The following is a 57,671-nucleotide window of genomic DNA, read 5'->3' as shown; positions in this document are numbered from 1 at the left end:
ATAGCGCTTCCTCGACGGCCCGAATTGCTTTGACTTGGTAATCGCGCAACCGAAGATAGTCGAAGCCTTCTAGCGCGAGCTTCGCTTCGGCGTCTTCTTTGCTTCGCTTCAGCCGATCAATGAGGCCGTCCGGCTGATGGAAACCTGCCAGAGGACTGGACAGATTCGAGGGTGCCCTGACGTCGCGGAACCACGTGCCGCTCTGTTCAGCTAGTTGCTTGATGTAAGGGCGACTGTTGCACGAATACACGAACGGGACTTTGAAGGAGCCCTTTTGACCGTCGGGCCACGGCCCCGCCTGCCCCGTCACTTGCCATGGTGCAGCTAGCTCCGGTGTGAGCTTCAAACCACGCGAGTATCGCTCCGCCTGCTGGATAGTATCTGCCACTCCCTTGCTTTGCTTCTTCGCCTCTACGATGGCAATGGGCATCATGCCTGCGAATAGCATGTAGTCGGCCGGACCTTCGTGGGTCGGCCATTCCGCGATGGCTTTGTTCTTTCCCGGCTCCGGGCGCACGCCCTTTGCATACTTTAGCTCCACGGAATCCGCGTCCCATCCCGCTTCCATCAACTGCTTGTCGATGAGGATGCGTGTCAAGTCTTCGGAGAGCACAAGTTGCAGTGTAGCCTTCTGTGTGCTGATCCTCGCCTGAATGACCTGCTTCGCATCGAGTTGGTCCTGCAGTGACTTCAATTGGGCGTCGAAAGCTTGTTGCGCTTTCTTCAGCGCCGCTTCCTGCTCGAATGCAAGTTCCTTGTACGTTTTCGCCTCAACGTCCATCTGCAACGCGAGCGTCTCGTACGTCTCCTTCTCTTGCGCTACGAGGTCAGCGAGATGCTGGCTGCTTTCGAGGGATTGCGACGCGCTCTTCAGTTGGGCCTTGAGCCGGTCAATCTCGATCTGAAGGTCGCGCAGGTGCGTGCTGGGGTCTGCAGGCGGCACGAATGCGCCAGGTTTGAAAGCGGTACCCTGCTTCCCGAATGACGTTTCGAACCAAATTGCGAGCGCGCGGGCAACCTTCAGGCCGTCCATCGCCTCCTTGTGCTGGGTCTTGAACTCGTGTGTGGCCTTGTTGCCCTCGACGCGGAGCGTGTGGAATAGCCCACGGATCGATTTGTCGAGCCCCGCCTCGCGATCAAGCTGAAAAAGGAGGTCCGACTGCTTCGTTGTCTGGTCGAACTCGATGCCAAAGCGCGCAGCCAGGTCTTGGGCCATCGCCTCGCCGAACTGACGGAGCTTGATGAGGGTCGTATTCGGGTCGCTGGCGAAGGTCTGCTCAGCGGCGGCGCCGAGCTGCGCGAGAAGGGGCGAATGCTCGGCTAGAAAGCTGAAATTCCCGGTCTGGCTCACGGTCTGTTCGTCTGTAGTAATTTATCTGACGGACTTTACGCGAAACCGGTGTGCCTGAGAACAGGTGCTCATTCTGGCTGAAAGCTTGCAATTCATGTGGCGCTTAGATGACGCCATCTGTAACTATCGGCTTTTTTGCCAAAAAATCTATGGGCTACCATGGAGACCACCCCGCCCCTCTGGTTGCCTCGCCCCCTCGGAGGGGGTGTTCGGCGAAAAAGAATTACTGAGCTTGGATTCTCCGGCGATCACCAGCTCCTGCGCGCAACCAGCGCGCCGATCGAGATCGGCAGTGCGGCGGAGTTGGGGGTATGTTTGGGGGTATCGTCGTGCGTCAGATGTTGAGAGCCGTTGCCAGTTATAGGTTTGGTGGGTCAGTTTGATAGTCCTCCTCTCCACCAAGATTACATCCAAGGTTGTCCGAGCTTGTCCAAGAACCCCGCAGCCGAAAGGCTCGCGGGGTTTTTTGTTTCTAACGACGTCCAAACGCATCCATCGGCCCCTAGGGGAGAGATGTCGTGAACGTGACTGCCCCCTACTCCCGAAACCCGACCCCATCCAAACGCCTCAACTGCGCGACGTCGCGAAGCGGCGGCGCGCCGAACAGCCGGCTGTATTCGCGACTGAACTGGGAAGGACTGTCATACCCGACCCGGATCGCGACCGACCCGACATCTCCGCTTTGCCGGAGCAGCAATCTGCGCGCTTCGTGTAGCCGCAGTTGCTTCTGATACTGCAACGGCGTCAGCGTCGTCACGTTCTTGAAGTGATGATGGAGCGACGACACGCTCATGTTCACCGCCTGTGCCAGCGTCTCCATCCGCAAAAGCTCGGTGTAGTGATTCTGGATCCACTCGATTGCCCGCACGATCCGGTACGTCTGGCTCCCGTTCACCGCGACGTGCCGCAGCCGCTTTCCTTGCTCGCTCGTCATCAGCCGGTAGAGCAATTCCTTTTCGATGAGCGGTGCGAGTACGGGAATGTCACCCGGAGTATCGAGCAATCGCACGAGCCGCAGGGCCGCGTCGAAAACCGGTGCCGACAGCGAGCCCACGGCGATGCCTTCGCCTGCTGACGCGGCATCGGGTTCCGGCAGACGCAGTTGCGTCGCCAGTTCGACAATGCGTTGCGGATCGAGCGTGAGCTTCACGCACAGATAAGGCGCATCGGGCGACGCCCGCGTCACCTGCGACATCATCGGCAGATCAACCGACGTCACGAGGCAATGCAGATGATCGTAGTCGTACGCCTGCCCCGCGACCATGACCCGCTTGGCGCCCTGCGCCGCGAACACGAATGCGGAGCTCGTCACGCCGCAGCCGAGATCCACGGGTTGTGAGCAGCGATAGAGCGTCAGCGACGGGATCGCCGTCTGATAGGCACCGTCCGCCGGCGCGAACCGGCTGATGAGCGCGGCGAGTTCGCAACGCGCCGTTTCGCGCGCCACCGAAGAATCGAGCCGGGGGGAATGCAGTTTCATGCGCATTTAAATCCGATTGACGGAATCGAGCATACCAACTGTTGCCGGGCAATCGCGGCTGGACTGCCGGATTTGCAGCATTGTTCAATAATTTTGCAGGATTGTGTAAAGGCAACAGCAGGCAGTCGGTACACACTGCCGCGTACACCCGGCGCCAAGTCCGGGCTTTCCCCACGGAGAGGTTCAATGTCTACATCGTTTGTCCTCAACGGCAAGAACGTTACGCTCGATGCCGATCCCACCACACCGCTCCTCTGGGCGATCCGCGAGAATGCGGGCCTGCACGGCACGAAGTTCGGCTGCGGCATGGCGCAATGCGGCGCCTGCACGGTTCATCTGGAAGGCGAAGCCACCCGCTCGTGCGTGCTGCCGCTCGCAGCTATTGCTGGGAAGCGCATTACAACGATTGAAGGCATCGAAAGCCGGCCCGCAAAGGCCATCCAGGCTGCATGGGTCAAGCTGCAAGTACCGCAGTGCGGGTACTGCCAGTCCGGACAGATCATGTCCGCGACAGCCTTGCTCGAACATAACGCGACGCCCACTGACGCCGACATCGACGCCGCGATGAACGGCAATCTCTGCCGCTGTGCGACCTACACCCGCATTCGCGCGGCCATCCACGAAGCCGCTGCCACCCTGAAGGCCTGACCATGACGACCGATATCGATCTCACGGATGCGGTACGCCCGTCGCGCCGGACCTTCCTGAAAGCAGCCGGCGCCGTCGCAGCAGTCGGTCTGACCATCGGCTTCGAATGGGCGGGCACGGGCCGCCGCGCGCTCGCCGCCACGATACCCGACGCGACATTCGCGCCGAATGCGTTCCTGCGTGTCGCGCCGGACAACAGCGTCACGGTCATCGCCAAACACGTCGAGATGGGCCAGGGCGCATACACCGGCATCGCGACGATCGTCGCGGAAGAGCTGGATGCGAACTGGCAGGACGTGCGTGTCGAAAGCGCGCCCGCCGATGCGAAGCGCTACGCGAATCTTGCGTTCGGTACGATCCAGGGCACGGGCGGCAGTTCGGCGATGGCCAACTCGTGGATGCAATTGCGCGATGCCGGCGCGAAAGCGCGCGCGATGCTGGTCTCCGCCGCCGCTGCGCAGTGGAAGGTGCCCGCGTCTGAGTTGACGACGCGCGACGGCAATGTTCATCACGCAGCCACGAACCGGACCGCGACCTACGGCTCGCTCGCGTCGGCGGCGTCGCGCTTGCCGGTGCCGGACACGGTCACGCTCAAATCGCCGAAGGATTTTCGTTTGATCGGGCATCAACTGCCGCGTGTTGACGTGCCACCGAAAACCAACGGCACCGCGCAGTTCACGCTCGACGTGACATTCCCCGGCATGCTGGTCGCGTTGCTGCAGCGTCCGCCGCTCTTCGGTGCGACGGTCAAGTCGTTCGATGCGTCGGCCGCGAAAGCGGTGCCGGGCGTCGTCTCGGTCGTGCAGGTGCCGGGCGGTGTTGCGGTGGTCGCGAAGGGTTTCTGGGCGGCGAAGCAGGGCCGCGATGCGCTGAAAGTCGAATGGGACGATTCGAAGGCCGAAAAGCGCAGCTCGGATGCAATCATGGCCGAGTACCGGCAGCTTGCCGAACAGCCCGGCGCATCCGCCCGCAAGGACGGCGATGCGACACAGGCGCTTGCAGGCGCGGCGAAGAAAATCTCGGCGACCTACACGTTCCCGTATCTCGCTCATGCACCGATGGAGCCACTCGACGCCGTCGTCAAGCTCACCCCCGATAGTTGCGAGATCTGGGCCGGCGACCAGTTTCAGACCGTCGACCAGGGCAATGCCGCACGCACGGCCGGGCTCGATCCGCAGCAGGTGAAGATTCACACGCTGTATGCGGGAGGCAGCTTCGGCAGACGCGCGAACACCCAGTCGGACTATATCGTCGAGGCCGTGTCGATCGCGAAGGCGCTGGGTGCGAACGGTACGCCGGTCAAGCTGCAGTGGACCCGCGAGGACGACATCCACGGCGGCCTCTATCGGCCGATGTACTTCCACAAGCTCGACGCGGGCCTCACCGCCGACGGCAAGCTCGTCGCCTGGCAGCATCGCATCGTCGGTCAGTCGATCCTTGCCGGCACGCCTTTCGCAAGCGTGATGGTCAAGAACGGGATCGACGGGACGTCCGTCGAGGGGGCCGCCAACGTGGCCTACGCGATTCCGAACATCTCGGTCGAACTGACGACCACGCAGACCGGCGTGCCCGTGTTGTGGTGGCGGGTGGTCGGCAGCTCGCATACGGCATTTGCGGTCGAGGCGTTTATCGACGAAGCCGCGCACGCCGCGGGCAAGGACCCGTTCGTTTTCCGCCGCGATCTGCTTGAGCACGAACCGCGCATGCAGGCCGTGCTTGAACTTGCCGCGCAGAAAGCGGGCTGGGACCCCGCCAAACCGTCGCCGAAGGGGCGCGGGCGCGGCATCGCGGTGGCCGAGGCGTTCAAGACGTTCGTCGCACAAGTCGCGGAAGTCTCCGTCGACAAGGACGGTAACGTGAAAGTGGAGCGCGTCGTCTGTGCGGTGGATTGCGGCACACCGATCAATCCCGACGTCATCGCCGCACAGATGGAAGGTGGCATTGGCTTCGGTCTCGGCGCGGCGTTGCACAGCGCGATCACGCTGAAGGACGGCAAGGTCGAGCAGAACAACTTCGATGGCTACCAGGTGCTGCGGATCGCCGAGATGCCCAAGGTCGAGGTGCATATCGTGCAGTCGGGCGAAGCACCGACAGGTGTCGGTGAGCCAGGCGTCGCACCGGTCGGGCCGGCGGTGGCGAATGCGATCTTCGCGGCCACCGGCAGGCGGATTCAGTCGCTGCCGTTCCTTGCCGCTTCGGAAAAGACCGCCTGACCGACTAACCGAAGACGGCGCGCCACGTCGTGATGATCTGCGCCCCCGCGTGCCTGGCACGCGGGGGCGCGAGTCCAATCAGAACTTATCCCACCCGTCATTCGCACCGGCAGTCGCGGTAGCAAGCGCAGCAGCCGGCGCAACTGCCGTGGCCCGCACAACGCGCTGCGGGGCAACAGCAACCGCAACCTCGCGCCGCGGCGCCTCCCGCCGGGCGGGTGCGGGCGCTACCGCAGGTGCAGCGTCCTTCACCTGAAAAAACGCTACGGCTTCATTCAATTGTTCCCCCTGATCTTCCATCGACCGCGAAGCCGCTGCAGCCTCTTCCACCAAAGCCGCATTCTGTTGCGTGACGTTGTCCATCTGCGTAATGGCCTGATTGACCTGCTCGATACCACGGCTTTGTTCAATCGATGCCGCGGCGATCTCCGACATGATGTCCGTCACGCGTGCCACGGCCTGAGTCACTTCGGTCATCGTCTTGCCCGCCTCACCAGCGAGCGCCGAGCCATCGCGGATCTTTTCCACAGAGTTGGCGATCAGATCCTTGATCTCCTTTGCCGCACTCGATGAACGTTGAGCCAGGCTTCTGACTTCGCTTGCGACCACCGCGAAACCCCGCCCTTGTTCGCCCGCACGCGCGGCTTCAACTGCCGCGTTCAGCGCGAGGATGTTCGTCTGGAACGCAATGCCTTCGATGATGCCCGTGATATCCGCGATCTTGGTCGAACTGTCGCTGATGTCATGCATCGTGTTCACCACCTGGCCGACGACCTCGCTACCCTTTTGCGCCACCGACGAAGCATTCGCAGCCAGCATGCTGCCTTGCTGCGCATTGTCGGCATTCTGCTTAACTGTCGAGGTGAGTTCCTCCATGCTGGAAGCGGTTTCCTGCAACGAGGCTGCCTGCTGCTCAGTGCGCTGGCTCAGGTCCATATTGCCCGCTGCGATCTGACGCGCCGCGCCGGCGATGCTGGTGCTGCTGTCGCGCACCCGTCCGACGATCGCCGTCAACCGCTCGTTCATCTCGCGCAGCGCGCTCAGCAGTTTGCTGGTTTCATCGCTGCCGTCGACGGTGATGCGTGTGCGCAGATCGCCTTCCGACACGGTACGCGCGACGTCGATCGCAAAACGCAGCGGTCCGGTCACCGCGCGTGTGATCACCACGCACGCGCTGACGGCGAGCCCCAACGCGATGAGGCAGATCGCGATCAACAGATTGCGCTGGTTTTCGTAATGCGCCGTGTACTCGTTGACCAGTTGTTCCTGGCGTGAGCGCGTGTAGTCGGCATACGCGTTGGTCGAGCGGATCAGCGCGGCAAGTAGCGGCCGGCAGTGATCGTCCATCTCGACGATCGCCTCGTCACGCTTGTTGGTGAGCGCGAGGTTGACGATGTTGAGGGCAACCGGACCATAAGCCGATTCGACCCGATTGATCTCGGCGACGAGGCTGCGCGCTTTCTCCGATGTGTCGGTCGCGCTCGCGATCATGTCGTTGAGCTTTTTCAGATCGTTTTGCACGTCTTCGTGCGCCTGCGTCACGTCGGCTTTCTCTATTTCAAGGTCCTGAGGTTTGGTCACGAGCACGAGATTGCGTGCTGCGATCGCCCGGCGATCGACTGCGGTTCGAACCTGCACCGCCATGTCGGCGCGTGCATTGATGCCGTGTACGTAGTTGGAAAAACCATCGGTTGAATCGCTCAGCGCCTTCAGGGAAAGGCCGGAAACCGCGACGACAATGAGAGATAGCATGCCGAAACCGGCAATGAGTTTGGACTTGATGGTGAGATGCTTAAGTGTCACGATTTTTTTCTCCAATAACGAAACGTTAGAGCGTTCGCAATGGACTCTCAGGTCCGGGCATGGGAGCGTCTATATGGCTGCCGTTTATCGCGGCAGTCCCGCGCGGTTTACCCTTCGTGCCTCCCATAAGACGCATCGTTAAAAACGCGTCGAACGTCAGGCAGTAAATAGGCATCCCATTTATTGGTTATCGGATCGAATTCTCACGTACTTAAGGAATAGTGGGTATTCCTCTACTAAGCTTGCACACGATGAACGCAGAACGCATCGTTTTCTATTGGTTTGAATATATTTAGGCACATGATGAAAAGTTTTTATTACATTTTCTTTTCATTTTTCGGGCATGCCGGAGTAGGTGACCTGCTGACAAGCCTCAAGCAAAAAATGGCTTGAACGAGTGGTCATCCATGGATATGATTGAGCAATCACTCATTTATTGGTTGTAGCCGAAGCAATCCGTATGGCCCGTCCGAAAAGCGAAGACAAACGCAACGCCATCCTTGCAGCCGCCGCCGAGGTCGTCGCCGAGCAGGGCTTGGGCGCGCCTACCGCACGCATCGCAAAACTCGCGGGCGTGGCTGAGGGAACGCTGTTCACGTACTTCGACAATAAAGACGAACTGCTGAACCAGCTCTACCTGGACATCAAGGCGGAGCTGCGCGAAGTGATGATGACGACTTACCCGAAGCAAGCCAGCGTGCGCGATCGTGCCCAGCACGTGTGGAACAAGTTTGTCGACTGGGGTGTGGCGCAGCCGCAGAAACGCCGGGCGATGGCGCAACTGTCCGTGTCGGAGCGCCTGAGCGACTGCACGCGAGCGACCGGCATGCAGTCCTTCGCGGACATCAACACAATGATTCAGGCGAGCGTGGCGAGTGGCGCGTTGCGTGATCAGCCGCCGGCTTTCGTGTCGGCGATCATGGCGGCGATGGCGGAAACCACCATGGATTTCATCGCTCGCGAACCGGGTGACGCTGACCGTTACCGCAAGGCCGGCTTTGAAGCGTTCTGGCACGCGATTGCCCAGAACTAATTTTTTTGTCTGATTAATGAGTGATTGCTTGCTCATTTAAATGTAAGGAGCGCATGATGTCGAAGGTCTGGTTGGTTACGGGAAGTGCCCGTGGGCTTGGGCGCGAAATCGTCGAAGCAGCGTTGCGCGCAGGCGAGCGCGTCCTGGCTACTGCGCGCGATCCGCGTCAGTTGGCAGATCTGCTGGCACGCTATGGCGAGCAGGTTCGGGCGGTTGCGCTGGACGTCACGGATCCGGTGGCGGCACGCAATGCGGTACAGGCCGCTGTCGACGCCTTCGGCCGCCTCGATGTCGTTGTGAACAATGCGGGCTTCGGTCACCTGGCGCCGTTCGAGCAAACTACCGAGGAGGATTTCCGGGCGCAGATCGACACTAATTTCTATGGCGTCGTCAACGTGACACGCGCAGCGCTCCCGGTACTGCGGAAACAGCGAGCCGGCCACGTGATCCAGATTTCCTCGGTGGGCGGCCGCGTCGGGATTGCGGGACTGAGCGCGTATCAGGCTGCGAAGTGGGCGGTCGGCGGTTTCACCGAGGTGATCAGCGAGGAGCTCGCACCGTTCGGCGTCCACGTGACTGCGCTCGAGCCGGGCGGCATGAAAACAGATTGGGGCACCGAGGCGAGCGGCGCGACGCCGGAATTGTTGCCGGATTATGTGCCGTCGGTCGGCGCCGTGGCGGATATGCTGTCTCAACACGTCGGCCGTGAAACCGGCGATCCGGCGAAGGTTGCGCAAGTGGTGCTGAAGCTCGCGTATCACGATTCTTTACCGGCGCATCTCTTGCTGGGTAGCGATGCGCTGCATTACGCCGGCGAAGGCGACAAGGCGCGCGCAGCAAGCGCCGAAGCGTGGCAGGCGGTCAGTGCCGCCACCGACTTCTCCGCGCCAACGCCGCTGCCGGCCTTTCCGGGCGCATCAGCAGAAGCCTGAGGACTCGTCCCGACCGCCTGAGGGACGTATTCGAAGGACCCACCAACGCGCGCTGGCCGGGCGCGACCATGGAGCATGCATCATGAAAGTTCTGATATTCGGCGCGACCGGCATGGTCGGGCAAGGCGTATTGCGCGAATGCCTGCGCGCGCCTGACGTCGAGGCGGTCCAGACAGTTGGCCGCACTCGCACTGGCCAACTGGATCCGCGCCTCGTCGAACTGATCCAGCCGGACCTGATGGACTACCGGGCGCTGGAAGCATCGTTGACGGGTTTCGATGCATGCTTCTTCTGTCTGGGGGTGTCGTCGGCGGGGATGCCGGAATCCGAGTACACGCGGCTGACCTATGACCTGACGCTGGCGGCCGCGCGGACGCTTTCCCGCCTCAATCCACAGATGACCTTCGTCTACGTTTCCGGCGCCGGTACCGACAGCACCGAGCACGGCCGCAGCATGTGGGCCCGCGTCAAGGGCAGGACTGAGAACGCGTTGCAGCAGTTGCCGTTCAAGGCCGTCTATCTGTTTCGTCCGGGGGTGATCGAGCCCTTGAACGGCGCCCGCTCGAAGACTCGCTCGTTCCGGCTGTTTTATGCGCTGGCTAAGCCTCTCCTGCCGACGTTGCGCGCGCTTTTGCCCAACCTGATCGTGAGCACCGAAGACATGGGCCAGGCGATGCTGGCGGTCGCGCGCCATGGCGCCGCCAAAGCCGTGCTCGAAGTCGCCGATATCTGCGCGCTGAGTCGCACCGCATCCGAGCCGGCGCTCGACCTGCACGCCGGCTGAGCGTCTGGATGGGCGTGACGTCTACGCCCAGCTTCTTTTTTTTGCTGAGCGCCGGTGCCGGCGCACCATCTGCGCCCGTGGCGTTCTGGAAACAGGATGCTGGCGCCGCCGCACCGCCCCTCAACGCCCCGCACCGCACGAGCGCCTGCAGCTTGAGGCGCGCCATCTCGAAATTTTCGCCTGACCCGCCAAAAACCTGTCTTATTCAGCATTTGCCGCGGCTCAGCGTCTGGTACGCTACCGGTTCACGGGCCAAACCTTCCGGACGCGCCCAACTTCTTCAAGCGCGTAGGTCAGCGCCTGATTGAATGAAAAGCTCATGGTGACGCGCCGACCCAACATCGTGATTGCGATCAGTATCGTGCTGGCCAGCGCGATACTCGCGATTGCCGTATGGGTGCTGGCGCAGATGCGCGATGACGCGCTGCGGCGCGCGCAGGATTCCGTCTTCAACGTCTCTCTGCTCGTCGAGCGTGACGTGTCGCGCAACCTCGAGATCTACGATTTGTCGTTGCGGGCGGTAATCGAGGGTCTGAAACAAGCCGGTGTGCTGGACCTGCCGCCGGCGATCCGCCAGATGGTGCTGTTCGACGGCTCCGCCAGCGCAAAAGACCTCGGTTCGATGTTCGTCCTCGACACCGCCGGCAACGTCGTGTTCGATTCTCAAGCAATGCCTCCGCGTCGACTCAATCTCGCCGACCGTGATTACTTCCAGGTTCAGCGCGACTCTCCCAATGTCGGCCTGTATGTCAGCCATCCGTTTGCGCCCAAGGTGAACACCAAGGACGTGAGTATTGCCTTGAGCCGGCGCATATCGCGACCGGACGGCAGCTTCGGCGGTGTGGTGGTCGGCACGATGCGGCTGACTTACTTCAGGCACCTGTTCGCCGGCATGAATCTCGGCGCGGGTGGCTCGATGGCGCTGATGCTGAGCGACGGCACGATGCTGATGCGGCGTCCTTACGATCCAAAAATCATCGGCCTCAATCTGACTGGCACCGCGAATTATTCGCGCTTTACTGAGCAGCCGAGCGGGGACTTCTTCGGCACGGCGGCGATCGATGGTGTTGAGCGCTGGTACGCGTTCCGCCATATCGATATGTATCCGCTGATTCTCGATGTTGCGCTCTCGACACGCGATATCTACGTGGAGTGGCGGCATCGCGCGTGGATCATCGGCATTCTGATCGCAGCCCTCGATGTGGCGATCATTGCGCTCGCTATCCTGTTCTCGCAGCAACTGCGGCAGCGCCGCGCGGCCGAAGAAGAGTTGCGCGTTCTGGCGCGCACCGACGGGCTGACCGGCCTGAACAATCGCCGCACCTTCGAGGAACAGGCGGAAGAGGAGTGGCGCCGCGCGCAGCGCAACGGCTGGCCGTTGTCGATGCTGCTGATCGACGTCGACTCGTTCAAGGGCTTCAACGATCTCTACGGCCATTCGGCCGGCGACGATGCGCTCATCGCCGTGGCGCGCTGCATCGGACAGAGCGTGCGGCGCCCGGGCGATACCGCGGCACGCTACGGCGGTGAAGAATTCGCCGTGCTGCTTCCCGATACCGACGAAACCGGCGCGGGAGTGATTGCCGAGAAAATTCGCTCTGCGGTTCAGGCGCTCGAGCTTCGCCATGTCGCGAGCTCGCACCATGTGCTGACCATCAGCATCGGCATTGCGTGCACCGGCAGTCAGGTATTCGCGACGAGCCGCGCACTCGTCAACGCGGCGGACGAGGCGCTCTACGAGGCCAAGGACGCCGGCCGCAATCGCGCGCTGTGCTATCCGGTGGCGGCGCGGGCGGTTCGGCAAAGCGTCGTGACATCGCCAGCACAATGAAGCAGCACCTCACGGGCGTGCCGGTCCGCGGATCGCCGCGAGTTCAAGCAGAAGGCCGGCGCTGATTGACGCGGGACTTTCCACACGCGTCATGTTGGCTAATTTAACCCGGGTAATATGTTGCGCATAATTTATACCCGGGTATAATTCGACAAATTCATCTTTCTGGAGTTTGTCGTGATCACCCATCCTGTTACCTGCACTGCCTTCGAGGGGCACCGCCGCATCGCCTCAGGCCCCTTGTCCGAGGTTGCGCTCGCTGTCCGAGAGGTGCTGGCGCGCGGCGAACAGGCGCCTGTACTGATTTTCGACGACGTCACAAGTCGTCCGGTCGAGTTCGATTTGCGCGGCACGCCCGAAGAGATTCTGGCGCGGCTGGCAAACCAGGCGCCCGGCGAACAACCTGCACCGAGCGCTGACGCCGAGCAGGACGACACTCCGCGCGGCCGAGGCCGGCCCAAACTCGGTGTAGTGGCGAGAGAAGTCACATTACTGCCGCGTCATTGGGATTGGCTCAACGCGCAATCGGGAGGCGCTTCGGTTGCGCTGCGCAAACTGGTCGAATCAGCGCGGCTTGCGGGCGAGGACAAGGACCGCAAACGCGCAGCGCAAGAAGCGGTGTATCGCTTCATGACCGCGCTTGCCGGCAATCTGCCCGATTATGAAGATGCAACGCGCGCGCTCTACGCCGACGATCGGGCGCGCTTCGACGCCATCGTCGCGGCATGGCCAGAGGACGTGCGCAACCATACGCTACGTCTTGCCGACGATGCGTTTGTTGCGCATCCGTAGAGTCGATCGCGCATGGGCGAGTGCGCAGGCTAACGAAACGTGTGGACAAAAAAAGCCGCTCACGCCGGGGAGCGTGAGCGGAAAGTCGGAGAGTTACAACAACATCGCTTGCGCTCATGGGGGCGAACGCAGCAAACAAAGTCTAAGAGTTCGGCTCGTCCCCATATATCAGACAAGTCCCAATCGCAGCGCACGCGTCCGGGATACCTCGAGTTTCGCGATCCAGCCCCGTCTGTTGAGCATTGCTTACATCATCCTGTCCCGGTTATCTCCGGCATTTGTTGCTTCAGGTCTCTGTTATGGCCGCCGTAAAAGAGGTGGGAGCGTCGCCACGTATCTGAAAAAAAGCGAAATGTTTCGCCATGGCGCAGCGGCGCGAGCGTCCCCTCAGGACTTATGAAGGATGGTGAGATGAAGTGGTTCGACCGCATGACCGTATTCAGGAAGCTGCTGCTGGCGTTTGCCGTTGTGATCGGGTTCTGCGTCGTGATCGGCGGAACCTCGCTGAAGACGCTGTCGTCGATGCATGACATTACCGACACCATCTGCGATCAGCACATGAATGGCCTCTACTGGATGGAAGAGGCGAACCGTCACAAGATCGATTCCGATCTTGCCGCCGCGAATCTCGGCTACGCAGCCGACGACGCCGGCCGTCAAAAGCTGAAAGACAGCATCGTCGCATCGCTCAAGGAGATGCATGGCGCCTACGACCAGTATCGCCCGACCATCGCTACAGCCAAGGGTCAGGAGATGTTCGAGGCAGTGCTGCGCAAGTCGGCGGTGTGGGAGGGCATCGTGCATCAGCAGATCGGTCTCGAACCGATTCCGGCCGGCGTCGACAACAACGAACTCGTGCGCCGCGCGATTGAGTCGAGTGAGGCGCTGCGCGATCGCATCACGGCGCTGATCGACTATCGCCGTCAGCAAGCCAACGAAGCCCAGCAGGAGGCGAGCGCCAACTATCAGCACATGCGCATCGTGATGCTCGCGCTGGTGTTAGGCGCGATCGCGGTGGGCACGTTGCTCGCGACGGTGATTGCGCGGCGCCTCGCGCGTCAACTCGGCGGCGAACCGGACTACGCGATGCATATCGCCAGCCGTATCGCCGATGGTGACCTGAGCGTGCGCGTCGACACGCGTACGGGCGACACCGGCAGCATGCTGTTCGCGCTGAGCAACATGCGCGAGCGGCTGGCCGGCATCGTGTCGGGCATCAGCGACTCGAGCGAATCGATCCTGATGGCATCGGGCGAGATCGCGCAGGGCAACACCGACCTGTCGCAACGTACTGAAGAACAGGCTGCCGCGTTGCAGGAAACCGCGTCGAGCATGCAGGAATTGACGTCGACGGTGAAGATGAATGCCGAGAACGCCCAGCAGGCGGGCGGTGTCGCGCATGGCGCGTCGGAAGTCGCGGCGCGCGGCAGCAGCCTGGTCGGCGACGTGGTCGAGACGATGCGCGAGTTGGCGGCCGGATCGAAGCGCATGACCGACATCATCGCAGTGATCGAAGGGATTGCGTTCCAGACCAACATTCTCGCGCTGAACGCGGCGGTGGAAGCGGCCCGCGCAGGTGAACAGGGCCGCGGCTTTGCGGTGGTGGCGGGGGAAGTGCGTTCGCTGGCCCAGCGCAGCGCGGTGTCGGCCAAGGAGATCAAGGAGCTGATCGAGAGCTCGACAGCGCGCGTGGGCAGCGGCGCCGAACTGGCCGAGCGGGCAGGTCAGACGATGGCCGAAGTCACGCATGCGGTCAAACGCGTGACCGACATCATGGGTGAGATTTCGTCGGCGTCGCAAGAACAGAGCACCGGCATCGAGGAAGTGAACCGCGCGGTCGCGCAGATGGACGACGTGACCCAGCAGAACGCGGCGCTGGTCGAGCAGGCGGCGGCCGCGGCAGCGTCGATGGCGGACCAGGCAAGGCAGTTGCAAGCGGCGGTCACTGTGTTCTCGCTCGACGCGCGGCACGGCTGACCGAGACGGTGAACTCTGCGGGCGTGGCCTTCATGTCACGCACAGCTCACGCCACGCCGTGCTTGCCAGGTTCGGGCGCGGTGCCCGTCACGCCCTTCAGTGCGCTTTTTGCCGCGCTTGCCAGGCCTGGTGGCTCTCCGTACACTCGCGCGTAATTCCCAGACGGCGCAGTTTCGCTGCCCCGTCCACCAAAACGCCGACAGAGGAGAACCCCCGCCATGGCCGATTCCTATTTCCCACGCTGGCGCGCCCAGCCGGACGCTGCCGAGGGCCGCATTGTCGGCACCGACGAGCGGCTTGCCTGGCCGCAGATGTTTGCCATGGGCATTCAGCACGTTGTCGCGATGTTTGGTTCGACCGTGCTTGCGCCGTTGCTGATGGGCTTCGATCCGAACCTGTGCATCTTTATGTCTGGGGTCGGCACGTTGTTGTTCTTCGTGCTGGTAGGTGGGCGCGTGCCGAGCTATCTCGGCTCGAGCTTCGCGTTCATCGGTCTGGTGATCGCGGTGACGGGGTATGGCGGCCATGGTCCGAACATGAACATTCCGGTGGCGTTGGGCGGGATCATCGCGTGCGGGGTGGTGTACGCGATCATTGGCCTGATCGTCTCGGCCGTTGGCACCAAATGGATTGAAACGCTGATGCCACCGGTCGTGACCGGAGCGATCGTCTGCGTGATTGGGCTGAATCTTGCGCCGATCGCGGTGCATGGCGTGAGCGGCAGCAACTTCGACTCGTGGATGGCGCTGGTGACGGTGCTGTGCGTCGGCGCGGTCGCGGTGTTTGCGCGCGGCATGCTGCAGCGCTTGCTGATTCTGGTTGGTTTGCTGATGGCGTATGTGATTTACGCGATCGTCACGAATGGTCTTGGCATGGGTAAGCCGATCGACTTTGCGATAGTGGCGAACGCTGCGTGGTTCGGTATGCCGCACTTCACCGCGCCGGTTTTCAGCATGCAGGCGATGACGCTGCTCGCGCCGATTGCGGTGATTCTTGTTGCTGAGAATCTTGGGCACATCAAGGCTGTGAGTGCGATGACTGGTCAGAACCTCGACCGTTATGTCGGCCGCGCGTTTCTTGGCGATGGACTCGCGACGATCGCGTCCGGGTTTGCCGGTGGCACCGGCGTGACGACATATGCTGAGAATATCGGCGTGATGGCCGTGACCAAAATCTATTCGACGCTGGTGTTTGTGATCGCTGCGGTGATTGCGCTTGTGCTTGGCTTTTCGCCGAAGTTTGGGGCGGTGATTCAGACCATTCCGGGGCCGGTGTTGGGTGGTGTGTCGATTGTTGTGTTCGGGTTGATTGCCGTGACCGGCGCGCGGATTTGGGTTGTTAATAAGGTGGATTTTTCTGACAACCGGAACCTGATTGTTGCTGCTGTGACCCTTGTGTTGGGGGCTGGGGACTTTTCTTTGAAGCTTGGTGGGTTTGGGCTTGGTGGGATTGGTACAGCGACCTTTGGCGCGATCATTCTCTATGCTCTCCTGAGGAGGAAGCCGGCGCAGGGGCCGGTGGCTTGATCTAGGTTTTTTGCCTTTGGCGGCGGGGTGTTTCGGTGTGCCTATGGTGTTGGCCTTTCCTTGATTTCTTAGTGGTCTATTAGCGTTGCCCCTGTGCGGGGCGGCACTTACTTTCTTTGCCGCCGCAAAGAAAGATAAGCAAAGAAAGCGGCTCACACCGCCAGCTCATAAGCGGGTCCCCCGCGCAGTGGCGGTAGTGGTGCATCTGGAATCTGTCTTCTCGCACATTCCGCCCGGGTGACAAGGCCGTCATACTTCCGGCGGCGCTGCGCGCGCCGAAGAGCATTTCATAAAACCGACCACTCCGGTTTCGCACTCACTTCATTCGGCGCTTCTCCGAGGCGAAGCCAATGGCTCCCGTCACGCCCAACCGAAGCCCCCTGATTTCCCATGCAGACCCATCCGCGACGCACGCAGTGCGGAGTGGGAGCTGATGAACCCTTGGTCACTCAAGCAGAATGTGCGAGGGCACGGATTCCAGATGCACCACTACCCCCTCCAAGCCAGGAGACCCGCTTAAGAATTAGCGGTTTGAGCCGCTTTCTCTTGCTTACTTCTCTTTGCGGCCGGCAAAGAGAAGTAAGTGCCCGCCCCGCACAGGGGCGACGCTAATAGACCAATAAGAAATCAAGGAAAGGCCAACACCGTAAGCGCACAGACAAAACGCGCAATGCAGGCAAACCGATCAAGCAAAGCCCACCGCCGCAGGTACACAGAACACCAAACGCCGAGCAGGCAAAAAAACAAAGCAATCCTCACCGCCCAAAGGGCAAACAAAAAACTACCGCCGCAAAGGCAAAACCAAACCTCAACTTCTATTTCCTCCGAACAGTCAGCGCCGTCTCCGACAAATCCACCTCCCGCATGAGCTTATTCAAAGTCTCATCATTGATTTCCTGACTACTGCGCAGCGCGAGCAGCGCTTTCCTCTCGGCGCGCATCGCCGCTAACTTCATCCTGAACTCCAGCGCATCGGCACGGCGCGCCAACTCACGCGGTTCCTGCTCCTCGTCGAGCGTGGCGAGCCGGCGGCGATACAGATCCATCACCCTCGCGGTGACATCCGCCGCATACGCAGATTCCGACTCATCCAGATCCGCGCACTCAATATCGTGCACCTCGTCAACCGCGCGAATCGCGGCTTGCGCTGCCATCGTGCGCGCCAGCGCTTCTTCCGCGGCATGCGGATCCTTGCCCCGCCGCCAGCCCCTCAACAAGAACGGCAGCGCCACCACCGCCACCAGCAGCGATAAAAGAATCACCCCCGACGCAATGAAAATCGCCAGATCCCGCCCCGGCAACGGCGCGCCTCCAGGCAACACTTCGGGCAACGACAGGACACCCGCAAGCGTCACCGCCCCACGCACGCCGGCGACGGTCGTCACCGTGACCGTGCGCAATCCCGGCACGGCGTTCACCAAGCCGTGTTTCGCCGCGCCGCGGCTCGCGAACCAGCGCAGCAGCCACACCCACACGAAGCGCAGCGCGTAGAGCGCCGCCGCCACCGCGGCAATGTAGCCGATCAGCAGCCACACCTGCGCGTTGCTGGTCTCGTGCGCGTCGAGCAGCGCCCGCCCAAGAATGTGCGGAAACTGCAGCCCCAATAGAATGAACACCATGCCGTTGAAGACGAATTCGATCATCGTCCACGTGCTGTTCGCGCGCACTCGCGATGAAACCGGCCCGGCGTTCACAATGCTCGCGTAGTTCATCATCATGCCGGCCGAGACTGCAGCCAGAATGCCCGACAACTCGAAGCGCTCGGCGATCAGATACGCGGTGAACGGAATCAGCAGCGTCATCACCACACCGGGCGCCGGATCGCCTTCTTCGTTAAGACTCAGAAAGCGCGCGGACACAAAGCTGAACAACCAACTCACCGCGGCACCCGTCGCGAGACCGCCCACGGCGATGATCACGAAGCTGATCGACGCGTCGCGCAGCGAAAACACACCCGTCAGCGCCGCGGCAATCGCGAACTTCAACGCGACAAGGCCGGACGCGTCGTTCATCAACGCCTCGCCTTCAAGAATATGCATCAGCCGCCCAGGAATTTTGCCCCGGCCGACGATGCCGGTCAGCGCCACCGCATCGGTCGGCGACAGCACAGCGGCAAGCGCGAACGCGACCGGCAGCGAAATCGACGGCACCAGCGCATGCACGAAGTAGCCGACCGCCAGCACCGTCATGAACACCAGGCCGAGCGCAAGCATCAGAACGGAGCGGCGCGCCATGAACAATTCGCGCTTGGGAATACGCCATCCATCCGCGAACAGCAGCGGTGGGATGAAGAGCATCATGAAAATTTCCGGATCGAACGTGACGTGCAGTCCGAGCTTCGGCCATGCGAGCAACGCGCCAATCGCGATCTGGACGAGCGGTAGCGGTAAGGCGATCGGCAACATCCGGATAACGACGCCGGAAGCGGCGACGGCGAGCAAAAGAATCAGTACGGTAAAGACAATATCCATCGGCCTATTTCTGGAGATATAACGGTGCTTCCTCTGCGATCGTCGATCGATATCGCCGTGTATCGGTCGCGAGGGGTATGTGAGGCATAAGGCCGAAGTTTAGCCCGACGCCGCATCGCACCATCGTCAATCCGGCCAGATCCCCGCGAGCGCGGCGGCCAAGCGTCCCGCAAGGCGATGCACCTTGGCGGTGCGTGACGTGCCCACGGGCGGCGCATGGCCCGTTTCGCCGGTGCAATCGGACAGGCAAACTTCATTCGAATGTGCGCCAGCGTGCGCATGGAGCTTGCTTAAGGAATATCGATGACGCACATTTTGGGAACGGTGCCGAGGTTGTTCGCTTCCGCGTTCGGACCGGCCCGGCTCTCGCGTGAGAGGATTGCATGACGATTGCGCAACAGGAAAGGACGGCCAGCGCGCCGCATGGCTTCGATGTCGAGGTGACGTCAGGGCTCGAACGTTTTTCGGCGCAGCATGGCGAGCTGACGTTGACCAGCGTGTTTCAACCGATATTCAGCCTGTCTCATATGCGGGCGGTTGGCTACGAGGGGCTGCTGCGCGCGCACGACGCGCTCGACCGGCCCGTCTCGCCGATCGACGTGTTCGGTGAAGCCGCGCGCCTGGGTGACGTGCTGCAAGTCGACCGGCTCGCCCAGACCCTGCATCTGGAGAACTTCAAGGTGCTCGGCGCCGAGCGCGAATGGCTGTTTCTGAACGTCCATCCCGGCGCGCTCACCGATCCGTATCTCGCCGCCGCCTTGCTGGCTAACTTGAAGCGACTCGATCTGTCGCCGCGGCGGATCGTGCTCGAAGTACTCGAACAGGGCGCAGAAGATCTCGAACGTCTCGTCGACGCGGTGCGCCAGTTCCGTGAGCGCGGTTTCCTGATCGCACTCGACGACTTCGGCGCGGGACACTCGAACGTCGAACGGATCTGGCAATTGAATCCCGATATCGTGAAGCTCGATCGCATCATGCTGTCGCACGCCGCGCATCGCGCCGATATGGCGACGATCCTGCCGGGGCTGGTGGCGCTGCTGCACGAAGCGGGCAAGCTCGTGCTGATCGAAGGCGTCGAAACGGAGCATGAAGCGCAGATGGCGCTCGCTTGCGACGCGGACTTCGTGCAGGGGTTTTTCTTCGGTCGACCGAATCCCGGCTCGGCCGACGCAGTGCACGCCACGACTTGCATCAGCGAAGTCACCGAGCGCTATCGCGATCAGGCCGAAGCGCGCGAGCGCCGCAATGCGAGCCGTCTCACACCGTATCTGCGGGCGTTCGAGCGCGCTGCGGAGCGGCTCGCCGCCGGCGAACCGCTCGAGGAAGTGTGCTGGAATTTCCTCGCGCTCGACCATGCCGCGCGCTGTTTCCTGCTTGACGCGAAGGGTAAACAGGCAGGCCGCAACGTCGTATTGCGCGCCGATCGCGCGGCGCATGAGACACGCTTTTTGCCGCTGGCCGACGCACAAGGGGCGAACTGGCTGCGTCGTCCGTATTTCCGCGCGGCGATCAACGCGCCGGAACGCGTGCATGTGACGCGCCCGTATCTGTCGATCAATGAGGCGTTGCCGTGTGTGACGCTGTCGGTGGCGACGCGTGTCGGTGAGCAGACGTGCGTGCTGTGCGGCGATATTGATTGGGTCGAAGAATAGCGGTTCTGATGGTTCGCTCGGGGGCGTGAGTGGCGGTTTGGATGGTTCAGATTGGAAGGGCGACGGCGGTTCTGAGATCATGTCGTCTTTAACGACACACAGCCGCGCTTATGTCCGTCCTACTCGAAGTCATCGCCACCACCGTTGCCGACGCCCGGCTTGCCGCTGAGGCCGGTGCGAACCGCCTCGAACTCGTCACCGCGATGGGCGAGGGCGGTTTGACGCCGAGCCTTGGGCTGATCGAGGCGGTGATTGCAGCGGTTGAGATCCCTGCGAACGTGATCGTGCGGCCGCATAGCCGCTCGTTCGTGTACGACGCCGACGACTACGCCGTGATGCTGCGCGACGTGCGTGCAGTCAAAGCGGCCGGCGCGAACGGCGTGGTGATTGGCATGCTGACGGCAGACGGCGAGATCGATCGCGAAGGTCTCGCGCGTGCGATCGATGCGGCGGATGGCTTGGCGATCACCTTCCATCGTGCGTTCGACGAAACGCGTGATCTGCAAGAAGCGCTCGACGTGCTGCTCGGTTTCGATGTCGTGACGAATGTGCTGACCTCGGGTGGAAAGCCGTCGGTACTGCAGGCGGAGTCGATCATCCGTGAACTGGTACGGCAAGCGTCGGGCTCACATTGCACGGTGCTGGCGGGCGCGGGTTTGACCATCGACGCGGTTGCCGGCTTCGTGAGCGCGACGCAAGTTCAAGCGGTTCACTTCGGTTCGGGTGTGCGCGTTGGCGGCAACGGACCCGCGCCCGTCGATGCGGCGAAAGTCGCGCAGGTGAGAGCGCGACTGGACGCCAAGCGTAGCTGATTCGAATTACTTCGCGACGACCACCGGAATGCCGCGCAATTGCCCGGCGCCCTTTACCTCATCGAGCGACTTCTTCACCGACGGGCTCGTCGCTGCTTCGATCTGCAAGCGCGCAGCGAGATCCCGTTCGCCACGCTTCACACCCGCCAGATTCGCGAGCTTCACGTGACCATAACCGCGTACACGGGCATGCAGATCGGCGAGCTTCGCGACGTCTTCCAGATTGTCCGCGTTGAGCTTCGAGAACGCCCGTTGCAGGGTGGTTTCGTAGTCGTCGGCGAGCTCGCGCTCCATCTTGCGTTCCAGCGTCCGGCCGAACGGATCGAGCATCGTGCCACGCAGACCGCTGAATTTCGCCATCACGCCGAGCACCGGCCACATCCATTGACCGAAGGTCTTCTTGGTCGGATTCACGCCCGGTTGAGGACGCGTGAGCGTCGGCGGCGCGAGGTTGAACTTGATGCCGAAGTCTTTGCCCGCAACCCCTTCGAATTGCGCTTCCAGTGCTTCACGGAACGCGCTATCCGTATGGAGGCGCGCGACTTCGTATTCGTCTTTCACCGCGAGCAGGCGATAGAACGTGGTCGCCACCGCGCGCGCGATGCGTTCGCTCTTTGCGTCGACTGCGGTTTCGGCACGACGCGCTGCATCGACCAGCGCGCGATAACGCTTCACATAGCTCGCGCCACCATATGTCTGGAGACGGCCCTCGCGATGCGCGATCAATTCGTCGAGCGTATCGACGCGCACCACCTGCTTTGCCAGATGCCGTGCTTGCCACAGCGATTCAAGCGCAGCCGGGTCTTCCGCCGCCACACGCCCAATCGAAAACGCCAGTTGATTCATCTGCACCGCGACGTTGTTCAATTCGATCGCGCGCATCATCGCGGCGAACGATACCGGCACAAGACCGAGTTGCCAGGCATAACCGAGCATCAGAATGTTCGCGCCGATGGTGTCGCCAAGGAAGCGCGTGGCGAGCGCTTGGGCGTCGCACGTCGACATGCGATCAACACCCGCCGCGTGACGCATTTTGTCGATCAACGCATCGGCATGCAGCGTCGCGTCCGGGTTCGTGACGAAGGTCGCGTTCGGAATGGCGTGCGTGTTCACGACGATGCGCGTGCGGCCATGACGCACCGTTTGCAAGGCATCGGCGCTCGCGCCCACGACCATGTCGCAGGCGAGCAGCACGTCGGCCTGTTGCGTGTCGATACGCACCTGATTGAGCCACTCGTCGCGTGCGGCGAAGCGCACGAACGACAGCACCGAGCCGCCCTTTTGCGCAAAGCCCATGAAGTCGAGCACCGACGCGCTCTTACCTTCCAGATGCGCGGCCATGCTGATCAACGCGCCGACTGTCACGACCCCGGTGCCGCCAACACCCGTCACCAGAATGTCGTACGGCGCGGCGTCGAGATGCGTCGCCGGCATCGGCAATGCGTCGACGCGTGCAGCGAGCGCCGCCGGATCGAATGCAGCGCCCGCGGCTTTCTTTAGCTTGCCGCCTTCCACCGTGACGAAGCTCGGGCAGAAACCGTTCACGCAGGAATAGTCTTTATTGCACGACGATTGATCGATGCGGCGCTTGCGCCCCAACGCGGTCTCAACCGGTTCGACCGACAGACAGTTCGATTGCACGCCGCAATCGCCACAGCCTTCGCAAACTTCCTCGTTGATGAACAGACGCTTGTCCGGATCGGGAAACTCGCCTTTTTTCCTGCGACGCCGTTTTTCCGCCGCACAGGTCTGGTCATAGATCAGCACGGTCACGCCGTCGATATCGCGCAACGCGCGCTGCACCGTGTCCATTTCGCTGCGATGGTGGAACGTCGTGCCTTTCGGGAAGAGGTCGTGATGGCCGTCGTATTTCTCCGGCTCGTCGCTGACCACGACGAAACGCGACACGCCTTCGGCTTCCACCTGACGCGCGATCTGCGGCACCGAGATGCTGCCGTCGACCGGCTGGCCGCCCGTCATCGCGACGGCATCGTTATAGAGGATCTTGTACGTGATGGTGGTGTTCGCGGCCACCGCCTGGCGGATCGCGAGAATGCCGGAGTGAAAGTAGGTACCGTCGCCGAGATTCTGGAATACGTGGCGCGTTTTCGTGAACATCGAATGCGAGGCCCAATCGACGCCTTCGCCGCCCATCTGAATCAGGCCGGTCGTGTCGCGCTCCATCCACGACGCCATGAAATGACAGCCAATCCCCGCATGCGCGATCGAACCTTCAGGCACTTTCGTCGACGTGTTGTGCGGGCAGCCCGAGCAGAAATACGGCGTACGTTTCACGCTATCCGCGGCGTTCGAGAGGATTTGCGGCGCGACTAGATCGACCACACGCTCGCGGCGGTCCAACGCCGGCTTGTGCTTCGCGAGCCAGTTCGCGAACACCGGCAAAATCCGCGACGGCCGCAATTCACCAAGCGACGACAGCAGCAGCGTGCCGTCTTCGGCGTTCTTGCCGACCACGATCGGACGCGTGCCTTGCGTGCGGTTGTACAGGTAGTCTTTGATCTGCTGCTCGATGACCGGGCCTTTCTCCTCGATCACCAGCACTTCGGACAAACCGGACACGAACGCGTCGATGCGCGTCATTTCCAACGGAAACGACAAGCCGACCTTGTAGATGCGCACGCCGGCCGCTTCCAGATCGGCGACAGTCAGATCGAGCCGGCGCAGCGTTTCCATCAAGTCCAGATGCGCCTTGCCGCACGTGACAATGCCAACGTTCGCATGCGGACTCGGTGCAATCCATTTGTCGATGCTATTGGTGCGCGCGAAATGACGAACCGCGTCGAGCTTCGCGTGCATCCGCGATTCGATCGTCAGACTCGGCAGATCGGGCCAGCGGTTATGCAAGCCGCCGGCCGGTGCTTCGAAATCCTGCGGAATCGTCCATTCGGTTTGCAGCGAATCGAGGTCGACCGTCGAGCCGGATTCGACCGTCTCCGAGATTGCCTTGTAGCCGACCCATGCACCCGAGAAACGCGACAGCGCCCAGCCATAGAGGCCGAACTCGAGCATGTCGGCAATGTTCGACGGATTCACCACCGGCATGTGCCACGCCATCAACGCGAAATCGCTTTGATGCGGCATCGACGACGACACGCAGCCGTGATCGTCGCCCGCCACCACCAGCACGCCACCATGCGGCGAAGAGCCGTACGCATTGCCGTGCTTCAGCGCATCGCCCGCGCGATCCACGCCGGGGCCTTTGCCGTACCACATCGCAAACACGCCTTCGACGGTGCGCTCCGGGTCCGATTCCACCCGCTGCGTCCCGAGCACGGCGGTGCCGCCGAGTTCCTCGTTGATCGCCGGCAAAAAGCGAATATCACTCGCCGTGAGGAGTTTCTTCGCTTTCCACAATTGCTGGTCGACCATGCCGAGCGGCGAGCCGCGATAGCCGCTGATGAAGCCGGCGGTGTTCATACCGTGCGCGCGATCGGCTGCGCGCTGCATCAGCGCGAGGCGCACCAGCGCCTGTGTGCCGGTCAGGAAGATCCGGCCGCGCGTGGCGGTGAGGTTATCGGACAGCTTGTAGTCAGCGAGAGCGGGCGTGCCGTCGATGGGCAGGCGAGCGGTCATGGGTGAGTCTCCGTTGTTTTGCATCCGCGCCGTGGGTGGGGACCACAAAAGGTGACGCGGCGAAAGAGACTCTATTTTTTAGCGCCGATTGGAGTGAATTATTTCTACTTGCTCCGGCGTTCAACGAAACAGCGCGACGGGTCACACGTTTTAATGAAGTTTTGAGGTGGATCTGCCACGCAGCGGGCGGGTTCGGGTATGCCCTGGGGCGTTTTAATACTGCTTCTACGATGCGGGCGCTTTCTCCCTGGGCGCGGCGACCGGCGCCGAGTCGAGCGGCACGACCTCGTTGAAATGCGAGTAATCGATGTGACTCACACCGTTTTCCTCGCGCATGATGTCGACGAACCGATGTTGCCAGCGGATCAGCTCACAGGGCCACGTGTAGCGCGCCTGCATGGTTTGCGAGGTCGATTCGTCGACCCCTTCGAGCGTGAGCAGCAGCGACATGTCGCGGCCCTTGAGCGTTTCGGCGGTTTCGCCGAACAGCGGGCTGCTTTCGTCGATGACGTGCATCAGAACCCAGCCTAGTTTGAACACGGGATGCTGGTCGCGCACCAGCGTCAGATCGTAGAGCTTACGCAGCGTAAAACCTTCGACGGTGGTCTCCAGCCGCATGATGCGCAGCTTCGCACGCGCTTCAGCGATCACGTTCTGACGTGCGTTGGCGGCGCGCACCATCAACGTCATGCGGCCTTCGAGCGGCCGCACGACCGCGTAGCGAGCGAACATGATCTTGGCGTGTGGGCGTGAGAAACGCGCGAAGATCAGCCCGGTCGCCAACGCGATACTGGACATGCCGACAAAAATCTCCAGTGTCGCGATCCAGTGAGCGTAGACCGTTTGCGGATGCATGTCGCCATAGCCGACCGTCGCGAGCGTTTCGACGCTAAAGAAAAACGCGCCGCCGAAGCCCGATGGAAACTGATTGGCGATCGGTGCGTTGCCAACCATGTAGAGTGCGGCAAACACGGTGTTGAGCAGTAGAAACAAGACCCCGAGCGAGACGAAAAACGTCGGCCAGCGGACAACAAGTGCGCGGTGATAGAGATCCTGCCAGAGCGGCGTCGGCATGCCGTGCGCGATCACGACGCGATCATCCAGGCGCAATTCCCGGCTGCCGCGCGCGCGACGTTTCTGCGCACGCGCTTCGTCGTCGTCGGCGATGCTGGAAAGATGGTCTGGTGATTCGGTTGCCATCGCGTGCCCGTGGAGAGGAAGAACGCGTGAAGCGTAGCACGCCGGCTAGCGCGCGGAGGGGGATTGTCGGCGCGCTGAAGGGACGGTGGAGATAGTGCCTCAACGGCGGGTTGCACCGACGTCGAGGTAGGGCATCAACGGTGTGTTGCACGGGCACCGAGGTGGCGCTTCCAACACCCGCCTGCGGCACTTTGAGCGAGCGTTCAGGAGATTCGGCGATTCCGCTCGCTTGACGGACATGCCTCTATCAGTGCGCCCGCCGTAGGGCTACGGAAATGCCCGTGGCTTCGGAATGCCGGCGCCGTGTTCGATGTCGTCGACGGCTTGCTGGTGCGCTGCGGCGACTGCTTCGGCTTCGTCCGCGTAGCCATTGTCGCCGCCGACCGTGGTCCACGACTTGACGGCTTTCTCGCGATGCCGGATTTCGTATTCCGCGTCCCAGCGTGCGCCGTTGAGTTCGAGCGGGCGGACGTGAATCGAGTACACGCCGTAGAGGAAGAGCTGTTCAGCCATGGTCGCCTCCAGCCGGTTGATTCAGAGGTGGCGCAGTGCGATGGGCGCGGCGCCGGGTTGTTTAGAGTTCGATTTCCCCGAGGATGCGATGGGCGAGGGCCTTGGCTTCCTCGAAGGCTTCCTCGGGAGTGGCCGAGGTGGCTTCGACTTCGTAGACCGTGGTTTCCTGGTCTTCGGATGCTTCGCCTTCGTCGCGGGAAAGGGTGACCAAGCCCTGCCACGTGTCGCTTTGTACTTCTCTTACCGACGCGGTGGCCGTATAGATGCCTTTGGTGTAGGTGATGTCATCCATGGCGACGCTCCTTGTTCCAAAGGGTTGGAATTTTCATCCTAGCACGATGATCGAGATTCGGCTTTTCGCCTGCGCGGCGCCCGATGTGGGCAACCGATGTCGACAACGATACCCGCCGCACAAGGCAAAAAAACTACAGCAGCGCGACAACTTCGTCCAAAGAAGGTGCATGCGCGCCAGCGTGGCGGCAAGCCGCGGCGCCGGCGGCCAAAGCAAAGGCCAGGTGTTCCGGCCACGCCCGCTGCGGCGCCGTCATCAGGCTGAACAGCAAACCGCCGATAGAAGCATCCCCGGCGCCAACCGTATCGACCACTTCGACCCGAGGCGGCCGAGCCTCCACGACCATGGCGCCATCGATCAACATCGACGTCTCCGGCCCACGTGTCACCAGCACGGTGGCGGCAGGATTCATCGCCCGCAACTGCGCAAGCGCGCCGGCCTCGTCGTCCGTCTTGAACAGCATCCGTAAATCCTCGTCCGACACCTTGATCAGATCGGCTAGTGCAGCCATCTTCCGCAACGTGGGCTCGTACCCATGCTCCATCAGGTTCCGGTAATTCGGATCGAAACTGATCTTCACGCCGTGCGAGCGCAACTCGGCCGCCAACGCGGCAAGCGTAGCCCCAAGCGGCTGACGCACGAGGCTGATGCACCCAAAATGCGCCCACTTCACCTGCTCGATCCAGCCAGCCGGCAAGCGCGCCGGATCGAACGCCAGATCGGCGCCGTTCTCACCCATGAAAAAGTACGCAGGCGGATGCGTTTGATGAACGATCGCCAGCAGGGGCGGGCGCTCCACGCGCTGCATGAAGCGCATGTCGAGCCCCGCGGCAACGCTCGCGTTCCACAGTTCGTCGGAGAAGTTGTCGACGCCCAGCGACCCGGCGCATGCCGTCGGCAAACCGAGCCGCGCCACGCAGCGCGCGACGTTCCAGCCGGCGCCGCCAGGACGCGAGAGCCATTGCGAGGCGCCGGTCCGCACGAGATCGGTGAGGATGTCGCCGGCGGAGACGAAGAGGGGGAATTCGGTGTTAGCGCTCATTTTGCTTACTCCGCGGATTCGGATGCAGCGGCCGTGCCGTCAAGCAGTGCGTGCGCCAGCACCTCGTAGCACGCGCCCATCGTGTGATAGTCGGTCTTGCCGGCGGGACTCTTTTCGTCGCTGTATTTACGGTTGTCGCATGTGAGGATGCGGTACCACGCACCATACTTGTGATCGACGAAATGCGCCCAGCTGTAGCGCCAGATCTCGTCGTACCAGTCCCAGAAACGCTCGTTGCCGGTGCGCTTGCCGAGCAGCGCCGCGGTCGCGAACGTCTCCGCCTGAACCCAGAAATACTTGTCGTGGTCGCACACGGTGCCGTCCGGGCCGAAGCCGTAATAGAGGCCGCCGTGGTCTTCGTCCCAGGCATGCGTCATCGCGGCGTCGAATAGCTCGATGGCACGCGGCAGCAACCACGGCAATGGGCGATAGCGTTCCAGAATCAGCAGCAACTTGGCCCACTCGGTCTGATGTCCCGGCTGGAAGCCCCACGGACGGAAGATGTTCGAGCTGTCTTCCTCGTTGTAATGCCAGTCGACCGACCAGTCCGCGTGAAAGTGCTCCCACACGAGTCCTTGCGACAGCTTCGCCTGGCGCAGCGTGATGTTCGACGCCACCCGTTCCGCCCGATCCAGATAGACGAGATGTCCGGTTGCTTCGTGCGCGGTCAGCAGGGCCTCGGTGGTGTGCATGTTCGCGTTCTGGCCGCGGTACGAACTGACGCGCCAGTCGGGCGTCGCTTCGTCGGCATAGAGGCCGGCGGCGGCGTCCCAGAAGCGGTGCTCCATCAACTCAAAGGTCGCGCCGATCATCGGCCGGGCTTCCTCGATGCCGGCCATGGCCGCATGCGAATACGCGAGCAGGACGAACGCGAGGCCGTAGCAGTGGCGCGTTGCGTCGAGCGTGTGTTTCTTGCCGTCGCGCCATTCGAGTTCCCAGTCGTAGCCTTCGTGCTCGGCGTCCCAATGCGCTTCACGCAGGAAGCGCAGACCGTGGCGCGCGTACTCGAGATGTTGCGGGTCGCCGAACTGGCGATACGCCATCGCGTAGTTGAAGATGTAGCGGCACGTGCTCACCAGATGCCGCGTGGTCTTGTCGTAGACCGAGCCGTCGTCGCGGAAGAAATGGAAGAAGCCGCCGCTCGGATCGAGTACGTTCGGTGCGTAAAAGCGCAGCGTGTCCTGCACATGCGAGAGCAGAAAGTCGCGGCTGCGGAAGCTGTCGACGGGCGGCGCGGCAGCGGCGCCGTTGGCGGGGTGAAGCGGATCGGATTGCGTCATGGCGTTTTTACCAAAGTACTGGCACGGGCAATGAGATGGACGGGCAAGCGGACTTCGAGTTCAGTGGGGGCGTCTTCAAGCAGCAACTCGACGCCGCGCCGGCCGAGCGCTTCCTTGTCGACCGAAATGGTCGACAGCGGCGGCGTGGCATGAGCGGCGGCGGGAATGTCGTCGAAGCCGATGATCGCGATGTCTTCGGGTACACGGACGCCGCGCGCGAGGCACGCGCGTAGCGCGGCGAGTGCGGCGGCGTCGTTGTACGCGAATACCGCATCGGGCCGCGGGCCGGGCGCGTCGAGCAACTGGTGCATCGCGCGCGCGGCGCCGCTGTCGGGATCGAGGCCTGCGTCGATCGTGACTTCCAGCGAGGGGTCGAACAACAAGCCCGCTTCGAAAAACGCGCGCCGGTAACCGAGCGCGCGCTGGGCGATGCTGAAGTGCGCGAGCGAGCCGCCGATGAACGCAACGCGCTTGCGCTGCTGCGCGAACAGATGCCGCATGGCGAGCGTGGCGCCCGCTGCGTTGTCGAGATTCACCGAGCGCAGGCCCGGCGCCCACAGGTCGATCAGCACGAGCGGGCGTTGCATCGCCACCAGCGTGGTCAGCGTTTCGGGCTCGACGAAACCGGCGACCGCCACCGCGTCCGGCGCATGCAGGCGCATCTGCTGGATCACATCTTCGGTCGGGCCGGCGGTCAGCACGGACGGGACGATGCCGCGTTCGCGGCACGCGTCTTCCACGCCGTGCAGCACGTGCGAGAAGAACGGGCTGACGGCGAAGTTGTTGTGCTGGCGGTGCAACAGAAAGGTGAGGCGGCGGATGCGCGGACGCAACTGGGCCGCGTCATAGCCGAGCTGCCGCGCCGCTTCGACCACGCGTTCGCGCGTGGCTTCGGAAAGGCCGGGCTGATTCTTCAATGCGCGTGAGACGGTGCCGATCGACACGCTGGCCGCGCGGGCGACGTCGCGGATGGTTGTGGCCATCGAATGAAGCGGCCGCAACAGGGGGGCCGCACGGTGTTTGGGTTCGGGCGATTGTATAGTAAAACGTGGCTAAAACAGCCTCGCTAACGTGCGATGCGCACCCGGAAATACCCGTAGACAGTAGTGCTGGCCTGATTTATGTTGTTTAGTAAAAATTGCTAAACAAGGCGTTGGCGTTGGCGTTGGCGTTGGCGTTGGCACACCGGCGCAGCGGCACACTCAGTCGAACGGCATCGCCGCCACATCGGCCTGTCCACGTAACAGCGCCACGCTCTCATCCGCATCGATCAACACGAAGCCGCTCGTCTCGTGTTTTGCGCGCCGCTTCGCCAGCGCAGCGACAGACGCGATTTCCTCGCTGCTGTAAAACGAGGGGCCACCGTCCGACTCCACGCGCACGCAGCCGATCGTCATCGTCACGAAACCGAAGAAGGTCGGATTGCCGCGCCGGTCTTCACCGTGGATACCTCCGGCCAGCCGGTCGGTGGGCGCGTAAAAGCGCTGTGCGCCCTCGTTGAACAGGTGGATCGCGCGCAGCACGCGGTCCTGCCAGTCCTCGCTCTGGAACAGAATCAGGAAGTCGTCACCGCCGACGTGGCCCAGGAAGTCGCGGGTCGGGTCGCAGACGTCGGCCAGCACGGCGGCCGCGAATTTCAGCACTTCGTCGCCCTGCCAGTAGCCGTACTGATCGTTGAAGGGCTTGAAGTGGTTCAGATCGACGTAGCACGCGTAGAAGCCGGCGTCGTTGCCGAGCAGGCGGGCGATGTGCGAACTGATCGGGATGTTGCCCGGCAGGAAGGTCAGCGGGTTCGCATAGCGCGCGGCTTCGATGCGCACCTCGGTTACCGCGCGCACCAGGTTCTCGCCCGTGCCGAGGCCGGCATATTTGCCGTCGTTGTCAGTGATGACGAAGCCGTCGGCGAGATAACGCTGGTCGTCGCTCGCGAGCAGCTTGGCCATTTGCTCGACCGTCATCGATTGCTCGATGATCACCGGCGATGCGTTCGCAAACTGCAGGCATGGCCGCTTGCCGAACAGCTCGCGATGGTACGGCAGCGCGTAGCGGTCCATGAAGCTGCGGCGATTGATGAGCGCAACCGGTTTGTCGTGCTCGACCACCGCCACCGCGTGCAGTTCGGGCAGCCGGTTGAACAGTTCGAGCACGTCGTTGTTGGTCGCGTGGCGCGGTAAGGCGGGCGCATGCACCATCATCTTCGCCGACGTCATGCCGCCCGACGGCGACGCGCTGCTCACCGTGCGCGTGGTCTCCGGGAACACGGCAATGTGGCCGGCGCGCAGTGCGTCCCGGGCGTCGTCGGTGACGCTGCGAGCCGGCTGGGCATGCGGCCGGCCGAAGAAATAGCCCTGCCCGCAACCGATCCCCATGTCGCGCACCACGATCAGATCTGCCTCGTCCTCGATGCCTTCGGCCACCAGCCGTGCGCCGCTTGCGTTGGCGAAGTGCTGCATGGCGCGCACGGCTTCGAACTTGAGCGAATCGCTGGAGATGCCGTGGATGAAGAAGCGGTCGATCTTCACGACGTCCGGTTGCAGGCGCACCCAAAGATTCATGCTGGCGTTCGCGGTGCCGTAATCGTCGAGCGCGAATTGCGCGCCAGCCGTGCGCAGTGCCGCGATCACCGGCAGGAAGCTGGCGACATCCAGAATCGTGCTTTGCTCGGTCAGTTCGATCACGATCCGTTTCGGATCGATCCCGCGGTGACGCAGCAGCGCGAGCGCGTCGTCGCGTACTTCTGCCAACTGACGGATCGCGCCCGCGCTGAAATTGAGAAACAGCTTGCCGTCGAAATCGAGTCTCGCGAACGCATCGATGCAAGTACGCGCGGCGGCCCGCTCGAGCGCAATCGAGCAGCCTTCAGTGAGGGCTTGCGAGAACAAGGCGAACGGCGCTTCGAGCGGCGTGCCCGCCGGGCCACGGATCAGACCTTCGTAGCCGAGGATCGCGCCGTCGTCGAAATCGATGATCGGCTGGAATACGGCGGACAAGTCACGCCGGGCGATCAACTCCTCGATGCGCGGCGTAGCGGATCGGGAGGGCGAACGAGGTTGCATGGCAGTTAGGCGTAGCGATCGACCTTCGTCTTATCGACTCATCCTGCCTGGAATTAAGTGAACTTTTAGTGACGCGTTGCACTCCGTTGGTGCGCTGCGGCCTTGGACTTGTTGCTCGCTGGTTGTGCCACGGCCAGGACTTTGCCTATGTCATCCGGCTGAGGCGACAGCGGCGGCGTTTGAGCGTGAAATAACAAAAAAGCCGCACGAGGCGGCTTTCTTCAAATGACGCTCAGGGAGGGCGCTTATGAATGTCCTGTTTGCATTGCGCGCGTATTCAACGGCGCGCGACAGCGGCGGCGGGCCGCTCGCGCGAGGCAGCGTGAGTTTCGCCGCTGGTGTCGCGAGCCCCCCAGCGCTGCGCGAGCGCGGCACACACCATCAGCTGGATCTGGTGGAACAGCATCAGGGGCAAGACCACGGCACCCACCGCATGCGAGGCGAAAATCACCTTGGCCATCGGCACGCCGGCAGCGAGGCTTTTCTTCGAGCCGCAGAAGATGATCGTGATCTGATCGGCGCGGCTAAAGCCGAGCCGCTTGCTGACGAACATCGTTACGGCCAGCGCGAGTGCGAGCAGCACGACGCTGATCAGCAGCAGGCCGCCGAGTGCCGACAGCGGGATCTGGTGCCACAGCCCCTCATTGACGGCTTCACTGAACGCGCCGTACACCACCAGCAGAATCGAGCCCTGGTCGACGAACTTCAGCACGCCACGGTTGCGCTCGATCCACTTGCCGATCAGCGGGCGCAGCAATTGTCCGGCCACGAACGGCACCAGCAATTGCAGAACGATGTTGCCCACCGTATGCCACGGCGAGGCGCCGCCGCTCGCAGCCTGATTGGTGACGACGAGGCTGACGAGTGCGGGCGTGATGAAGATACCCAGCAGGCTCGAGGCCGACGCGCTGCAGACCGCGGCCGGCACGTTGCCTTTGGCAATGGACGTGAACGCGATAGACGATTGAACCGTCGACGGCAGCGTGCAGAGGAAGAGGACCCCCGCATAGAGCGCAGGCGTGACCAGTGGCGAAAGGAGCGGCTTAAGCGCGAGGCCGAGCAGCGGAAACAGCGCGAACGTGCTGAGCAGCACTACCAGGTGCAAACGCCAGTGCGTCGCGCCCGCAACGATCGCTTCGCGTGAGAGCTTGGCGCCGTGCAGGAAAAACAGCAGGCCGACCGCGACGTTCGTCACCCAGTTGAACCCGACGGCGGCCTGCCCGTGAACCGGCAGCAAGCTGGCAAGGATCACGGTGCCCACGAGGCACAAGGTGAAATTGTCGGGAAGCAGTTTCGGGCGAGCCATGGCGGAATCTCGATTCGGTGATACGGAAAGCAGGGCGCGCGAATGCATCGCCTCAGGCTATGGAAAACGCCTATTGTTGTTGAAAACCGATTGAATATGCAAATTCATTTACCGAATCGATTAATGAGCTTTGTGCATCAAATCGTTGTATCAGCAACCTTCAGGCAATGCCCGCGGGCAGTTCCAGTATTGGCGACCGGATCTGTTTGGTCCACTGCCGTTTTGACAATCTGCTGAAAAATTTGGTTGGGATTCGTCATACTCAAGTGCGTTCGGCGGATCTCGATATAGCCGTTCAACCATGCTGTTTCAAGGCTTTCGCGCAAGGGCTATGTCGCAGAAAAACGTCGCAGTAACAAGGTGTTACAACAGCGGTCGAGGCCTAACACTTTTTGGCTCGACACCCTTTGCCGGCGCCCATAAATTACTGCTCAGAGGCCATCGGGATGCCCCGCGCCGCGACAGATACGCAGCGCTCGTGCCGGTCCCAGAACAAGTCCATCGCAGCTCGAACGGTGGGCTTCAGGCAGGTCTTCGGGCATGTGAGTCACTTGGTGGACGGGTTGTCGAGAACGAAGCACTGGGCATTGGGCGCGGTTATTACCGTGCTGTGTTCGTTCGCCTACGCAAAAGTGCCGAACATGCCGCACGGCGGTGGCGACGGTTATTCGCATTCTGCTGTGAGCCACGCAATGCGAGGTGATGCGCACAACGGCGGCCATTACTATGGCGCCGCCAATGTAAGGCCGGCTCGCAACAACGTTGCCGACAGTCACGCGCGCTTGCCGCATGGCGGCCCGAACTTCGCCGCCGGCAACTACGTCAACGGCTTTGGCGGCTACAACCCGGGCATGCACCGTGTCGCCGGACCGGGCGCATATCCAGGCGACGCCCGCGGCGGCATGCAATACGCCGGCGCTATCACCCCTGTCAGCACGGAATCGCGCTCGGTGCCGCGGCCGCCGCCCAATGCGCCGGTTCGCTCCGGCTCGATTCGCGCCGATGTCGCGCGGTACAACGAAGAGCGTGGCTCTTCACGGGCAATGCAGCGCCAGTCAGACGACCCGCGCCAGCAGGAAGGCTTGCCGTACCGTAACTAAATACCCGCTCCTCGTCTCGCCAGATTCCCCTCCCACGCTTCGCCGAATCCGCTTTTCCGGCTCTCAAACCGGTTTGCTGCGGCAATGCGCATCGCTGTGGTCCAAAAAGCCCGCGTCAATGTGACGTTTCGACGCCACACTTTTTTGAAAAGACTCGGCAGTAAGCCGCCTCCCGTCGTCAAATTTGGTGGCGTTTGCCGCGGCGCGTCATCCTTATGTCATCTGAACCGTTATCACCCAGTCGGGCGCAATGTCAGTAACGCTTTGCGCCGGACCGTGAGGTCCGCCGCGATGCGGTGAGGACAGGCACGGCTACCGCTTTATCAGGCCGATAAATGACAAAACTAATCAGACCGCTATACCCGCAATAACCCACGATATTTTTGTCCATAAAAATGGTCCGCAAAGATGGTCCCGCCCAGATTGGCTCGATGATCGAACGGACAACAACAACGGTTCGCGCGAGCTCCCCCATTCGCACAGCCACACCCTTTTGACAAAGACAGGAGAACCCATGAAAACGAGCATCAGCAGTGCGCTGAAGACCACCCTTAAGGCAACCGCGTGTGTCGCTCTGCTGGCCAGCGCATCGTCTGCTTTTGCGCAATCGAGCGTGCAACTCTACGGTCAGGTCGACGAATGGGTCGGCGCGCAGAAATTCCCGGCCGGCAAGACGGCAGTCCAGGTATCCGGCGGCGGTATGTCGACGTCGTACTGGGGTATGAAGGGGGCGGAGGATCTGGGCAACGGCTACAAGGCGATCTTTGCGCTGGAAGGCTTCTTCCTCGCGCAGAACGGTCAGTACGGCCGCTTCACGGGCGACACGATGTTCTCGCGTAACGCCTACGTCGGTATTGAATCGCCGTACGGCACGGTGACCGCAGGCCGTCTGACCACGCCGCTGTTCGTGTCGACGATCCTGTTCAACCCGTTCATCGACTCGTACGTGTTCTCGCCGATGGTTACTCATACGTATCTCGGCCTCGGCACGTTCCCGACCTACACGACCGATCAGGGTGTGACCGGCGATTCGGGTTGGAGCAACGCAGTGTCGTATTCATCGCCGAACTTCAACGGCCTGACGGCGACGGCGATGTACGCGCTCGGCAACACGGCGGGGCAGAATGGCGCGAAGAAGTGGAGCGGCCAAGTGCTGTATTTCCACGGCCCGTTCGCGGCGACCGCGGTTTACCAGTACGTGAACTTCAACAGCGTGCCGGGGGATCTCGGCAGTTTCGATACGTCGGGCGTTCCGGGCCTGAAGAGCCAGAGCGTGGCGCAAGCCGGCGTTTCGTACGACATGAAGTTCGTGAAGTTCTATGGCCAGTACATGTACACGTATAACCAGCAGACCATCTCGAGCTGGCACGTGAATACGGGGCAGGGCGGCGTGACGGTACCGGCCGGCCCGGGCTCGGTGATGGCGTCGTATGCCTATTCGCGCGACGGCGGCGGCCTCAACCAGACCCGTCAGACGGCTTCGATCGGCTATGACTATCCGCTGTCCAAGCGTACGGATATCTATGCGGCGTATATGTACGACAAGATCAGCAGCCAGTCGAGCGGCGACACGTACGGTGTCGGTCTGCGCGCGAAGTTCTAAGCGTCCGGGTGACGGCGAGCGGCACCTGCGAGCAGGTGCCGCGTGACGCCAACCCTGCCGAACCACCGGCAACACGCGCAAAGCCCACCTTCTCCGGAAGGTGGGCTTTGTCGCTTCTGGCGCTCGTTCCTGCTCGATTTGCTGCTCAGTGTTTGATAAACCCGGCAAAATGACGGCGATTGATTCCTGAAGCGAGCGATTGAGATGGATACCCTCGTCAGCATGAAAGTGTTTCGCCATGTGGTCGAGGTCGGCAGCTTTGTCGGCGCGGCCGAACGCATGGAGATGTCGGCGGCGATGGCGAGCAAGCACGTCATGCACCTCGAACAGCAGCTCGGCGCGCGTTTGCTGAACCGCACCACGCGGCGTGTCGCGCCGACCGAGGCGGGCCGCGAATACTACGAGCGCCTGAGCCAGGTCCTCACCGAACTCGAAGAAGCCGAGCAGGTGGTCGGCGCAGCGAGCGTCGTGCCGCAAGGGCGCTTGCGGGTGTCGTCGTTGTCGGCGTTCGGCTTGAGCCACGTGATGGCCGCAGTGGCCGACTATGCCGCGCAGTACCCGCAGGTCACTGTCGACATGACCCTATCCGATCGCGTGGTCGAACTGATCGACGAAGGCTTCGACGTTGCGATCCGGGCTTCGCCTAGCGGGCTGAAGTCGTCTTCGCTGATCGCGCGGCAGATCGCGACTGCCCATCTGGTGCTGTGCGCGTCGCCAGCCTATTTGCGCCGGCATGGCACGCCGAAGACCGTCGCCGATCTGGCGCGCCACAACTACCTGCAATACGCAGGCGTGGCGCCCCTGGAAATCGCAACCGCGACCGGCGACGGCTCGCCGCGCGTGCGTCTGTCCGGCAATCTGATCGTCAACCACCTGGAGGCGCAGCGGGTAATCGTGCTGCAAGGCGCGGGCATCGCGATGCTCGGCACCGAGGTGATCGGCGACGATCTTGCCACGGGGCGCCTTGTGCCGCTGCTGGTGGACGACGTGCCGCCGCGCGAGTTACCGATCCATGTGGTCTACGCGAGCCGCCGGCATCTGTCGGCCAAGGTGCGCTCGTTTGTCGACTTCCTCGCCGAGCGGTTTGCGAACGAATCGCTCTGGCCTTCGCTCGAACAGATCAGGGCGCTGGCGGTGCGATAGACGCGTTGCGCGGCGCAGCCAGGACAAGTGGACTGTCAATCGCAGATCCGCTGCGCGGACACGCCAGCTGGGGCGCACAACCCGCTGAACAGCGCGGCCAGCCCGATCAGGCGCCAGGCCCCGTTTAGCTATACTGGTTGCCAGCATCCATACGCGTAACGATCTGGGGGAGACATGACTGATCTGTCCACGCCGCAGCGCGCCGGTGGCCACAAGCTACCCGCTGGCCGGCGCCTGCGTTTCGTCACCGCTGCTGCCTTGTTCGACGGCCACGACGCGTCGATCAACATCATGCGGCGCATCCTGCAAGCGAGCGGCGTCGAGGTGATCCACCTCGGCCACAACCGCTCGGTCGAAGAAGTCGCTACCGCCGCACTGCACGAAGACGCCGACGGCGTCGCCGTATCCAGCTATCAGGGCGGCCACAACGAATACTTCCGTTATCTCGTCGATCTGCTGCGTGCGCGTGGCGGCGAGCGTATCAAGGTGTTCGGCGGTGGCGGGGGCGTGATCGTCCCCGAAGAAATTGCCGAGCTCGAACGATATGGCGTCGAGAAGATTTATTCGCCGCATGACGGCCAGCGGCTCGGTCTGCAAGGCATGATCGACGACATGATTGCGCGCTGCGCTGACGTCGCTCGTGCCGCCGCCGCCGCACGGGAGAGTCCGGTTGGCGAATGGGTGGCCGATTTGTCGGCGTGTGGGCTGCCGCGTTTCGAGTCGCGCGCAGAATCGCGCGTCGAGACGCGTGGCGACGATCACGCCCACGCGCGCGATCTTTCCGGCAACACGCCTCAGGAGGGCGGCGCCCTCTACGTCAACCAGATCGCCGACGTCACCCGTACCGCCGAACGGCCAGACCCCGCTGCCTTCACTTTCCGCCGCCTTGCGCAACTGATCAGCGCGTACGAGGCGGGCCGCGTCAAATCGGCCGAGCAGGAAGCACTATCGGTCCTCGCTGAGGCGATCGAGGTGCCTGTCCTCGGCATCACCGGCACCGGCGGCGCCGGCAAATCCTCACTCACTGACGAACTGATCCGCCGCTTTCGCCTCGACTATGGCGACGCCCTCACCATCGCCGTGCTGGCTATCGACCCGTCGCGCCGCAAATCCGGCGGCGCGCTGCTCGGCGACCGTATCCGCATGAACGCAATCGGCAATTGGGGTGGTGGCGCGCGCGTCTACATGCGCTCGATGGCGACGCGAGAAGCGTCGAGTGAAATCACCGACTCGTTGTCTGACGTGCTTACGCTATGCAAGGCTGCGGGCTTCGATCTGATCATTGTCGAGACGTCCGGGATCGGGCAGGGCAATGCGGCGATCGTGCCGTTCGTCGACGAATCGCTCTACGTGATGACGCCGGAATTTGGCGCAGCGAGCCAGTTGGAAAAGATCGACATGCTCGACTTCGCCAGCTTTGTCGCGATCAACAAGTTCGATCGCAAGGGCGCGCAGGATGCGTTGCGCGATGTCGCCAAGCAGGTGCAGCGCAATCGCGGCGATTTCGCGAAGGCACCCAGTGCGATGCCGGTGTTCGGCACGATCGCCTCGCGCTTTAACGACGACGGCGTGACCGCGCTGTATCAGCACGTTGCCGAGGCGCTGCGCACGCGTGGCTTGCGTTCCGGTGGAGGCCGGCTGCCGATGCTCGACCACCTGCGTTTTTCGAGCGGCCGCAACGCCATCGTGCCGCCGGCACGCGTGCGCTATCTGGCGGATGTCGCGCAGACCGTTCACGCGTACCGCGAACGTGCCGACGCGCAAGCACGCGTGGCGCGTGAGCGCTGGCAGCTCACCGAAGCGCGCCGGATGCTCGGCGAAGCTGATGCAGGCACAGGCACAGGCACAGGCACAGGCACAGGCACAGGCACAGGCACAGGCACAGGCACAGGCACAGGCACAGGCACAGGCACAGGCACAGGCACAGGCATCGGTGCGACTCCTTCCGCAGGCTCAGGCGCCGTGGCGAGCGCCGCAAACGCGCCGCGAACTCAACTCGACACACTCATTGCTCAACGCACCGCCACCCTAGGCGAGCGCGAGCGCAAGCTGCTCGAAGCGTGGCCGCAAACCGTTGCCGCCTATTCCGGCGACGAACACATCGTCCGTATCCGCGACCGCGAAATTCATACCGCGCTCACCGTTACGACACTGTCCGGTTCCGAGGTCCGCAAAGTCGCGCTGCCGAAGTTCGTCGACCATGGCGAGATCCTGCGTTGGCTGATGCTCGACAATCTCCCCGGCTACTTTCCATTCACTGCCGGCGTGTTTCCATTCCGCCGCGAAAACGAAGATCCGACCCGGATGTTCGCCGGCGAAGGCGATCCGTTCCGCACCAACCGCCGTTTCAAATTGCTCTCCGAAGGCATGCCGGCCAAACGGCTTTCGACGGCGTTCGACTCGGTCACGCTCTACGGCGAAGAGCCGCACGAGCGCCCCGACATCTACGGCAAGGTGGGCAACTCGGGCGTCTCCGTCGCCACGCTCGAGGACATGAAAGCGCTCTACGACGGCTTCGATCTGTGCGCGCCCGAGACGTCGGTATCGATGACGATCAACGGCCCGGCACCGACGATTCTCGCGATGTTCTTCAACGTCTCGATCGATCAGCAGATCGCGCGCATGGCTCAGCAGCAAGACCGTCCGCTCACGGAAGACGAACTTGCCGCCGCTCGCCGCACAGCGTTGGAAAACGTGCGCGGCACGGTACAAGCCGACATCCTGAAGGAAGACCAAGGCCAGAACACGTGCATCTTTTCGACCGAGTTCAGCCTGAAAGTCATGGGCGACATCCAGGCGTATTTTGTCGATCATGGCGTGCGCAATTTCTATTCGGTGTCGATCTCCGGCTATCACATCGCCGAGGCGGGCGCGAATCCGATCTCGCAACTGGCCTACACGCTCGCGAACGGCTTCACCTATGTCGAGGCCTATCTCGCGCGCGGCATGTCGATCGACGACTTCGCGCCGAATCTGTCATTCTTCTTTTCGAACGGCATGGACCCGGAGTACACGGTGCTGGGCCGTGTCGCGCGACGCATCTGGGCCATTGCGATGCGCGAACGCTACGGCGCGAACGAGCGCAGCCAGAAACTCAAGTATCACGTGCAAACTTCGGGCCGCAGCCTGCATGCGCAGGAGATCGACTTCAACGATATCCGCACCACGCTGCAGGCGCTGATCGCGATCTACGACAACTGCAACTCGCTGCACACCAATGCATTCGATGAAGCGATCACCACGCCCACCGAAGATTCGGTGCGCCGTGCGGTGGCGATCCAATTGATCATCAATCGCGAATGGGGTCTCGCGAAGAATCAGAATCCGAATCAGGGCAGCTTCGTGATCGAGGAGTTGACCGATCTGGTGGAAGAAGCGGTGCTGGCGGAATTCGATCGGCTCACAGAGCGCGGCGGTGTGCTCGGCGCGATGGAAACCGGCTATCAGCGTGGACGGATTCAGGACGAGTCGATGCTCTACGAGCATCGCAAGCACGACGGCTCATATCCGATCGTCGGCGTGAACACGTTTTTGAGCGCGCATCCGCACGAAGCGCCGCAGCCGATCGCACTCGCCCGCTCCACCGACGAAGAAAAGCAGAGTCAATTGAAGCGTCTACGCAATTTTCAGGCGCAACACCGTGAAGATGCACCGGCCGAGCTCGAACGCCTGAAGCGCGCAGTGATCGACGATGACAACGTGTTCGCGGTGTTGATGGACGTCGTGCGCGTCTGCTCGCTAGGGCAAATCACGCACGCGTTGTTTGAAGTGGGCGGGCAGTACCGCCGCAATATGTGAGTGCCGGACGTGCTGCGGCTCCAGAATCGAGCCGCAGCACAACGCCTTAATCGGGCACCTATCGCGCAATCCCAAGCCGCGCTTTCGCGTCGTTATATTCCTTCGTCAAGCGCCGAACCAGCTCATCAACGCTCGGCACATCGTCCATCAAGCCGACGCCCTGGCCTGCGCCCCAGATGTCTTTCCATGCCTTCGCCTTGTCGCTGCCGAAATTCATCGCGGTCTTATCCGATTCCGGCAGCGCGTCCGGGTCCAGCCCCGCGTTCAGAATACTTTCACGGATGTAGTTGCCGTGCACGCCGGTGAACAGGTTCGTGTAGATGATGTCCGACGCCGTGGAATTGACGATGGCCTGCTTATAGCTGTCGACCGCGTGCGCTTCTTTGGTCGCGATGAAACGCGTGCCCATGTAGGCGAGGTCCGCGCCCATGGCTTGCGCCGCGAGGATCGAGCCGCCGTTGGCGATCGAGCCGGACAGCACGATCGGGCCGTCGAACATGCGCCGTACTTCGCCGACCAGCGCGAACGGCGAGGTCGTGCCCGCATGGCCGCCGGCACCCGACGCCACCAGGATCAACCCGTCGACGCCCGCTTCCAGCGCTTTCTGCGCATGCCGAAGGTTGATCACGTCGTGCAACACGATGCCGCCGTAGCTATGCACCGCGTCGACGATCTCACGCGCCGGTGCGCGCAGGCTGGTAATGAAAATCGGCACCTTGTGTTCGACGCACACACGCACGTCGTGCTCGAGCCGCGTATTCGACTGATGGACGATCTGGTTGACGGCGATCGGTCCGATGATCGCGTCGGGGTTAGCCGCTTTGTGCTCGGCAAGCTGCGCCTGAATCTGCGTGAGCCATTCGTCGAGCAGTTCGGCCGGGCGAGCATTCAGCGCGGGGAACGAGCCGACAATGCCGGCCTTACATTGAGCTAACACGAGGTCGGGGTAGCTGACGATGAACATCGGCGAGGCGACGACGGGCAGCGCGAGTTTTTGCAGGACGGCGGGCAATGCCATGATGCGAGTCTCCTGATGAGCGGACCGGTGCGGCGTTGAGCGCCCGGCGATGATGAGTTTAGCGGCACATGGCCGGTGGTGCGTCGAGACTGACCAGCGTCATGCTGCCGCCGCGATCTCACCCCACATTTGCCACGGTCGCCCGTAATTTAAGAACGATCGTTCGATTATAGGCGAATCACGGCGGGCGTGTTCGTCAGCTCCGTTTAGAACAGTTGGAAGGAGTGTTCAGGTTCTATGTTTGCGTGGGCTATCCCACCCCGCGTCGACACATTGCGCTCCTACAATGCTTGGACAACCAAACGACGAGAGACCCGCTATGGCCTTCGAGGATTTCACGCCCTTTCGCGTTGCCGTGGGCGACGTCGATATTTTCGGAGTGAAGGGTGGGGCGGGGCCGCCCCTTCTGTTGTTGCACGGCCATCCGCAGTCGCATCTGATCTGGCAGCGGTGCGCAGCGCAACTGGCGGAACACTTCACCGTCATCGCCACCGACTTGCGCGGCTACGGCGCCTCGGGCAAACCGCCGAGCGACGCCCATCACACGCCGTATTCCAAACGCGCGATGGCGGCCGATCAGGTCGCCGTCATGCGCCACTTCGGCTTCGAGCGATTCCTCGTGTGCGCACACGATCGCGGCGCCCGGGTCGCGCACCGGATGGCGCTCGATCATGCCGACGCAGTCGAGCGTTTGATGCTGCTCGACATCGCGCCGACGCTCGCGATGTACGAAGCCACCGACCGCGCTTTCGCGACGTATTACTTCCACTGGTTCTTCCTGATTCAGCCGGCGCCGCTGCCGGAGACGCTGGTCGGTGCGAACCCGGCCGCGTATGTCGATGCGGTGATGGGCAGCCGTCACGCGGGCCTGGCGCCGTTCGCGCCCGAAGCACTCGACGCGTATCGCAGCGCGCTGGCGCAACCCGGCGCCGTGCATGCGATGTGCGAGGACTACCGGGCGTCGGCGAGCATCGACCTCGAACACGACCGCGCCGACATCGAGCGTGGCCACAAGATCGGTTGTCCGCTGCGGGTGTTGTGGGGCGACAAGGGTGTGATCGAGAAGTGCTTTGACGCGCTGGCGGAATGGCGTCACGTCGCGCGGGACGTGAGCGGCCGTCCATTGTCGTGCGGGCATTACATTCCTGAAGAGGCGCCGGACGAACTGGTCGCTGAAATGCTGTCGTTCTTCGAAGCGGTCGAACAGTAAGGGGCTTCGTTCATACGCAATGCGGCCGTCGTTCGCCCAGGCGCGAGGCGATGCGGCTGCGCGTTTCGCTCAGCCTAGCGGCGGCAACCGGCGCGCAACCGGCGTCGACTTGACGATTGCAGTGCTCGTCTCCGCACGCTCGGTGACCTTCGACAGAATCTCGTCGAGTTGGTCGATCGAATGCAGATACAGGCGGCAGATGAAGCAGTCGTCGCCCGTGACCTTGTCGCATTCGACAAACTCCGGAATCCGCCGGATCACGTCTTCTACCAGATGCAACTGCCCGGGCAAGGGCTTCACGCGCACGATTGCCTGTAGCGTGAAGCCGAGCGCGCGCGGATCGATTTGCACGGTGAAGCGCTCGATCACGCCTTGCGCTTCGAGCCGTCGGACGCGTTCGGCCGTACTCGGCGCCGAGAGGCCCACCAGCCGTGCCAATTCGCTGACGGGTTGGCGAGCATCCGACGCCAGCGCGGCGAGCAGCGCGCGGTCGGTTTCGTCGAGTGTGGCGGGCGTGACGGGAGCAAGGCGTTTTGTCATGATGGCCTTCGAATATTAGGTTTCCTCGCAGGAAGTCTTAAGTTTAGCCATGTATTCGGGCAGCCGGATTAATTACACTGCTCCTCATGCAGGAATCAATTCGAGGATCGAATCATGGCGTCAAATGAGATTCGCCGCGGCGCGGCGGAAATGACCATGGCCATGCTGATGTCCGGCACCATCGGCTGGCTGGTGGTGTCGTCGCAGCAGAGCCCGTTCAATGTGGTGTTCTTTCGCTGCATCTTCGGCGGCGCGACGCTGGCGCTCGTGTGCGCCGTGCTCGGCCTGTTCAGGCGCAAGCTTTTTTCGTGGAAGATGCTCGGCCTCGCGCTGCTAGGCGGCGCGGCTATCGTGATCAACTGGGTGTTGCTGTTCGCGGCCTATTCGCGCGCCTCGATCTCGATGGCAACCGCCGTCTATAACACGCAGCCGTTCATGCTGGTCGCGCTCGGCGCGCTGGTGTTTCGTGAGCGCATCAGCGCGTCGACGGTGGCCTGGCTGCTGATCGCGTTTATTGGTCTCGTGTTTGTGGTGAAGGTCGAGCCGGCCGTGCTGGCGGTGCCGGGGCAGTATCTGGTCGGTGTCGCCTATGCCGTGGGTGCGGCGGCGATGTATGCGGTCTCGTCGATCATCACGAAGCGCCTGAAGGGCACCCCGCCGCATTTGATCGCCCTGATCCAGGTGTCGCTAGGTGTCGTGATGCTGGCGCCGTTCGTGCGCTTCGATGCGCTGCCGACCAGCGGCGTGCAGTGGCTTGAATTGCTGGTGCTCGGTGTCGTCAATACGGGGCTCATGTACGTGCTGCTCTACGGCGCGATCCAGAAGCTGCCGACCTCGATGACCGGTGCGTTGTCGTTCATCTATCCAGTGGTCGCGATCATCGTCGACCGGGTCGCGTTCGGGCAGAAACTCGCGTGGATTCAGGTGCTCGGTGCGGTGCTGATCCTGTTCGCGGCCGCCGGCGTGAATCTCGGCTGGCGGATCGTGCCTCAGAAACGTCTGTCTTCGACCTGACGTAATGGCTGCGGCGCCGATGGACCTCCTGGTAATGGTAAATAGTACGGATTCCGGAGTAACGGGCGCGCTGTATTGTCCATATAGACGGATCAATGACGTCCCACTCGCGCGACTACGAGGCTTCGTAGCGTCGTCTGTATGCGGGTTTAAAAGGCGGCGTCAAGCTTCTGTAGGGAAATCACTGATGCGGTCAAAAAACTGGCACGCGTATCATTCGTACCGACGCTGATCACGTCCGACAGAATTTCCGCCGCTCGCCTTGATGGCCGAGCGGCTTTCTTTTTGTAGCGACGGTTTTGGTGTTTTGTTGGCCGCCTTTCGCTTACTCGCCTGCAGCGCGACCGCTTATCCCACACGCCTCACGCCTGGCGCGCGACGATGCGCTCGCCATCGACTTCCAGTGGGCCGTTCCCGGCCGCCAACTCCTCAACGATCGCGCGCACCAACATGGACCATTCGCCGCGCGGCTTGAGCATCGCGGCGGCGGCGCGCATCGCGGCGGCATCATCGAGCATCTGAAGCAACGTGTCGAAGCTCATCGCGCGGACTTCGAGCAGCTTGAACACAATCAACACCTTCAGCGCATTCTTCGCGTTACGCGCCGGATCGGCGCGTAACCACGCGACCCGCGAAAACGCCCGTTCAAGCGCTTGCTCGACATTCGTGAAGGGTGATCCGTGGCCGGGAATCACGAGCCGCACGTCGAGCTTCGCAATGGCTTCGAGCACCGCCTGTTCCTCGGCGAAACCGCTTTCACCTTCCAGCTCGGGAAAGATCACGCCGAAGCCGTTTTCCCACAGCGCGTCCGCGCTGATCAGGATGCGTTCGTCCGGGCAATACAGCATCAACGAATGCGGATCGTGGCCAGGCGCGCCGAGCACTTGCCAATCGAGCGAGCCGAGCCGCAGTTGTGCGCCGGGCCCGATGGTCTCGGTGAAGGTGAAGCGCTCGCAAGTCTGACCGGTGGCGCCAAACGTCAGACGGGTTTCGTCCCAATCGCGCACCGCGTCGGCTTCGGATGCGGGAATCGCAGTACGGCACGGCCATGTCGACTGCAATAGCGCGTTGCCGCCGCAGTGATCCGAATGCAGATGCGTGTTGACGATCAGATCGAGCGGCCGCGCGCCGAGCCTTTGCTTCACGAGCGCGACGGTTTGCGGCGCGTGTGTCGCGTAACCGGTATCGACGAGGGCAGCACACGTCTCGTCGACCAGCAACACGTTGTTCGACGAAAGCCAGCCGCGTTCGAAGACTCCGATCGATTCCGGTAGCTTGATCATGAGGTCTTCGTGCTCACGTTTGAAGCCGCCGATGCTTCGGGTTTCGGCATCACCAGGATGGTCGAGGTGCCGATCAACATCGTCTCGCCGCGCTGGTTTATCACGCTTCCTTCCAGATGCGTCAGGTCGCCGTTCAGACTCGGCTTCCAGTACGCATCGCGCACACGCCAGGTGATCGTCAGCGTGTCGCTCGCGTGGACGGCTTTCTTCAGCTTGATATCGAACTCCAGTCCGAGCGGCTGCGCGTAGGTCGAAAAATGCGTCGCCAGCAGCGCCATGAAATGCGCGGTCGGTTGCGTGCCGGATGCGATCAAACCCCCGAAGCGGCTTTGCGCGGCGTAGGCGTCGTCGTGATGCAGGGGATTGAAGTCGTTGACGAGCGCGGCGAACGATTTCACCGATTCCACCGATAACGCCAATGTCGAATGGAACGTCTCGCCGATCGTCACAATGCGCGGCGCGGCGTTCATCGTTGCGCCTTCACCAGGTTTGCCTGGTTGGCCATGAATGCCGCGTGGCGTTCCTCGATCGCGTCCCAGACTGCGCGCTTCGCGTCGTCGTCGAACGACGACCAACCGGCGATTTCGTCGATGGAGCGCAAGCAGCCTTCGCACCAGCCGGTCGAGGCGTCCATCCTGCACACGCTGATGCAAGGTGACGGCACGGCGGCCTCGTCGTCTTCGTTATCGATGCCCGCGGTCATAGCTTCATGCCGTCTCGCGCAGCGCCACGTCGATCACCGGTGCACCCGTCAGATCAATCAGTTCCTGCGCGGTCAGATTGAACACCGCATGCGGATGACCCGCAGCGGCCCACAGGCTGTCGAGTTCCAGCAGATCGGCATCGATCAGCGTGACCGGTTTCGTGGCGTGGCCGATCGGGCACACGCCGCCGATCGCATACCCGGTTTTCTCGCGAACGAACTTCGCATCCGCGCGGTCGATCTCGCCGACTTGCGCCGCGACCTTCTTTTCGTCGACGCGATTCGCGCCGCTCGCGACCACCAGTACCGGTGTATCGTCTTTGCGGCGGCGAAACAGGATCGACTTGGCGATCTGCGCAACCGAGCAGCCGAGACCGGCTGCGGCTTCCGCGGAGGTCTTGCCGGTTTCCGGCAGCATCACGATCCGTCCCGAGTGGCCGCGTTCACGCAACAACAGGGCGACGCGGCGTGCGGAGTCAGGCAACGCGGCGAGATCGTCGGAATCGGGAGAAGCGTGGTCCGTCATCGTTTCAGGTCCTGAGAGAGGGGCGAGATGAGTGGCGAATTGAGTGGCGAGCGTCAAACACAGTTGGCCTGTTCGCTGCGTGCTTTGGCGAGCAGTGCCTTGCCGGCGCGCGAGACGTTAGGCTTGCCAATCGACGTCGAAATGAAATCGCCGATCGCCACGACTTGCGCGAGGTCGATGCCGGTCTCGATGCCGAGGCCGTTCATCAGATACAGCACGTCTTCGGTCGCGACGTTGCCGGTCGCACCCTTCGCATACGGACAGCCGCCGAGTCCTGCCACTGAGGCATGATAGATCTCGATGCCTTCCTGCAACGCGGCGTAGATATTCGCGAGCGCCTGACCGTAGGTGTCGTGGAAGTGACCCGACAGACGTTCGCGCGGAAACACCTTGGTGACGGCTTCGAACACTTCACGCGTGCGCTTCGGCGTGCCGACGCCGATCGTGTCCGCGATATCGATCTCATCGCAGCCGAGGGCCGCGAAACGCTCGACCACATCGACCACCGAGGCCACCGGCACTTCGCCTTGATACGGACAACCGAGCGCGCACGACACGCTGCCGCGAATGCGCAAGCCATGTTCCTTCGCCGCCTGCGCGACCGGCGCGAATCGATCGATGCTTTCCGCGATGCTGCAATTGATGTTCTTCTGCGAGAACGCTTCGCTGGCAGCGCCGAAGATCACGATCTCGTCCGCTCGCGCAGCAAGCGCGCCTTCGAAACCGCGCAGGTTCGGCGTCAGCACCGAGTAGATCGTGCCGGCACAGCGCTCGATGCCGGCCATGACGTCGGCGCCATCGGCCATTTGCGGCACCCATTTCGGCGACACGAACGATGCCGCTTCGACGTTACGGAACCCCGCTGCCGACAAGCGGTTGATCAAGTCAATCTTGATCGCGGTAGGGACGAATTCTTTTTCGTTCTGCAGTCCGTCACGCGGACCGACTTCGACGATTTTGACGTGTTGGGGCAAGGCCATGATGTCTCTCCTGTGTCGACCGGAGTTTGCGCTTTAGCGCATTACTCCGGTCCCATGCAAAGCGGTCGACCGGAGTTTGCGCTTTAGCGCATTACTCCGGTCCCATGCAAAGCGGTCGACCGGAGTTTGCGCTTTAGCGCATTACTCCGGTCCCATGCAATGAGCCCGCACGTGGCGGTGTTCCCTCAGTTCGATCCTATGGTGTTCAACACTCGTGCTCAATAAGTGTGCTCAGTATCCACGTTCGATATCGACTACGCCGCTCACCGTTTCGCCGCGCATGATCGCCGCCATTTTCTGGGCAACTTGCGTGACGCTCTCTTCGCGCAAGGTGAGCGCGGACATGTGTGGGGTGATCGTGATTCGCGGCTCCTGCCAGAACGGGTGATCGGGCGGTAACGGTTCTTCACGGAACACGTCCAGCGTCGCGGCGGCGAGTTGGCCGCTTGCGAGCGCTTCGAGCAGATCCGGTTCGACCAGATGGCCGCCGCGCGCAACGTTGATCAGATACGCACCCTTTGCGAGCTTCGAGAAGGTGCGCTGGTTCAGCACGTCGCCTGTATCTGGCGTATGCGGCAGCAGATTCACCAGCACTTTCACGCCGTCGAGAAACGCATCGAACTCTGCAGCGCCCGCGAAGGTCGTGATGCCGTCGATTTGCCGCGCACTCCGGCTATACCCGCGCACCGGCATGCCGAACGCCGCGAGCGCTTGTGCGACATGCGCGCCGAGCACGCCCATGCCGAGCACGCCGACGGTGAAGGTCTCGCGCGGATGGGCATCGAGTACATGCCAACGGCGCTCGCTTTGCAGTGTCTGATATTCATCGAAGCGGCGCATGTAGCGCAGCACGGCATGGGTGACATACTCCGCCATTTGCGGGGCCATACCGGTGTCTTCGAGTCTGATCAGCGGCGCGTTGCGCGGCAACGTGCCGGGTTGCTCATGTTCGAGCGCGAGGATTGCATCGACGCCCGCGCCGAGATTGAAAATCGCGCGCAGATTGTCGCGGCCGGCCAGCATCTCACGTGGCGGACGCCACACGACCGCGAAATCGGCTGGTTCGGTGTCACCCGTCTGCCATTCGCGCAGCTCAGCTTCCGGCAGCGCGCGAGTGAAGTCATGAAGCCACGCGGCGGCATCGGCATGCGGCATGTAGAAGAGGATTTTCATACGGTCCGGAAGGCGCATGCGTTATCGAGTCTGTTGGCGGAAAAGGCCCGAAAGTACGGCAGTATCGCCCGCGACGCCTCAGATGACGCTTGCGGCATGGGGCCTCCTCCTTTTATGGATAGGCTTCATTCTACTTTTTCGGCGCGAATCGCGTGCGTTTGCGCACGGGCGTGCGGTTTTTGCGGACATTTGCCCCATAAACAAAGCACAAAAACTTGGTTCGCCCTTGCGGCGCCTGGCGGGACAATCACTTCCCGGATTCCGGCAGCGAGGGACTGACATGCTTTCATGCACCAAATCGACATGGCCGCCGCGGCTCGTCACCGTTCCCGGCCTGCACGGCAGCGAGGGCGCGCACTGGCAAACGTGGCTTGAACGGCAATTCGCGCGCTCATTGCGCGTCGAACAGGCCGACTGGGACGCGCCGGACGTCGCCGTCTGGGCGAGGTCGCTGCGCGATCTGCTCGCGCGCGAACGTGGACCATTCGTACTGGCCGCGCACAGCTTCGGTTGCCTTGCAACTGCGCATGCGTTGCAGCAGGCGTCGTATGCGAACGATGTGGTCGGCGTGCTGTTCGTCGCGCCTGCGAGCCCGGAGAAATTCACCTTCGCTGGACCGTTCGACGCGCGGCGCCTCGGCGTGCCGTCGATTCTGATCGGCAGCGAAACCGACCCGTGGATGCCGCTCGCCGGTTCGCGCGATCTGGCGCAGCGTTTCGGCAGCGCGTTCGTCAATCTCGGCGACGCGGGACACATCAACACGGCGGCGGGATTCGGCCCGTGGCCGCGTGCCAAGTATTTTGTCGATACGCTGGTGCATTGCGCGGCGCCGCTGCGTTTTCGCGAGGAAGCGTTCGAGGTAGCGCAGCACGCGTTCGTCTGAGTTTTCGCCCGGCGTTTTGGGGGCGAGCGGTGGGCAAATTTTCGAGCAACCAGGCGCATGACTGAACGCGTAATTGAGCTTGAGTGAACTAGTAAGCGATCCGTTAGAATCCCGCTTCACGCCGCACACCGGTGCGGCCACAGATTTTCATCATCGATAAGCGGGGACAAGATGGCAGGCAAGACGGGGACATCGCACTGGCTGGCGGCCGGCGTGACGGCAATGACGCTCGCGCTCGGCGGCATCTCGACGGCACACGCAGACACGTCGCTGCTCAACGTGTCGTACGACGTGACGCGCGAACTGTACAAAGACATCAACGCCGGTTTCATCACGGCATACAAGCAGAAGAGCGGCGAGACCGTGTCGATTCGCCAGTCGCATGGTGCATCGAGCGCGCAGGCGCTGTCGGTATTGCAGGGGCTGCAGGCTGACGTCGTGACGATGAACCAGCCGAACGACATCGACCTGCTCGCCGAGAAGGGCCAACTGGTCCCCGCCAACTGGCGCGCGCGCCTGCCGGACGACAGCGCTCCGTACACCACTACGATGGTGTTCCTCGTGCGCAAGGGCAATCCGAAGCACATCAAGGACTGGGACGATCTAGCCAAACCCGGCGTGCAGGTGGTGATCGCCAATCCGAAGACCTCGGGTAACGGCCGCTACACCTATCTGGCCGCGTGGGGTTATCGCAAGCAACACGGCGGCACCGACGCGCAGGCGCTCGACTTCGAGAAGGCGATCTTCAAGAACGTGCCGGTGCTCGACACGGGCGGCCGCGGCGCGACGACCACGTTCACGCAACGCGGCATCGGCGACGTGCTGGTGACGTTCGAAAACGAAGTGTCGTTGATCGACACGGGTGTGGGCGCGGGCAATTTCGAAGCGGTGTATCCGTCGGTGAGTCTGCTGGCTGCGCCGCCGGTCTCGATCGTCGACAAGGTGGTCGACAAGCGCGGCACGCGCAAGGAAGCGCAGGCGTATCTCGACTATCTGTGGTCGCCGGCCGCGCAGGAAATCATTGCGCAGCATCATCTGCGTCCGCGCGACAAGAACGTGCTCGCGAAGCATGCGGCTGAGTTCAATCCGATCAAGACCTTCACCGTCGAAGCGATGTTCGGCAGTTGGCAGAAAGCGCAGCAAACGCATTTCTCTGATGGTGGGACGTTCGATCAGATCATTGTCGACAAGAAGTAAATTTTCGGATCGATGTGAAAAGGCGCGATTGCTCGCGCCTTCTTTTTCTAAGCTACTATTTGCTCGAGTGGCCCTCGGGAAGACCTGTCCAAGGTGACTCTAACATTCCCTTGCGACCGTCTGTCAGGGCGTTTATCAGGCGGTCTAACGATAACTTGTAGACCATAGTGCCGTTCGGGGTCGGTCCGAATAATTCAACTTCAAGATTATCCAGTCCTTTCTCGCGATTGATGACAACAATCGGATTTCTGTCTAGCAATACTTCCAATGTCACAAAGTTGTATTCGTCAGGTGCCGATGACCAAACGGTTTCCACTCGTTCGACTATCTTAGTTTTCATAGCGCATCCTTGATTAGGCATCGTCGATTGGCGCTCCCGGTTTAGGTGCATGCATCAACTGATCAATTCTGATCAAAGCCTGAATCAATTCGCTGAGACGAACTTTGCGAGCCATCGAGCCGTCCGGTTCGGGTCCACCTAACTCTGCCACAAGATTCTCCACCCCATTTTCCTGATTGACACGAACAACAGGATAACCGTCCAGCAGAACTTCGAGGGTCAACTCTTCATATTCGTCCATAGCAGACGACCAGACAATTTCAAGTTTGCTCATCTCAAATCCAGCGTAAGGAGGGTCGCTTGACGCACGAGGTGATGTAATTTGACAATTCGATCCATCAGTTCGAGGAAGTGCTGATCATCGGTGAAGCTCCATGCCGTCGCGGCCACTATGCCGCAAAAATGAAAAGGCGCAATTTCTTGCACCTTCCACTTTCAGTCCTCCCGTAGCGTTACCAGTCCTCTCCGCTGGCTAGAACTTCCGCATGATAGGCGCGTGCGCGCCTCGAAATCTCGTCCCATTGATCGACGGTCAAGATCTGAGCTTTGTCAGTCTTATAGACCGTAAGATAAAGATTGTTGTCCTTTTCAACTGCAAGTTCCATGAAGGGATTGAACTTGCCGGGGTCGTAAGACTCGCCATCTTCAAAAAGATGGACAGCAATGTATGGGTGCGCGGCGGTGACGTCAGCAAATAACTCAAAATAGAGAGTAGCCAATTTATTTCCTGAATCCGATGAAGTCGCCGTTTGAATAGAAAGTTGCCGAAGGTCCGGTAGGAGGAGTATAGGTCACCCATCCATCCGCGTAGCGCCCCCCTATACCTGTTGTGCGCACGCCATTATCTAATGCGTTTCTTACTGCGTCGGATGCCAATTGGTTTAGCTGGTCCGTGGTCCGATAGGTCTGACGCAAATCTTCGGCTGACCGGAACCCGAAATATTCCGGGTGCTTGGTGGCCGCTCTGCCAGCCTTGCTCATCAACTGCCCAGCCGCGTGCGCCTCATTCGCTGCCGCCAGCAGTTCATCTTTAGTGACCTGCGTCGGCTTGCACAGATTGGCGATCCCGCCAACCGCCCCACGAATCGTGCCGGCAATCCCGACAATACCGAACGGGTCGTCGTTGTCCGAGGACATCTGCCAACCCCAGCTCAGTGCGGGATTGAACATGCACTCGATACAGATCGGAATGAGTCCCGGCTCCGACGATGCCCGAAGCAGTGAGCGCGCCCATCCGAGCGTGCCCGGTGGCGGCCCAACCGGATTGATACCCGCCTCGTAGTTATCGAGCCACTGGTCAATCGCAACCCGGGACCGCGCAAAACTGACGTAAGGAAGCCAATCTGAAGAAAGGGCGCGAATCTGCGCGCCCTTTCTGTTGTCACGCCTCTATGCGTTCGGGCTGTCGTCAGGTGGTTCCTTCCACGTGGACCCCTTCATTCCATCGCGACATTCGATGAGCGCGTCTATTAAGCGTTCGAGAGGAAGCTTGTACATCATCGTACCCGTCGGCGTCGGGCCAAAGAGTTCAACTTCAAGATTGTCTAGCCCTTTTTCTCGATTGACGACGACCACGGGGTCCCTGTCTAAAAGGATCTCCAGCGTTACGTAGTCGTATTCGAGAGGGGCAGACGACCACACCAGCTCGACGTTATTTACCATCTGCGTTTTCATCACGGCACCTGTTTGGGATTTAAAACACCGACAAACCTACCATCACCCTCAAATCGCATTCCTGTACCGTCTGGCGCTCGGTATTCGAACCCTCCACGGCTCAGTTCGTTCCTTATAGTGGTCGGATTTTCAAGAATGTCTCGGGCCCACTTACTCGCGGTAGCATTTTTTTCTTCTATGTTTCCCTTCAATGGTGGATAGTAATTGGAGTCACGAGGCGAGTGCTTGTCCCACGACCGCGCAAGTCCACTTAGACCCGTGTTGTTATGTGGTTTGTTCGCTGCGGCCAACAGTTGCTCAGTAGTAACCTGCGTCGGCTTGCACAGGTTGGCGATCCCATTGACCGCCCCACGAATCGTGCCGGCAATCCCGACAATACCGAACGGGTCGTCGTTGTCCGGTAAGCGTCAGCGGATCCCAACTTGAATCGCGACTTCCCGAATGTGAAGGTGATGCTTTCGTGAGAACGAGGGCGATGCGATGGAAGACGAGAACATTAAGGCTGCAACGGCGATGGGTACGCGTCGCCCACGGCAAGGGGAAGCGTTCTGGGGCGAAATGGTCACCACCTGGAAAGCGAGCGGTGTCGGCGCTCGGCGGTTTTGCCGGGAACAGGGTCTGGCGGTAAGCACCTTCAGCCTGTGGCGCAAGAAGCTCTCAAGCCCGGTCAGAGAGATTAAACAGCCACTCGCGGTTACTGCGGATGCGGCATTCATCGTTTCCAATCTGGATGGTGAACTGGCTCCCTCAAGGCCGCTTGTTGCAACGCCAGCGGCTGATGTATCGCCGTCGCGTGACGGGGTGACGCTCTCGCTCGCTGGCGTTCGCATCGAACTGAGCGGCGTTCACGCCGAGCGCATCGTGCGATTTGTGCTTGGACAGCTCGGAGGTGGCCGGTGCTGATTGCCTCGGACGTTCGCGCTTACATCTGTCGCGACCCGGTCGACATGCGCAAGGCGATCGATGGGCTGTCTTATCTCGTCGAGCCGCTACTTGCGCAGAAGCCTGCATCGGGCAATCTGTTTGTCTTCGTGGCGCGCGATCGCTCCAAAGTGAAGATTCTTTATTGGGACCGGACCGGCTTCGCACTTTGGTATAAGCGTCTTGAAAGAGGCCGTTTCCCGTCACCCTCGTTACTTGCTCAGCGCGGCTTCACGCTCGCCGAGCTCAACGCATGGCTCGAAGGCATCGAGATTCCGGCGCGAGAGCCGCACCACACCGTGGCAGTGACGCGCGTGACGTGAGGTGCTCCAGCGCAGCCCCGAGCTTGTAAACGTGGCTTGAGTTAGGCATCATGGAGCACATGCCACCCAACGCCGTCACTGTCGCGGATCTTCCCGTCGAGCCCGATGCGCTGCAAGCATTCGCGCTCGAACAGAACCGGCTCGCACGGGTGTTGTGGGAGCAGTTGGAAATCCTTCAGTATCAGATCGCACAGTTGAACCGTGCGCGCTTTGGCGTGAGTTCCGAGCGCCTGGCGGACCAAGCCGAGCTGTTCGATGCCGCAACAGATATCCCGGCACCGCCGGCGGTCGACGCCATTCCCGTAGGGAGTCACACTCGTAAAGGGCGTCCGGCGCTACCGAAGGACCTGCCGCGCACACGCATCGAATACGATCTGAGCGACGAACAGAAGATGGCGTTCGATACGCTTGAACGGATCGGCGAAGAGCGCAGCGAGACGCTGCATTACGAGCCGTCCAAGCTCACCGTCATTGAGCACATCCGCTTCAAATACGTGGCGAAGAAGGATGGCGAATCGACCATCGTGACCGCAAGCGCTCAGCCGTCGCCGCTGCCAAAGAGCAATGCGAGCGCGAGCCTGCTCGCCAATGTCCTGGTCAATACCTATGTCGATCACCTGCCGTTGAATCGACAGGAAATGCGCTACGCGCGCCGTGGCGTGTACTTGCCACGCGCTACGTTGTGCGAATGGAAGCTGGCATCTGCTGAGCTACTCTCGGTACTGCTGCCTGGTTTGCGCGCTCACCAGTTGAAGGCGCCGCGCATGCACGTGGACGACACGACGCTACCTCTGCTTGAGCGAGGGCACCCATCAACGCGCACAGCACGATTATGGGGCTATCTGGGCGCGGGCCAGCGCAACGAGAACGGAGTCTGGGTCGACCACCCGCCGGCGGTCGTGTTCGAGTTCGCTGAGTCACGCGCGGGCGCGCATCCGCTGCTGTACCTGAATAAATACAACGGCTATCTGCAAGCCGACGCGTACAGCGGTCATGGCGCGCTTTACGCGCGAGGTGACATTATTGAGGTCGGATGCTGGGCTCATTGCCGTCGACGGTTCTTCGAAATTGCCAAGACTCAGAAAGACCCCGGCCTCGCGGCGCAGGCGCTGCAGTGGATCGCCAAGCTATATGCGATTGAATCACGGGTCAAAGACCAAACCCCGGACATCAAGCTTGCGGCCCGGCAAGCGCAGACGTTGCCGATGTTGGCACAGTTTCGTCAATGGCTAGACGCAAACAGCATCGGTTTGCTCCCGCAAGCCCCGCTCGGCAAGGCCTTCGGTTATGCGTTGCGACATTGGGAGGCGCTTGTCCGATATACAGAGAACGGCGTCCTGTTGCCAGACAACAATGCGCTTGAGCGCCAAATCAGACCGATTGCCCTCGGAAGGTCGAACTGGCTGTTCGCGGGGTCTCCACGAGGTGCCCGTGCGGCCGCAACGATGTACTCACTCATCGGAACGGCTCGCCTTAATAATATCGAGCCCTATGCGTGGCTCGAACGAACGCTTGAGAAACTGCCGTCGTATCCCGTCAATCGCGTGCACGAGCTCTTGCCGCTCGCCCGTTAAACACCTCTACACCATGGACATTCTCGACTCGCTTCGGCAGGCGCCTAGTGCCGAGCTTTATCGCCTCTATCTTGCTATCGGCAAAATGCTTGATGATCCCCGACGTATTCTCGAAATACGTCAACGCCTGCACCTGGGGATGGCCGTTAACTACATCGGCGATAACCCGCTTGGACCGCCGGCGCAAGGCACCATAGTCGAACTCCGCCAGACACAGGCAGTGGTTCAGGACAGCACAACTCGACGCCGTTGGGGCGTGCTCTATGCGGCGATCATCCCGGAAACTTCGACTGTTCAGCCTCACGTTGAACCGACACCGCCGCCGAGAACGCAGCGTGAAGAGTTCTTCATCGGTGACACAGTTAGCTTCACTGACAAGCACCTAAGCGAGCGCGTCGGAGTCGTCGTGAGGCTGAATGCCAAGACCGCATCGGTCGCCGTCAATGACACCGATGGCCACTGGCGCGTTTCGTACTCTCTATTGCGAAAGATCGTCGACATTTAGCCGCGAAAACTGCCCTAACGGGTTGTGCTGACGGATACGTTGTCCGAGGACATCTGCCAACCCCAGCTCAGTGCGGGATTGAACATGCACTCGATACAGATCGGAATGAGTCCCGGCTCCGACGATGCCCGAAGCAGTGAGCGCGCCCATCCGAGCGTGCCCGGTGGCGGCCCAACCGGATTGATACCCGCCTCGTAGTTATCGAGCCACTGGTCAATCTCGTCGCTGCTGATCGAAACGGGCGCACCGCCGTTCGTCGTCACTGTGCCGCTGCGGGAGACCAGTTCACCATTTGCCGCATAGCCATAGTCCACGCTGAGAACGCGTGCCACCTGGCCGTTGGACGGCGCAGCGGCCTCGTCGTATCTGAATCGCGTTATGCGGCCGCGTGGGTCGTAGGTGATCCTGGCAGTAAAACCGTTGCTGGATTGAAGCATTACGCGGTGTGCAGCATCCCGCCCAAAGTTTCCACGCAGCCACGGCGTCTTGAGGTTCTGTGCGGTCTCCAGATTGCCGGTGGTGTCGTAGAAGTAGACCCAGTCTTCGGTGAGCTGGTTATTGATGTAGACGCGCGC

49 protein-coding genes and 1 pseudogene (1 of these 50 running past the window's edge) are annotated in these 57,671 nt (G+C 61.8%); 23 read left to right on the top strand and 27 right to left on the bottom strand.

What is annotated here, in order from left to right:
- Positions 1-1,351, bottom strand: partial view of a type I restriction-modification system endonuclease gene (hsdR, locus tag KHO31_RS34695; protein WP_211625442.1) — the start only. Its footprint begins 2,114 nt before the window's first position; only the first 1,351 of its 3,465 coding nucleotides appear in the window; its start codon is at positions 1,349-1,351; its stop codon lies off the left edge, out of view.
- A gap of 535 nt (positions 1,352-1,886) precedes the next feature.
- Complete coding sequence (locus KHO31_RS34690; RefSeq protein WP_201072016.1) at positions 1,887-2,831, bottom strand: AraC family transcriptional regulator; 945 nt, start codon at positions 2,829-2,831, stop codon at positions 1,887-1,889.
- Between the two features lie 186 nt (positions 2,832-3,017).
- On the opposite strand from KHO31_RS34690, the gene KHO31_RS34685 reads away from it, so the two are divergent.
- Together KHO31_RS34685 and KHO31_RS34680 are read left to right on the top strand one after the other, a co-directional pair.
- Positions 3,018-3,479 carry a (2Fe-2S)-binding protein gene (locus KHO31_RS34685; RefSeq protein WP_201072019.1) on the top strand — a complete coding sequence of 154 codons (462 nt, stop codon included), beginning with the start codon at positions 3,018-3,020 and terminating at the stop codon, positions 3,477-3,479.
- Positions 3,480-3,481: 2 nt separating this feature from the next.
- Positions 3,482-5,692, top strand: a complete 2,211-nt coding sequence (locus KHO31_RS34680) for a xanthine dehydrogenase family protein molybdopterin-binding subunit (RefSeq protein ID WP_201072022.1) — start codon at positions 3,482-3,484, stop codon at positions 5,690-5,692.
- A 78-nt stretch (positions 5,693-5,770) separates the two neighbouring features.
- On the opposite strand, the gene KHO31_RS34675 is transcribed toward KHO31_RS34680, so the two are convergent.
- Positions 5,771-7,444: a methyl-accepting chemotaxis protein gene (locus tag KHO31_RS34675; protein WP_236060862.1), complete on the bottom strand. Its 1,674-nt coding sequence runs from the start codon at positions 7,442-7,444 to the stop codon at positions 5,771-5,773.
- Positions 7,445-7,955: 511 nt separating this feature from the next.
- Between KHO31_RS34675 and KHO31_RS34670 the strand changes: the two genes are divergently transcribed.
- From KHO31_RS34670 to KHO31_RS34640, 7 genes are all read left to right on the top strand, one after another.
- A complete protein-coding gene (locus KHO31_RS34670) occupies positions 7,956-8,528 on the top strand; it encodes a TetR/AcrR family transcriptional regulator (RefSeq protein ID WP_201072028.1) in 573 nt (190 codons plus the stop codon).
- A 56-nt stretch (positions 8,529-8,584) separates the two neighbouring features.
- Positions 8,585-9,460 carry an SDR family NAD(P)-dependent oxidoreductase gene (locus KHO31_RS34665; RefSeq protein ID WP_201072436.1) on the top strand — a complete coding sequence of 292 codons (876 nt, stop codon included), beginning with the start codon at positions 8,585-8,587 and terminating at the stop codon, positions 9,458-9,460.
- 82 nt (positions 9,461-9,542) lie between these two features.
- Positions 9,543-10,244 carry an NAD-dependent epimerase/dehydratase family protein gene (locus KHO31_RS34660; RefSeq protein WP_201072030.1) on the top strand — a complete coding sequence of 234 codons (702 nt, stop codon included), beginning with the start codon at positions 9,543-9,545 and terminating at the stop codon, positions 10,242-10,244.
- Positions 10,245-10,563: 319 nt separating this feature from the next.
- A complete protein-coding gene (locus KHO31_RS34655) occupies positions 10,564-12,075 on the top strand; it encodes a sensor domain-containing diguanylate cyclase (protein ID WP_201072039.1) in 1,512 nt (503 codons plus the stop codon).
- Between the two features lie 177 nt (positions 12,076-12,252).
- Positions 12,253-12,867 carry a DUF2239 family protein gene (locus KHO31_RS34650; RefSeq protein ID WP_201072040.1) on the top strand — a complete coding sequence of 205 codons (615 nt, stop codon included), beginning with the start codon at positions 12,253-12,255 and terminating at the stop codon, positions 12,865-12,867.
- A gap of 411 nt (positions 12,868-13,278) precedes the next feature.
- Entirely contained in the window at positions 13,279-14,844 is a 1,566-nt protein-coding gene (locus KHO31_RS34645) for a methyl-accepting chemotaxis protein (RefSeq protein WP_201085903.1), read from the top strand.
- Positions 14,845-15,062: 218 nt separating this feature from the next.
- A complete protein-coding gene (locus KHO31_RS34640) occupies positions 15,063-16,370 on the top strand; it encodes a solute carrier family 23 protein (protein WP_201072043.1) in 1,308 nt (435 codons plus the stop codon).
- 815 nt (positions 16,371-17,185) lie between these two features.
- Here the strand turns inward: KHO31_RS34640 and KHO31_RS34635 are convergent.
- Complete coding sequence (locus KHO31_RS34635; RefSeq protein WP_201085901.1) at positions 17,186-18,841, bottom strand: Na+/H+ antiporter; 1,656 nt, start codon at positions 18,839-18,841, stop codon at positions 17,186-17,188.
- A gap of 383 nt (positions 18,842-19,224) precedes the next feature.
- On the opposite strand from KHO31_RS34635, the gene KHO31_RS34630 reads away from it, so the two are divergent.
- Both KHO31_RS34630 and KHO31_RS34625 read left to right on the top strand, forming a co-directional pair.
- On the top strand, positions 19,225-20,493 hold the full coding sequence (locus KHO31_RS34630) for a sensor domain-containing phosphodiesterase (RefSeq protein WP_201107899.1): 1,269 nt from the start codon (positions 19,225-19,227) through the stop codon (positions 20,491-20,493).
- Positions 20,494-20,603: 110 nt separating this feature from the next.
- Positions 20,604-21,305 (top strand): copper homeostasis protein CutC, encoded by a 702-nt coding sequence (locus KHO31_RS34625; protein ID WP_201107898.1) that lies wholly within the window; start codon positions 20,604-20,606, stop codon positions 21,303-21,305.
- Positions 21,306-21,311: 6 nt separating this feature from the next.
- Here the strand turns inward: KHO31_RS34625 and KHO31_RS34620 are convergent, their stop codons facing one another.
- The 9 genes from KHO31_RS34620 to KHO31_RS34580 form a co-directional block, all read right to left on the bottom strand.
- On the bottom strand, positions 21,312-24,899 hold the full coding sequence (locus KHO31_RS34620) for an indolepyruvate ferredoxin oxidoreductase family protein (protein ID WP_201107897.1): 3,588 nt from the start codon (positions 24,897-24,899) through the stop codon (positions 21,312-21,314).
- A gap of 225 nt (positions 24,900-25,124) precedes the next feature.
- Positions 25,125-26,099 carry an ion channel gene (locus tag KHO31_RS34615; RefSeq protein ID WP_201085900.1) on the bottom strand — a complete coding sequence of 325 codons (975 nt, stop codon included), beginning with the start codon at positions 26,097-26,099 and terminating at the stop codon, positions 25,125-25,127.
- Positions 26,100-26,366: 267 nt separating this feature from the next.
- Complete coding sequence (locus KHO31_RS34610; RefSeq protein WP_115781641.1) at positions 26,367-26,612, bottom strand: hypothetical protein; 246 nt, start codon at positions 26,610-26,612, stop codon at positions 26,367-26,369.
- A 61-nt stretch (positions 26,613-26,673) separates the two neighbouring features.
- A complete protein-coding gene (locus KHO31_RS34605; protein ID WP_201085899.1) occupies positions 26,674-26,904 on the bottom strand; it encodes a hypothetical protein in 231 nt (76 codons plus the stop codon).
- Positions 26,905-27,037: 133 nt separating this feature from the next.
- Positions 27,038-27,946: a carbohydrate kinase family protein gene (locus KHO31_RS34600; protein ID WP_201072061.1), complete on the bottom strand. Its 909-nt coding sequence runs from the start codon at positions 27,944-27,946 to the stop codon at positions 27,038-27,040.
- Between the two features lie 5 nt (positions 27,947-27,951).
- Positions 27,952-29,226, bottom strand: a complete 1,275-nt coding sequence (locus KHO31_RS34595) for an AGE family epimerase/isomerase (RefSeq protein ID WP_201107896.1) — start codon at positions 29,224-29,226, stop codon at positions 27,952-27,954.
- Positions 29,223-30,209, bottom strand: coding sequence for a LacI family DNA-binding transcriptional regulator (locus KHO31_RS34590; RefSeq protein WP_201072065.1), 987 nt, complete (start codon positions 30,207-30,209; stop codon positions 29,223-29,225). Before KHO31_RS34590 ends, KHO31_RS34595 begins: the two co-directional genes overlap by 4 nt.
- A gap of 219 nt (positions 30,210-30,428) precedes the next feature.
- Positions 30,429-32,282, bottom strand: coding sequence for an EAL domain-containing protein (locus KHO31_RS34585; RefSeq protein ID WP_201107895.1), 1,854 nt, complete (start codon positions 32,280-32,282; stop codon positions 30,429-30,431).
- A 277-nt stretch (positions 32,283-32,559) separates the two neighbouring features.
- Entirely contained in the window at positions 32,560-33,588 is a 1,029-nt protein-coding gene (locus KHO31_RS34580) for a bile acid:sodium symporter family protein (protein ID WP_201072069.1), read from the bottom strand.
- A gap of 554 nt (positions 33,589-34,142) precedes the next feature.
- Between KHO31_RS34580 and KHO31_RS34575 the strand changes: the two genes are divergently transcribed.
- The 4 genes from KHO31_RS34575 to KHO31_RS34560 all read left to right on the top strand — a co-directional run bounded on the left by KHO31_RS34575 (position 34,143) and on the right by KHO31_RS34560 (position 41,232).
- Positions 34,143-34,688, top strand: coding sequence for a hypothetical protein (locus KHO31_RS34575; RefSeq protein WP_236060864.1), 546 nt, complete (start codon positions 34,143-34,145; stop codon positions 34,686-34,688).
- Positions 34,689-35,202: 514 nt separating this feature from the next.
- On the top strand, positions 35,203-36,291 hold the full coding sequence (locus KHO31_RS34570; RefSeq protein WP_201072074.1) for a porin: 1,089 nt from the start codon (positions 35,203-35,205) through the stop codon (positions 36,289-36,291).
- A gap of 204 nt (positions 36,292-36,495) precedes the next feature.
- The gene (locus tag KHO31_RS34565; protein WP_201072075.1) at positions 36,496-37,434 is read left to right on the top strand and encodes a LysR family transcriptional regulator; all 939 of its coding nucleotides are present in this window, start codon (positions 36,496-36,498) and stop codon (positions 37,432-37,434) included.
- Between the two features lie 174 nt (positions 37,435-37,608).
- A complete protein-coding gene (locus KHO31_RS34560; protein ID WP_211625440.1) occupies positions 37,609-41,232 on the top strand; it encodes a methylmalonyl-CoA mutase family protein in 3,624 nt (1,207 codons plus the stop codon).
- Positions 41,233-41,290: 58 nt separating this feature from the next.
- Here the strand turns inward: KHO31_RS34560 and KHO31_RS34555 are convergent, their stop codons facing one another.
- Positions 41,291-42,250: an NAD(P)H-dependent flavin oxidoreductase gene (locus KHO31_RS34555; protein ID WP_201085893.1), complete on the bottom strand. Its 960-nt coding sequence runs from the start codon at positions 42,248-42,250 to the stop codon at positions 41,291-41,293.
- A gap of 319 nt (positions 42,251-42,569) precedes the next feature.
- On the opposite strand from KHO31_RS34555, the gene KHO31_RS34550 reads away from it, so the two are divergent.
- Positions 42,570-43,460 carry an alpha/beta fold hydrolase gene (locus KHO31_RS34550; RefSeq protein WP_201072079.1) on the top strand — a complete coding sequence of 297 codons (891 nt, stop codon included), beginning with the start codon at positions 42,570-42,572 and terminating at the stop codon, positions 43,458-43,460.
- 69 nt (positions 43,461-43,529) lie between these two features.
- Here the strand turns inward: KHO31_RS34550 and KHO31_RS34545 are convergent, their stop codons facing one another.
- The gene (locus KHO31_RS34545; RefSeq protein ID WP_201072080.1) at positions 43,530-44,000 is read right to left on the bottom strand and encodes an Lrp/AsnC family transcriptional regulator; all 471 of its coding nucleotides are present in this window, start codon (positions 43,998-44,000) and stop codon (positions 43,530-43,532) included.
- A 114-nt stretch (positions 44,001-44,114) separates the two neighbouring features.
- Between KHO31_RS34545 and KHO31_RS34540 the strand changes: the two genes are divergently transcribed.
- Positions 44,115-45,014, top strand: a complete 900-nt coding sequence (locus KHO31_RS34540) for a DMT family transporter (protein ID WP_201072081.1) — start codon at positions 44,115-44,117, stop codon at positions 45,012-45,014.
- 362 nt (positions 45,015-45,376) lie between these two features.
- On the opposite strand, the gene KHO31_RS34535 is transcribed toward KHO31_RS34540, so the two are convergent.
- The 6 genes from KHO31_RS34535 to KHO31_RS34510 all read right to left on the bottom strand — a co-directional run bounded on the left by KHO31_RS34535 (position 45,377) and on the right by KHO31_RS34510 (position 49,679).
- A complete protein-coding gene (locus KHO31_RS34535) occupies positions 45,377-46,297 on the bottom strand; it encodes an MBL fold metallo-hydrolase (protein WP_211625438.1) in 921 nt (306 codons plus the stop codon).
- Positions 46,294-46,767 (bottom strand): MaoC family dehydratase, encoded by a 474-nt coding sequence (locus tag KHO31_RS34530; RefSeq protein WP_201072085.1) that lies wholly within the window; start codon positions 46,765-46,767, stop codon positions 46,294-46,296. Before KHO31_RS34530 ends, KHO31_RS34535 begins: the two co-directional genes overlap by 4 nt.
- Entirely contained in the window at positions 46,764-47,000 is a 237-nt protein-coding gene (locus KHO31_RS34525; protein WP_201072087.1) for a DUF1289 domain-containing protein, read from the bottom strand. The genes KHO31_RS34530 and KHO31_RS34525 overlap by 4 nt, the downstream gene beginning before the upstream one ends.
- A 4-nt stretch (positions 47,001-47,004) precedes the next feature.
- Complete coding sequence (locus KHO31_RS34520; RefSeq protein ID WP_201072089.1) at positions 47,005-47,526, bottom strand: YbaK/EbsC family protein; 522 nt, start codon at positions 47,524-47,526, stop codon at positions 47,005-47,007.
- Between the two features lie 53 nt (positions 47,527-47,579).
- Positions 47,580-48,506, bottom strand: a complete 927-nt coding sequence (locus tag KHO31_RS34515) for a hydroxymethylglutaryl-CoA lyase (protein WP_201072092.1) — start codon at positions 48,504-48,506, stop codon at positions 47,580-47,582.
- A gap of 231 nt (positions 48,507-48,737) precedes the next feature.
- A complete protein-coding gene (locus KHO31_RS34510) occupies positions 48,738-49,679 on the bottom strand; it encodes a 2-hydroxyacid dehydrogenase (protein WP_211625437.1) in 942 nt (313 codons plus the stop codon).
- A 280-nt stretch (positions 49,680-49,959) separates the two neighbouring features.
- On the opposite strand from KHO31_RS34510, the gene KHO31_RS34505 reads away from it, so the two are divergent.
- Both KHO31_RS34505 and KHO31_RS34500 read left to right on the top strand, forming a co-directional pair.
- A complete protein-coding gene (locus KHO31_RS34505) occupies positions 49,960-50,562 on the top strand; it encodes an RBBP9/YdeN family alpha/beta hydrolase (protein ID WP_201072097.1) in 603 nt (200 codons plus the stop codon).
- A 171-nt stretch (positions 50,563-50,733) separates the two neighbouring features.
- Positions 50,734-51,759 carry a sulfate ABC transporter substrate-binding protein gene (locus KHO31_RS34500; protein ID WP_201072099.1) on the top strand — a complete coding sequence of 342 codons (1,026 nt, stop codon included), beginning with the start codon at positions 50,734-50,736 and terminating at the stop codon, positions 51,757-51,759.
- A 55-nt stretch (positions 51,760-51,814) separates the two neighbouring features.
- Here the strand turns inward: KHO31_RS34500 and KHO31_RS34495 are convergent, their stop codons facing one another.
- From KHO31_RS34495 to KHO31_RS34475, 5 genes are all read right to left on the bottom strand, one after another.
- Positions 51,815-52,099, bottom strand: coding sequence for a hypothetical protein (locus tag KHO31_RS34495; RefSeq protein WP_211625435.1), 285 nt, complete (start codon positions 52,097-52,099; stop codon positions 51,815-51,817).
- Between the two features lie 13 nt (positions 52,100-52,112).
- A complete protein-coding gene (locus tag KHO31_RS34490; RefSeq protein ID WP_211625433.1) occupies positions 52,113-52,373 on the bottom strand; it encodes a hypothetical protein in 261 nt (86 codons plus the stop codon).
- A gap of 178 nt (positions 52,374-52,551) precedes the next feature.
- Entirely contained in the window at positions 52,552-52,818 is a 267-nt protein-coding gene (locus KHO31_RS34485; RefSeq protein WP_211625430.1) for a hypothetical protein, read from the bottom strand.
- A gap of 1 nt (position 52,819) precedes the next feature.
- The gene (locus KHO31_RS34480; protein WP_211625428.1) at positions 52,820-53,269 is read right to left on the bottom strand and encodes a hypothetical protein; all 450 of its coding nucleotides are present in this window, start codon (positions 53,267-53,269) and stop codon (positions 52,820-52,822) included.
- Between the two features lie 219 nt (positions 53,270-53,488).
- Positions 53,489-53,773 carry a hypothetical protein gene (locus tag KHO31_RS34475; RefSeq protein ID WP_211625426.1) on the bottom strand — a complete coding sequence of 95 codons (285 nt, stop codon included), beginning with the start codon at positions 53,771-53,773 and terminating at the stop codon, positions 53,489-53,491.
- Between the two features lie 480 nt (positions 53,774-54,253).
- Here KHO31_RS34475 and tnpA point away from each other — a divergent pair, with 480 nt between their 5' ends.
- Genes tnpA through KHO31_RS34455 form a run of 4 tightly spaced genes read left to right on the top strand, consistent with a single transcriptional unit; the run spans position 54,254 to position 57,096 of the window.
- Positions 54,254-54,676: an IS66 family insertion sequence element accessory protein TnpA gene (gene tnpA / locus KHO31_RS34470; RefSeq protein ID WP_211625424.1), complete on the top strand. Its 423-nt coding sequence runs from the start codon at positions 54,254-54,256 to the stop codon at positions 54,674-54,676.
- Positions 54,670-55,017, top strand: coding sequence for an IS66 family insertion sequence element accessory protein TnpB (tnpB, locus tag KHO31_RS34465; protein WP_154563997.1), 348 nt, complete (start codon positions 54,670-54,672; stop codon positions 55,015-55,017). The genes tnpA and tnpB overlap by 7 nt, the downstream gene beginning before the upstream one ends.
- Before the next feature lie 59 nt (positions 55,018-55,076).
- On the top strand, positions 55,077-56,591 hold the full coding sequence (tnpC, locus tag KHO31_RS34460) for an IS66 family transposase (RefSeq protein WP_211625422.1): 1,515 nt from the start codon (positions 55,077-55,079) through the stop codon (positions 56,589-56,591).
- A 13-nt stretch (positions 56,592-56,604) separates the two neighbouring features.
- On the top strand, positions 56,605-57,096 hold the full coding sequence (locus KHO31_RS34455; RefSeq protein ID WP_211625420.1) for a hypothetical protein: 492 nt from the start codon (positions 56,605-56,607) through the stop codon (positions 57,094-57,096).
- Positions 57,097-57,110: 14 nt separating this feature from the next.
- On the opposite strand, the pseudogene KHO31_RS34450 reads toward KHO31_RS34455, so the two are convergent.
- Positions 57,111-57,671 (bottom strand): annotated as a pseudogene (locus tag KHO31_RS34450) (hypothetical protein); the annotation flags it as partial.

It is taken from the genome of Paraburkholderia domus (assembly GCF_905220705.1).
Lineage (GTDB): Bacteria > Pseudomonadota > Gammaproteobacteria > Burkholderiales > Burkholderiaceae > Paraburkholderia > Paraburkholderia domus.
Note: the sequence above shows the minus strand (reverse complement) of the source record. Positions and strands in the feature narration are given on the sequence as shown.

Coding starts and splice junctions, on each gene's coding strand:
- KHO31_RS34690 (WP_201072016.1), bottom strand. CDS start 2,831: ATGAAACTGCATTCCCCCCGGCTCGATTCTTCGGTGGCGCGCGAAACG.
- KHO31_RS34685 (WP_201072019.1), top strand. CDS start 3,018: ATGTCTACATCGTTTGTCCTCAACGGCAAGAACGTTACGCTCGATGCC.
- KHO31_RS34680 (WP_201072022.1), top strand. CDS start 3,482: ATGACGACCGATATCGATCTCACGGATGCGGTACGCCCGTCGCGCCGG.
- KHO31_RS34675 (WP_236060862.1), bottom strand. CDS start 7,444: ATGCTATCTCTCATTGTCGTCGCGGTTTCCGGCCTTTCCCTGAAGGCG.
- KHO31_RS34670 (WP_201072028.1), top strand. CDS start 7,956: ATGGCCCGTCCGAAAAGCGAAGACAAACGCAACGCCATCCTTGCAGCC.
- KHO31_RS34665 (WP_201072436.1), top strand. CDS start 8,585: ATGTCGAAGGTCTGGTTGGTTACGGGAAGTGCCCGTGGGCTTGGGCGC.
- KHO31_RS34660 (WP_201072030.1), top strand. CDS start 9,543: ATGAAAGTTCTGATATTCGGCGCGACCGGCATGGTCGGGCAAGGCGTA.
- KHO31_RS34655 (WP_201072039.1), top strand. CDS start 10,564: ATGGTGACGCGCCGACCCAACATCGTGATTGCGATCAGTATCGTGCTG.
- KHO31_RS34645 (WP_201085903.1), top strand. CDS start 13,279: ATGAAGTGGTTCGACCGCATGACCGTATTCAGGAAGCTGCTGCTGGCG.
- KHO31_RS34640 (WP_201072043.1), top strand. CDS start 15,063: ATGGCCGATTCCTATTTCCCACGCTGGCGCGCCCAGCCGGACGCTGCC.
- KHO31_RS34635 (WP_201085901.1), bottom strand. CDS start 18,841: ATGGATATTGTCTTTACCGTACTGATTCTTTTGCTCGCCGTCGCCGCT.
- KHO31_RS34630 (WP_201107899.1), top strand. CDS start 19,225: ATGACGATTGCGCAACAGGAAAGGACGGCCAGCGCGCCGCATGGCTTC.
- KHO31_RS34625 (WP_201107898.1), top strand. CDS start 20,604: ATGTCCGTCCTACTCGAAGTCATCGCCACCACCGTTGCCGACGCCCGG.
- KHO31_RS34620 (WP_201107897.1), bottom strand. CDS start 24,899: ATGACCGCTCGCCTGCCCATCGACGGCACGCCCGCTCTCGCTGACTAC.
- KHO31_RS34615 (WP_201085900.1), bottom strand. CDS start 26,099: ATGGCAACCGAATCACCAGACCATCTTTCCAGCATCGCCGACGACGAC.
- KHO31_RS34610 (WP_115781641.1), bottom strand. CDS start 26,612: ATGGCTGAACAGCTCTTCCTCTACGGCGTGTACTCGATTCACGTCCGC.
- KHO31_RS34605 (WP_201085899.1), bottom strand. CDS start 26,904: ATGGATGACATCACCTACACCAAAGGCATCTATACGGCCACCGCGTCG.
- KHO31_RS34600 (WP_201072061.1), bottom strand. CDS start 27,946: ATGAGCGCTAACACCGAATTCCCCCTCTTCGTCTCCGCCGGCGACATC.
- KHO31_RS34595 (WP_201107896.1), bottom strand. CDS start 29,226: ATGACGCAATCCGATCCGCTTCACCCCGCCAACGGCGCCGCTGCCGCG.
- KHO31_RS34590 (WP_201072065.1), bottom strand. CDS start 30,209: ATGGCCACAACCATCCGCGACGTCGCCCGCGCGGCCAGCGTGTCGATC.
- KHO31_RS34585 (WP_201107895.1), bottom strand. CDS start 32,282: ATGCAACCTCGTTCGCCCTCCCGATCCGCTACGCCGCGCATCGAGGAG.
- KHO31_RS34580 (WP_201072069.1), bottom strand. CDS start 33,588: ATGGCTCGCCCGAAACTGCTTCCCGACAATTTCACCTTGTGCCTCGTG.
- KHO31_RS34570 (WP_201072074.1), top strand. CDS start 35,203: ATGAAAACGAGCATCAGCAGTGCGCTGAAGACCACCCTTAAGGCAACC.
- KHO31_RS34565 (WP_201072075.1), top strand. CDS start 36,496: ATGGATACCCTCGTCAGCATGAAAGTGTTTCGCCATGTGGTCGAGGTC.
- KHO31_RS34560 (WP_211625440.1), top strand. CDS start 37,609: ATGACTGATCTGTCCACGCCGCAGCGCGCCGGTGGCCACAAGCTACCC.
- KHO31_RS34555 (WP_201085893.1), bottom strand. CDS start 42,250: ATGGCATTGCCCGCCGTCCTGCAAAAACTCGCGCTGCCCGTCGTCGCC.
- KHO31_RS34550 (WP_201072079.1), top strand. CDS start 42,570: ATGGCCTTCGAGGATTTCACGCCCTTTCGCGTTGCCGTGGGCGACGTC.
- KHO31_RS34545 (WP_201072080.1), bottom strand. CDS start 44,000: ATGACAAAACGCCTTGCTCCCGTCACGCCCGCCACACTCGACGAAACC.
- KHO31_RS34540 (WP_201072081.1), top strand. CDS start 44,115: ATGGCGTCAAATGAGATTCGCCGCGGCGCGGCGGAAATGACCATGGCC.
- KHO31_RS34535 (WP_211625438.1), bottom strand. CDS start 46,297: ATGATCAAGCTACCGGAATCGATCGGAGTCTTCGAACGCGGCTGGCTT.
- KHO31_RS34530 (WP_201072085.1), bottom strand. CDS start 46,767: ATGAACGCCGCGCCGCGCATTGTGACGATCGGCGAGACGTTCCATTCG.
- KHO31_RS34525 (WP_201072087.1), bottom strand. CDS start 47,000: ATGACCGCGGGCATCGATAACGAAGACGACGAGGCCGCCGTGCCGTCA.
- KHO31_RS34520 (WP_201072089.1), bottom strand. CDS start 47,526: ATGACGGACCACGCTTCTCCCGATTCCGACGATCTCGCCGCGTTGCCT.
- KHO31_RS34515 (WP_201072092.1), bottom strand. CDS start 48,506: ATGGCCTTGCCCCAACACGTCAAAATCGTCGAAGTCGGTCCGCGTGAC.
- KHO31_RS34510 (WP_211625437.1), bottom strand. CDS start 49,679: ATGAAAATCCTCTTCTACATGCCGCATGCCGATGCCGCCGCGTGGCTT.
- KHO31_RS34505 (WP_201072097.1), top strand. CDS start 49,960: ATGCTTTCATGCACCAAATCGACATGGCCGCCGCGGCTCGTCACCGTT.
- KHO31_RS34500 (WP_201072099.1), top strand. CDS start 50,734: ATGGCAGGCAAGACGGGGACATCGCACTGGCTGGCGGCCGGCGTGACG.
- KHO31_RS34495 (WP_211625435.1), bottom strand. CDS start 52,099: ATGAAAACTAAGATAGTCGAACGAGTGGAAACCGTTTGGTCATCGGCA.
- KHO31_RS34490 (WP_211625433.1), bottom strand. CDS start 52,373: ATGAGCAAACTTGAAATTGTCTGGTCGTCTGCTATGGACGAATATGAA.
- KHO31_RS34480 (WP_211625428.1), bottom strand. CDS start 53,269: ATGTTCAATCCCGCACTGAGCTGGGGTTGGCAGATGTCCTCGGACAAC.
- KHO31_RS34475 (WP_211625426.1), bottom strand. CDS start 53,773: ATGAAAACGCAGATGGTAAATAACGTCGAGCTGGTGTGGTCGTCTGCC.
- tnpA (WP_211625424.1), top strand. CDS start 54,254: ATGGAAGACGAGAACATTAAGGCTGCAACGGCGATGGGTACGCGTCGC.
- tnpC (WP_211625422.1), top strand. CDS start 55,077: ATGCCACCCAACGCCGTCACTGTCGCGGATCTTCCCGTCGAGCCCGAT.
- KHO31_RS34455 (WP_211625420.1), top strand. CDS start 56,605: ATGGACATTCTCGACTCGCTTCGGCAGGCGCCTAGTGCCGAGCTTTAT.